41 protein-coding genes are annotated in these 41,423 nt (G+C 71.8%); 24 read left to right on the top strand and 17 right to left on the bottom strand.

Features of this window, described 5'->3' with window-relative positions; all coding sequences use genetic code 11:
- Positions 1-81: 81 nt before the first annotated feature.
- Both FV227_RS16710 and msrA read right to left on the bottom strand, forming a co-directional pair.
- Positions 82-1,389 carry an MFS transporter gene (locus FV227_RS16710; protein WP_147729794.1) on the bottom strand — a complete coding sequence of 436 codons (1,308 nt, stop codon included), beginning with the start codon at positions 1,387-1,389 and terminating at the stop codon, positions 82-84.
- A gap of 290 nt (positions 1,390-1,679) precedes the next feature.
- Positions 1,680-2,432, bottom strand: coding sequence for a peptide-methionine (S)-S-oxide reductase MsrA (msrA, locus tag FV227_RS16705; RefSeq protein ID WP_147730012.1), 753 nt, complete (start codon positions 2,430-2,432; stop codon positions 1,680-1,682).
- Positions 2,433-2,712: 280 nt separating this feature from the next.
- On the opposite strand from msrA, the gene FV227_RS16700 reads away from it, so the two are divergent.
- The 3 genes from FV227_RS16700 to FV227_RS16690 all read left to right on the top strand — a co-directional run bounded on the left by FV227_RS16700 (position 2,713) and on the right by FV227_RS16690 (position 6,497).
- Entirely contained in the window at positions 2,713-3,033 is a 321-nt protein-coding gene (locus FV227_RS16700; RefSeq protein ID WP_147729654.1) for a helix-turn-helix domain-containing protein, read from the top strand.
- Entirely contained in the window at positions 3,017-4,255 is a 1,239-nt protein-coding gene (locus FV227_RS16695; RefSeq protein ID WP_147859479.1) for a HipA domain-containing protein, read from the top strand. Before FV227_RS16700 ends, FV227_RS16695 begins: the two co-directional genes overlap by 17 nt.
- Positions 4,256-4,565: 310 nt before the next feature.
- Complete coding sequence (locus FV227_RS16690) at positions 4,566-6,497, top strand: KUP/HAK/KT family potassium transporter (RefSeq protein ID WP_147843773.1); 1,932 nt, start codon at positions 4,566-4,568, stop codon at positions 6,495-6,497.
- Between the two features lie 16 nt (positions 6,498-6,513).
- Here the strand turns inward: FV227_RS16690 and FV227_RS16685 are convergent, their stop codons facing one another.
- Together FV227_RS16685 and FV227_RS16680 are read right to left on the bottom strand one after the other, a co-directional pair.
- Positions 6,514-7,227, bottom strand: a complete 714-nt coding sequence (locus FV227_RS16685) for a response regulator (protein ID WP_147729183.1) — start codon at positions 7,225-7,227, stop codon at positions 6,514-6,516.
- Complete coding sequence (locus FV227_RS16680) at positions 7,227-7,739, bottom strand: MarR family transcriptional regulator (RefSeq protein ID WP_147859478.1); 513 nt, start codon at positions 7,737-7,739, stop codon at positions 7,227-7,229. Before FV227_RS16680 ends, FV227_RS16685 begins: the two co-directional genes overlap by 1 nt.
- Positions 7,740-7,989: 250 nt before the next feature.
- Between FV227_RS16680 and FV227_RS16675 the strand changes: the two genes are divergently transcribed.
- The 3 genes from FV227_RS16675 to FV227_RS16665 all read left to right on the top strand — a co-directional run bounded on the left by FV227_RS16675 (position 7,990) and on the right by FV227_RS16665 (position 9,728).
- Positions 7,990-8,877 carry a branched-chain amino acid aminotransferase gene (locus FV227_RS16675; protein ID WP_147728600.1) on the top strand — a complete coding sequence of 296 codons (888 nt, stop codon included), beginning with the start codon at positions 7,990-7,992 and terminating at the stop codon, positions 8,875-8,877.
- A gap of 110 nt (positions 8,878-8,987) precedes the next feature.
- Positions 8,988-9,296, top strand: coding sequence for a DUF3072 domain-containing protein (locus FV227_RS16670; protein ID WP_147859477.1), 309 nt, complete (start codon positions 8,988-8,990; stop codon positions 9,294-9,296).
- A gap of 222 nt (positions 9,297-9,518) precedes the next feature.
- On the top strand, positions 9,519-9,728 hold the full coding sequence (locus FV227_RS16665) for a Flp family type IVb pilin (protein ID WP_147728602.1): 210 nt from the start codon (positions 9,519-9,521) through the stop codon (positions 9,726-9,728).
- Between the two features lie 6 nt (positions 9,729-9,734).
- On the opposite strand, the gene FV227_RS16660 is transcribed toward FV227_RS16665, so the two are convergent.
- From FV227_RS16660 to FV227_RS16650, 3 genes are all read right to left on the bottom strand, one after another.
- A complete protein-coding gene (locus FV227_RS16660) occupies positions 9,735-10,529 on the bottom strand; it encodes a DUF937 domain-containing protein (RefSeq protein ID WP_147728603.1) in 795 nt (264 codons plus the stop codon).
- Between the two features lie 201 nt (positions 10,530-10,730).
- The gene (locus FV227_RS16655; RefSeq protein WP_147859480.1) at positions 10,731-12,077 is read right to left on the bottom strand and encodes an MATE family efflux transporter; all 1,347 of its coding nucleotides are present in this window, start codon (positions 12,075-12,077) and stop codon (positions 10,731-10,733) included.
- Positions 12,078-12,291: 214 nt separating this feature from the next.
- Entirely contained in the window at positions 12,292-14,304 is a 2,013-nt protein-coding gene (locus tag FV227_RS16650) for a monovalent cation:proton antiporter-2 (CPA2) family protein (protein WP_147859476.1), read from the bottom strand.
- 260 nt (positions 14,305-14,564) lie between these two features.
- Between FV227_RS16650 and FV227_RS16645 the strand changes: the two genes are divergently transcribed.
- The 6 genes from FV227_RS16645 to rnhA all read left to right on the top strand — a co-directional run bounded on the left by FV227_RS16645 (position 14,565) and on the right by rnhA (position 19,861).
- Entirely contained in the window at positions 14,565-16,253 is a 1,689-nt protein-coding gene (locus FV227_RS16645) for a methyl-accepting chemotaxis protein (protein ID WP_147859475.1), read from the top strand.
- Positions 16,254-16,464: 211 nt separating this feature from the next.
- Positions 16,465-16,674, top strand: coding sequence for a type II toxin-antitoxin system HicA family toxin (locus tag FV227_RS16640; protein ID WP_147728446.1), 210 nt, complete (start codon positions 16,465-16,467; stop codon positions 16,672-16,674).
- A 56-nt stretch (positions 16,675-16,730) separates the two neighbouring features.
- Positions 16,731-17,138, top strand: coding sequence for a type II toxin-antitoxin system HicB family antitoxin (locus FV227_RS16635; protein WP_147728445.1), 408 nt, complete (start codon positions 16,731-16,733; stop codon positions 17,136-17,138).
- Between the two features lie 165 nt (positions 17,139-17,303).
- Positions 17,304-18,314, top strand: a complete 1,011-nt coding sequence (ispH, locus tag FV227_RS16630) for a 4-hydroxy-3-methylbut-2-enyl diphosphate reductase (protein ID WP_147728444.1) — start codon at positions 17,304-17,306, stop codon at positions 18,312-18,314.
- Positions 18,315-18,428: 114 nt separating this feature from the next.
- Positions 18,429-19,394, top strand: a complete 966-nt coding sequence (locus tag FV227_RS16625; RefSeq protein ID WP_147728443.1) for a homoserine kinase — start codon at positions 18,429-18,431, stop codon at positions 19,392-19,394.
- Complete coding sequence (rnhA, locus tag FV227_RS16620; RefSeq protein ID WP_147728442.1) at positions 19,391-19,861, top strand: ribonuclease HI; 471 nt, start codon at positions 19,391-19,393, stop codon at positions 19,859-19,861. The genes FV227_RS16625 and rnhA overlap by 4 nt, the downstream gene beginning before the upstream one ends.
- Positions 19,862-19,881: 20 nt before the next feature.
- Here rnhA and FV227_RS16615 read toward each other — a convergent pair whose 3' ends face one another.
- Both FV227_RS16615 and FV227_RS16610 read right to left on the bottom strand, forming a co-directional pair.
- Positions 19,882-20,523 carry a DedA family protein gene (locus FV227_RS16615; protein WP_147728441.1) on the bottom strand — a complete coding sequence of 214 codons (642 nt, stop codon included), beginning with the start codon at positions 20,521-20,523 and terminating at the stop codon, positions 19,882-19,884.
- Positions 20,524-20,631: 108 nt separating this feature from the next.
- Positions 20,632-21,114: a peroxiredoxin gene (locus FV227_RS16610; RefSeq protein WP_147728447.1), complete on the bottom strand. Its 483-nt coding sequence runs from the start codon at positions 21,112-21,114 to the stop codon at positions 20,632-20,634.
- A 488-nt stretch (positions 21,115-21,602) separates the two neighbouring features.
- Here FV227_RS16610 and FV227_RS16605 point away from each other — a divergent pair, with 488 nt between their 5' ends.
- The gene (locus FV227_RS16605) at positions 21,603-21,887 is read left to right on the top strand and encodes a hypothetical protein (protein WP_147859474.1); all 285 of its coding nucleotides are present in this window, start codon (positions 21,603-21,605) and stop codon (positions 21,885-21,887) included.
- Positions 21,888-21,951: 64 nt separating this feature from the next.
- Positions 21,952-22,569: a YqgE/AlgH family protein gene (locus FV227_RS16600; protein WP_187274848.1), complete on the top strand. Its 618-nt coding sequence runs from the start codon at positions 21,952-21,954 to the stop codon at positions 22,567-22,569.
- A 79-nt stretch (positions 22,570-22,648) separates the two neighbouring features.
- Here the strand turns inward: FV227_RS16600 and FV227_RS16595 are convergent, their stop codons facing one another.
- From FV227_RS16595 to FV227_RS16580, 4 genes are all read right to left on the bottom strand, one after another.
- Complete coding sequence (locus tag FV227_RS16595) at positions 22,649-23,281, bottom strand: TadE/TadG family type IV pilus assembly protein (protein WP_147729037.1); 633 nt, start codon at positions 23,279-23,281, stop codon at positions 22,649-22,651.
- A 16-nt stretch (positions 23,282-23,297) separates the two neighbouring features.
- On the bottom strand, positions 23,298-23,966 hold the full coding sequence (locus tag FV227_RS16590) for a TadE/TadG family type IV pilus assembly protein (protein WP_147729038.1): 669 nt from the start codon (positions 23,964-23,966) through the stop codon (positions 23,298-23,300).
- 11 nt (positions 23,967-23,977) lie between these two features.
- Complete coding sequence (locus FV227_RS16585; RefSeq protein ID WP_147859473.1) at positions 23,978-25,069, bottom strand: pilus assembly protein TadG-related protein; 1,092 nt, start codon at positions 25,067-25,069, stop codon at positions 23,978-23,980.
- Positions 25,070-25,377: 308 nt separating this feature from the next.
- The gene (locus FV227_RS16580; RefSeq protein ID WP_147859472.1) at positions 25,378-26,082 is read right to left on the bottom strand and encodes a GntR family transcriptional regulator; all 705 of its coding nucleotides are present in this window, start codon (positions 26,080-26,082) and stop codon (positions 25,378-25,380) included.
- 156 nt (positions 26,083-26,238) lie between these two features.
- On the opposite strand from FV227_RS16580, the gene FV227_RS16575 reads away from it, so the two are divergent.
- The 4 genes from FV227_RS16575 (at position 26,239) to FV227_RS16560 (ending at position 30,963) form a co-directional block, all read left to right on the top strand.
- The gene (locus tag FV227_RS16575; protein ID WP_147859471.1) at positions 26,239-27,537 is read left to right on the top strand and encodes an MFS transporter; all 1,299 of its coding nucleotides are present in this window, start codon (positions 26,239-26,241) and stop codon (positions 27,535-27,537) included.
- A 42-nt stretch (positions 27,538-27,579) separates the two neighbouring features.
- Entirely contained in the window at positions 27,580-28,656 is a 1,077-nt protein-coding gene (locus FV227_RS16570) for a tartrate dehydrogenase (protein WP_147859470.1), read from the top strand.
- Between the two features lie 209 nt (positions 28,657-28,865).
- Positions 28,866-30,143, top strand: coding sequence for a polyhydroxyalkanoate depolymerase (gene phaZ / locus FV227_RS16565; protein ID WP_147727968.1), 1,278 nt, complete (start codon positions 28,866-28,868; stop codon positions 30,141-30,143).
- Positions 30,144-30,228: 85 nt separating this feature from the next.
- Positions 30,229-30,963: a SprT family zinc-dependent metalloprotease gene (locus tag FV227_RS16560; protein ID WP_147727963.1), complete on the top strand. Its 735-nt coding sequence runs from the start codon at positions 30,229-30,231 to the stop codon at positions 30,961-30,963.
- 207 nt (positions 30,964-31,170) lie between these two features.
- Here FV227_RS16560 and FV227_RS16555 read toward each other — a convergent pair whose 3' ends face one another.
- The gene (locus FV227_RS16555) at positions 31,171-31,545 is read right to left on the bottom strand and encodes a hypothetical protein (RefSeq protein WP_147727962.1); all 375 of its coding nucleotides are present in this window, start codon (positions 31,543-31,545) and stop codon (positions 31,171-31,173) included.
- Positions 31,546-31,821: 276 nt separating this feature from the next.
- Here FV227_RS16555 and FV227_RS16550 point away from each other — a divergent pair, with 276 nt between their 5' ends.
- From FV227_RS16550 to FV227_RS16535, 4 genes are all read left to right on the top strand, one after another.
- Complete coding sequence (locus tag FV227_RS16550) at positions 31,822-32,358, top strand: invasion associated locus B family protein (RefSeq protein WP_243938115.1); 537 nt, start codon at positions 31,822-31,824, stop codon at positions 32,356-32,358.
- Between the two features lie 17 nt (positions 32,359-32,375).
- Positions 32,376-33,029, top strand: a complete 654-nt coding sequence (locus tag FV227_RS16545; protein ID WP_147859469.1) for a hypothetical protein — start codon at positions 32,376-32,378, stop codon at positions 33,027-33,029.
- A gap of 190 nt (positions 33,030-33,219) precedes the next feature.
- On the top strand, positions 33,220-35,049 hold the full coding sequence (locus tag FV227_RS16540; protein ID WP_246686604.1) for a glycosyltransferase: 1,830 nt from the start codon (positions 33,220-33,222) through the stop codon (positions 35,047-35,049).
- A 2-nt stretch (positions 35,050-35,051) separates the two neighbouring features.
- Complete coding sequence (locus FV227_RS16535) at positions 35,052-36,800, top strand: glycosyltransferase (RefSeq protein WP_147859468.1); 1,749 nt, start codon at positions 35,052-35,054, stop codon at positions 36,798-36,800.
- On the opposite strand, the gene purC is transcribed toward FV227_RS16535, so the two are convergent.
- A complete protein-coding gene (purC, locus tag FV227_RS16530) occupies positions 36,748-37,542 on the bottom strand; it encodes a phosphoribosylaminoimidazolesuccinocarboxamide synthase (RefSeq protein WP_147728905.1) in 795 nt (264 codons plus the stop codon). The genes FV227_RS16535 and purC overlap by 53 nt on opposite strands.
- A 328-nt stretch (positions 37,543-37,870) precedes the next feature.
- Positions 37,871-38,575 (bottom strand): endonuclease III, encoded by a 705-nt coding sequence (gene nth, locus FV227_RS16525; RefSeq protein WP_313898983.1) that lies wholly within the window; start codon positions 38,573-38,575, stop codon positions 37,871-37,873.
- Between the two features lie 44 nt (positions 38,576-38,619).
- On the opposite strand from nth, the gene FV227_RS16520 reads away from it, so the two are divergent.
- Positions 38,620-39,141 (top strand): DUF2244 domain-containing protein, encoded by a 522-nt coding sequence (locus FV227_RS16520; protein ID WP_147728907.1) that lies wholly within the window; start codon positions 38,620-38,622, stop codon positions 39,139-39,141.
- A 74-nt stretch (positions 39,142-39,215) separates the two neighbouring features.
- Positions 39,216-40,706 carry an amidase gene (locus FV227_RS16515; protein WP_187274847.1) on the top strand — a complete coding sequence of 497 codons (1,491 nt, stop codon included), beginning with the start codon at positions 39,216-39,218 and terminating at the stop codon, positions 40,704-40,706.
- 10 nt (positions 40,707-40,716) lie between these two features.
- On the opposite strand, the gene FV227_RS16510 is transcribed toward FV227_RS16515, so the two are convergent.
- Positions 40,717-40,959 carry a hypothetical protein gene (locus tag FV227_RS16510; protein WP_147729926.1) on the bottom strand — a complete coding sequence of 81 codons (243 nt, stop codon included), beginning with the start codon at positions 40,957-40,959 and terminating at the stop codon, positions 40,717-40,719.
- Positions 40,960-41,423 lie beyond the last annotated feature (464 nt).

Genomic DNA, 41,423 nt, shown 5'->3' with positions numbered 1-41,423 from the left:
AGAGGTCGCTCCCCTCTCCCGACCCTCGCTGACGCGAGGCCCACCCTCCCCCGCAGAGGGGGGAGGGACAAACCCGTCCCCCTACCCGTCGGCGTGCAGCACCTTCCCCCGCGTCTCCGGCAGGGCGAAGGCGGCGAGAAAGAACACGCCGTAGGCGCCCGCGGCGAAGACCGCGATCGCCGAGGCGAGGCCGATCGATTTCGAGAGCTCGCCCACCAGGAACGGGAACAGCGCGCCGAGGCCCCGCCCGAAATTGTAGCAGAAGCCCTGGCCCGAGCCGCGCAGCCGCGTCGGGTAGAGCTCGGTGAGGAAGGCGCCCATCCCCGAGAAGTAGCCCGAGGCGAAGAAGCCGAGCGGGAAGCCCAGCACCCACAGCACCGCGTTCGAGAGCGGCAGCTGGGTGTAGGCGACGATGACCAGGATCGCGCCGATCGAGAAGATCAGGAACAGCGGGCGCCGCCCGAGCCGGTCGGCGAGCCAGGCGCCGACGAGGTAGCCGGCAAACGAGCCCACGATCAGCGCCGAGAGGTAGCCGGTGGAGGAGACGATCGACAGGCCGCGCTCGGTGGTGAGGTAGCGCGGCAGCCAGGTGGTGATGGCGTAGTAGCCGCCCTGGCAGCCGGCGGCGGCGAGCGAGGCCAGGATCGTGGTGCGCAGCAGCGGGCCGGCGAAGATCTCCCAGAGCTTGGGCTCCTCGCCGGCCGCGCGCGCCCTGGCGCGGGTCTCGGCGGCGACCTTCGGCTCCGCGACGTAGCGGCGGAGGTAGAACACCAGCAGCGCCGGCAGCGCGCCGATCGCGAACATCCAGCGCCACGCGCTCTCGGGCGGGAGATAGGAGAACAGCACCGCCTGCGACAGCACCGCCATCCCCCAGCCGATCGCCCAGCCGGACTGCACCGAGCCGACGGCCCGGCCGCGATACTGCGCCCGGATGGTCTCGCCCATCAGCACCGCGCCGGCCGCCCACTCGCCGCCGAAGCCGAGGCCGAGCAGCGCGCGGGCGACGAGCAGCTGCTCGAAGTTCTGCACGAAGGCGCAGACCAGCGAGAAGACCGAGAACCAGAGGATGGTGATCTGCAGCGTCAGCACACGGCCGATGCGGTCGGCGACGAAGCCGGCGAGCCACCCGCCGAGCGCGGAGGCCAGCAGCGTGACGGTGGCGGCGAGGCCGGCCGTGCCCGGATCGACCCTCCACAGGCTGATGATCGTGCCGATCACCAACGGGTAGATCATGAAGTCCATGCCGTCGAGCGCCCAGCCGGCGGCGCAGGCCCAGAAGGTGCGCCGCTCGGGCGTGGTCATGATCCGGTAGAACGCCCCGAGGCTGGCATCCTCGATCGGCACGAGGTCGAGGGGGTTTGGGGCTCCGGGTCCCGACGCCACAGCCATGATCCGGTCCCCTTTCGCCGACCCGGCGATCCTGGCGCGGATCGGAGCGGCAGGACAAGGGCGCCGGCGGCACGGGAGGGGGGAAGGACGAAGGATTGTCGCGGTGCGCCGCACGGAGCCGGTCATCCCACCCACCCCCTCATCCTGAGGTGCCCCTTGCCTCGGCAAGGGGCCTCGAAGGAGCCCTCCCGCCGTCGGTGCGATCCCTGGAGCCCTCCTTCGAGGCCGCTCACGCGGCGCCTCAGGATGAGGGGGTCGGGTGGGACGAGGCGGCGCGGACGCTGCCCGCCTCAGGCCGGCGGGCGGCCGCCGACCAGCACCGGCTCCGGCGCGGTGCGCTCGGGGAACAGCGCCTGCAGGTCGCGCAGCTTCGGCGCGTCGTTGGCGGCGATGTAGGGGTGGTTCGGGTGGCTCGCCATGAAGTCCTGGTGGTAGCCTTCCGCCGGGTAGAAGGTCGCGCCCGGCTCGATCCGCGTGGCGATCGGCTTCGCGTAGGCGTGCGCGGCGTCGAGCTGGGCGATGTAGGCCTCGGCGACCCGCGCCTGCTCCGCGTCGGCGGGGAAGATCGCCGAGCGGTATTGCGGGCCGGAATCCGGGCCCTGGCGGTTCACCTGCGTCGGGTCGAGCGCCACCGAGAAGAAGATCCGCAGCAGCTCGTCGTAGCGGATCACCTTGGGATCGTAGGTGATGCGCACCGCCTCGGCATGGCCGGTGCCGCCGGTGCTGACCGCGCTGTAGCGCGCATCCGACGCGTCGCCGCCGGCATAGCCCGACACGGCCCGGCGGACGCCGCGCACGTGCTGGAACACCCCCTGCACGCCCCAGAAGCAGCCGCCGGCGAGCGTCGCGGTGCGCAGGCCGGTCTCCTTCGCGGTCTCCCGGGCGGTCACGGCGGCCTCCGGCAGGCGCCGGCCGGGCTCCTCCGCATGGGCGAGGCCGCGCAGCGAGACCGCACCGGCCATCAGGGCGAGGCCCGCGACCGTCGCGAGCGCGATCCCGCGCAGGCCGGACGCTTTGGGTGTCAGGGACATGTTCTTGGACATGGCGGTCTCCGAGCGAGGGGGCGCGGCGCGCGCGGGGCGGGGGCCGATCCTCATGTACGCGCAGCCGAGGCCATCGGTTACGCGGCATCGTGGGCACCGGAGCGCGCCGGGTGCGTCGCGGCGCCCAGCTCAGGCGGCCGGCGCGTCGGCGAGCCCACGGAGGCGACGCGAGCCCGTGTCCGGTCGGTTCGGCGGAGGGTTGCCGCCCGGCAGTCCGTGCTAGTCCTTCAGGCGATCAGAAGATATATCACAAACCAAGATAACGTATGGAGTTCTAGCCATGCGCACGACCACGGTCCTGTCGAGCGACGAACTGGCGAGCCTCGCGAGGCTCGGCCAGACCATCCGGCTCGCACGGCTGCGCCGAAACCTCACCCAGGCCGCGTTCGCCGAGCGCATGGGGGTCGGCCGCCCATCCGTGGTCGCGATCGAGAACGGGCGTCCGGGCGTGGCGGTCGGCATCCTGCTCAAGGCGCTGACCGTCCTCGGCTATACCGAACGCCTCGGGGAGATCGTCGCCGCCGATCCGATCGGCGACGACATGGACGCCGTGCTCGGCCGCCGGCGATCGAGGAGGTCTGCCCATGTGGCGGATTTCTGAATCCGGCCGCCTCGACGAGCTCGTCGTCTTCCGATGGGATGCGGCGCGCTACGTCCCCGTCGGCTCGCTCCGCTTCGAAGGGGGCGACAGGCGGATCGGCCGCTTCGTCTACGCCAAGTCCGTCCTTCGCTCCAGGACCCCGAGGCCGATCGATCCGATCGGGCTTCCGATCAGCGGCCGGTCGAGGTCGGCTCATCCCGACGAGGTCCACCTCGCCTTTCACGATGCCGGGCCCGACGGCTGGGGCAAGGGCATCCTCGATCGGGCCTTCCCGCATCGACGCCTCGGGATGGCCGAGTATCTTGCCCTGGGCGGAACCACGCGAACGGGGGACCTCGCCTTCGGCCCGACCCCGGACGGTCCCCGAACCTGGGTTCCGGACGAAGCCCCGCTCCTGCACCTGCCCGCCGCGGAGGACGACATCGCGGCGCTGCTGGCGGCGGCCGAGGCGATCGAGGACGGCCGCAGCGCCTCGCATCACCTGCAGGTGCTCCTCCGCAACAGCGCCGACGTCGGGGGCGCCCGCCCCAAGGCGCGGCTGCGGCACCGCGGGCGCCAGTGGATCGCGAAGTTTCCCGCCTGGGGCGACAGGTTCGACGATCCGCGCGCGGAGGCGGTCTGCCTCGACGTCGCCGAGGCGGCCGGCCTGTCGGTCCCGGCTCGCGAGCTTCTCGATATCGGCGGTCGAAGCGTGCTTCTCGTCGAACGGTTCGACCGCACCTCGGAAGGCGAGCCGATCGCCTATCTGAGTGCGGCCACGCTGCTCAAGGAGCCGAGCTTCGGCTACGGCACCCGGAAGACCTACGTCGACATCGCGGCGGTCGCGGAGTCGATCGGCGTCGCGAACGCGTTTCCGGAGATGTTCCGGCGGCTCCTGGTGAACGCGTGCCTCCACAACACCGACGACCACCTGCGCAACCACGCGTTCCTCGGTGCGGGCGACGGGTGGCGGCTGTCGCCGGTCTTCGACATCGCACCGCATCCGGGCGTGATGCGGCATGTCTGCGCGCCGGCGCCGGGCCTCGGTCCCGAATGGGATGCCGAACGGGCGTTCGCGTCCCATCCGCGGTTCAAGCTGTCGCGCATCGCGGCCGACAGCATTCGCGAGGCGGTCCAGGCGGCGATGCGGCGCGTGCCGGAGTTCATGGCGGCGCGTGGGATGCCGGCCGGGGACCGGACGATGCTCGCCGCGAGTTCCGCCCCGGCCGCACGCGCGTCCTGAAATCGTGCCGGCCCCGGCCGCACGCGGGGCGCAGCCGGACCGACTGGGTGCAGATCCCGTCGGTGCAGGTCACGTCGAGGCAGGCCACGTCGGGGCGGTCGACGGATCGGATCCCGTCTCTCCGCGATTCCGGGCCGTCCCGACTTGTGCAACCCGGACACATCGCCGTGTTCCCACAGCATTCGCCCGCACCGGCATCTTGAACGGCCGCGCGGATGCAGGCAGCCTCGCGCCGATCTTCGATCCGAGGGGCGTGTCCGTGAGCCGAGCCGTCAGCCCTTCGCAGGAGCGTGCGCTTCCGGTCGCCCCGGTGGCGCGAAAGCCCGGGGCGGTGCGGCACGCGGCCGGGCCGGCGCTGACGCTCGGGGCGCTCGGGGTCGTCTACGGCGACATCGGCACCAGCCCGCTCTACGCCTTCAAGGAGGCGGTGAAGGCCGGCATCTCCGGCGGGGCGCCGGTCGCGGCGGCGGCCACCGGCGCGGTCTCGCTGATCCTGTGGGCGCTGATCCTGATCGTCTCGCTGAAATACGCGGTGCTGATCCTGCGCGCCGACAACCGCGGCGAGGGCGGCATCGTCGCGATGCTGGCGCTGCTCGGCGCCCGCCACGCCAAGGCCGGCACCTGGCAGGCGCTGCTGCTGGTGGTCGGGCTCGTCGGCGCGGCGCTTCTCTACGGCGACGGCGCGATCACCCCGGCGATCTCGGTGCTGTCGGCGATCGAGGGCCTGAAGGTCGACGCGCCGGTGCTGAGCCCCTTCGTCGTCCCGCTGACGATCCTGATCCTGATCGGGCTGTTCCTGGTCCAGCGGCAGGGCGTGGCGGTGATCGGCCGGGTGTTCGGCCCGGTGATGCTGGTGTGGTTCTCCGTCCTGGTGCTGCTGGCGATCCCGAGCATCTGGCACGCGCCGCAGATCCTGGCGGCGGTCAACCCGTGGCGGGCGGTCGACTTCCTGGTCCATGCCGGCTGGCACGTCTCGTTCCTGATGCTCGGCGCGGCCTTCCTCGCGGTCACCGGCGGCGAGGCGATGTATGCCGATCTCGGGCATTTCGGGGCGCCGGCGATCCGCACCGCGTGGTTCGGCCTCGTGCTGCCGGCGCTGCTGATCCACTATTGCGGGCAGGGCGCGCTGCTCATCGCCGAGCCGGACGCGATCGAGAACCCGTTCTACCGGCTCGCACCGGACTGGGCGCACTATCCCCTCGTGGCGCTCGCCACCATGGCCACCGTCATCGCCTCGCAGGCGGTGATCTCGGGGGTGTATTCCCTGACGCAGCAGGCGATCCAGCTCGGCTTCATGCCGGCGATGCGGGTGGTCCACACCGACAAGCACGAGCGCGGGCAGATCTACGTGCCGGCGGTGAACTGGCTCCTGGCGCTCGCCACCCTCGTCGCGGTGGTGCTGTTCGGCTCCTCCGATGCGCTGGCCGGCGCCTACGGCATCGCCGTCTCGGCGCTGATGGGCATCACCACGCTGCTCGCCGCGCTGATCGCGCTGCGCTGGGGCTACGGCCTCGCCGCGGTGCTCGCGGTCAACGGCTTCTTCCTCGCCATCGACCTGGTGTTCCTGGCGGCCAACAGCGCGAAGCTCCTCGAGGGCGGCTGGTTCCCGCTGGTGCTGGCCTTCTCGGTCGCCTTCCTGATGCTGACCTGGATGAAGGGCAACCGGGTGCTGGAGGCGGTGCGCGAGCCGCTGCGGCAGAAGGAGGACGCCTTCCTCGCCCGCCTCGCCTCGCACCCGCCGGTGACGCTGCCCGGCACCGCCGCCTTCCTCTCGGCGGCGAGCGAGGGCATCCCGATGGCGCTCGGGCGCCTGGTCGAGCGCAGCCGCTGCCTGCACGAGCGCATCCTCCTGATCACCGTGATCTACGAGGAGGAGCCGATCGTGCCGGCGTCGCAGCGCGCGGAGGTGACGCTCGTGGCTTCGGGCATCCGCAAGGCGATCTCGAAATACACGCCCGGGATGGAGCGCGTGGTGCTGCATTACGGCTTCATGCAGACGGCCTCGATTCCCGAAGGGCTGCAATGCGCGGTGGCGAGCGGCCTGCTGCCGGCGGAGTTCGTGGAGGACATCACCTACTTCGTCGGCCACGAGGCCATCATCCCGTCGCCGACCAACCCCGGCATGCACAGCTGGCGCGAGGGCCTCTACGCCTTCATGAAGCGCAACGCCGAGCGCACCGGCGCCCATTTCGGGCTGCCGACGCGGCAGGTGGTGGAGGTGGGGACCGAGATCGAGATCTGAGGGGCGCCATCGCCCCTCAATCCACCGCGAGCCGGTACCCGACCCCGCGCACGGTCTGCAGGAAGGTCGGGTTGGCCGGGTCGACCTCGGTCTTGCGGCGCAGGCGGTTGATCTGCACGTCGATGGTGCGCTCGGCGGCGAGCCCTCCGCCTCCGGCCAGCACCTCGCGCTCGACGTTGGCGCCGTGGGCGCCGGCCAGGATCGTCAGGATCTCGCGCTCGCGCTCGGTGATGCGGATCATCTCGTCCTCGCGGCGCAGCTCCCCGCGCTCGATCCGGTAGGAGAACGGCCCGAAGGTCACCACGTCGCCGGTGCCGGTGTCGCGGCGCGGGCCCGACGCCCGGTTGATGATGTTGGTGAGCCGGAGCGTCAGCTCGCGCGGCTCGAACGGCTTCGGCAGGTAGTCGTCGGCGCCGATCTCGAGGCCCATCACCCGGTCGTTCGGGTTGGAGCGGGCGGTGAGCATCAGGATCGGCACGCGCGAGGTCTCGCGCACGCTGCGCGCATAGGCGAAGCCGTCCTCGCCCGGCATCATCACGTCGAGCACCATCGCGTCGAAGACCAGGCTCTGCGCCTTGGCCCGCGCCTCGGCCGCGCTCGCGGCGGCGGTGACGCGGAACCCCTGCTCGGCGAGGTAGCGGGCGAGCAGCTCGCGCAGGCGCCGGTCGTCGTCGACCACGAGGACGTGCGGCGCCCCGTCGGAGAGCTCGGTGCGGGCATGGGCGGCCATCAGGCGGCCCCGCCGCCGCGGCGGGCCATCAGGCGGCGCACCACCGCGCGCTCGTCGGGCTCGATCATCGCCATCAGGAAGCTCTCGGGGGCGGCCGCATCCTCCGGCGAGGCCAGCGCGCGGGCCAGCCGCCGCGCCTGCACGCGGGTGAGGTCGGCGGCCAGCGCCGCGCCGCTCGGCGTGCAGGTGAGCAGGCGCTGGCGCCGGTCCTGGGTGCCGGGCCGCTGGGCGATGTAGCCCTGGCCGATCAGGTCCTTCAGCACCCGGTTGAGGCTCTGCTTGGTGATGCGCAGGATGTCGAGCAATTCGGCGATGGTCAGGCCGGGATAGCGGTCGACGAAGTGCAGCACCCGGTGGTGCGCCCGGCCGAAGCCGTACTCGGCCAGGATCCGGTCCGGATCGCCGACGAAGTCGCGATAGGCGAAGAACAGGAGCTCGATCAGGTCGTCGCTGCTGCAGGCGGCGGCCGGCTCGGCGGCGTCCTTGCGTTCGCGGAGGGCGGGAGATGTCACGTGCGGCCCGGGTCCGGTTGCGGCGCGAAGGGCGGGAGAGGAGACGAACGTCGGCGCGAAGGACGTCGGATCGGAGAGGATGGGAAGGAGGAGCGTGCGCGCGATATACGTCAGTGTCGTTGACATATTCCAGGCCGGTTGGTACCCGTCAACCCCGCCGGCGCCGCCCGCATGCGCGCCCATCGACATCGTCCCCGCCGAAGGGCCCGCAGGTTGCGCGGGCCGCGACGATTTCCAGGAAGACGTTCCCATGTCCGTGATCCCGTTCGACGAGCGCGAGGGCACCATCTGGTTCGACGGCGCCATGGTGCCGTGGCGGGACGCCAAGATCCACGTGCTGAGCCACGGGCTGCATTACGGCTCGTCGGTGTTCGAGGGCGAGCGCGCCTATGGCGGGGTAATCTTCAAGAGCCTCGCCCATGCCGAGCGCCTGCGCCGCTCCGCCGAGCTGCTCGACTTCGCGGTGCCGTATTCGGCCGCCGAGATCGTCGCGGCCAAGGAGGCCGTGCTCAAGGTCAGCGGCCTGCAGGACGCGTATCTCCGCCCGGTCGCCTGGCGCGGCTCGGAGATGATGGGCGTCTCGGCCCAGGGCAACACCATCCACCTGGCGATCGCCGCCTGGGAATGGCCGAGCTACTTCGACGCCGCCACCAAGATGAAGGGCATCCGCCTCGACATCGCCGAGTATCGCCGGCCCGATCCCCGCACCGCCCCCTGCGCCTCGAAGGCGGCGGGCCTGTACATGATCTGCACGATCTCCAAGCACCGGGCGGAGAACAAGGGCTATGCCGACGCGCTGATGCTCGACTTCGAGGACAACGTCGCCGAGTGCACCGGCGCCAACGTGTTCTTCATCCGCGACGGGGCGATCCACACCCCCACCGCCGACCGCTTCCTCAACGGCATCACCCGGCAGACGGTGATCGAGCTGGCCCGCCGCCGCGGCCTCGCGGTCACCGAGCGCCGCATCCGCCCCGAGGAGATGGCCGACTTCTCGGAATGCTTCATCACCGGCTCGGCCGCCGAGGTCACCCCGGTCTCCGAGATCGGGCCCTACCGGTTCGCGCCGGGCGCGATCACCCGCACGCTGATGGACGACTACCTCGCCGAGGTGCAGCCACAGGCGCGCGCAGCCTGAAGGCGCGCGCGGCCTGAGGCGTCTTATCCCCCGCCGGTTCCGGCCGGCGGGGAACCTCGGGGATGCGGGCCGCGTTCTGACGGAACATTCCATGAACGCGTGAGTGCCCGATGACCAAGGCCGCTGCCAAGACCACGGCGAAGTCCGATTCGAAGTCCGACGCCAAGTCCGACGCCAAGTCCGACACGAAGTCCGCTTCGAACGAGAACCCGAAGACCGACCCGAAGGACGTGTCGAACCAGATCAAGGATCCCGACCAGTGGACCACCGGCGGCGAGCCGATGACCGGTGCGCAGGCCTCCTATCTCAAGACCCTGTCGGAGGAGACCAAGGAGCCCGAGGCGTTCGATCCCGACATCGACAAGGCCGAGGCCTCCAAGCGCATCGACGCCCTGCGCAAGGAAGCCGGCCACGGCTGAGCGGGGCGAAGGCGCCCGCGCGGGCCCGCTCCCGACGGGTCGCCCGAGCGCCCATCCCCTCTCGCCGCAAGCGGGGGAGGGGACCCGCAAAACGGCCGGTCGCACGGATCCTGCTTCGGCGGATGCCGCGACCGTCGCCCGTCGCCGATCGAGTTAAAACATCCTCAAGGTCGCGCGGGTAGGGTCGCCGTGTGCCGGTTCGGCCGAGGAAGGCGATCATCGATGTCGAGGACGGCCGTCGAACTGTCGAAAGGGGCCGGAGCCGTGCCGCCGAAGCGCCGCTTCGCCGCCGACGCGCGCGGCGCGACGAGCATCGAGTACGCCCTGATCTCGGGGCTGGTCTTCCTGGCCATCGTCGGCAGCCTGCGCCTCTACGCGTCCAAGGTCAGCACCGTCTACCAGACCATCGGAAACGCGGTCAGCCAGAACTGACCAACCTCAGCGCGTCCCCGGCCGGCCCTTACGCGACCGGTGCGACGCGTCCGGCTCCGAGGCGGGGTCGGCGTTCGGCGTCGTGCCCGAGGGCTTGGCCGCGGCCGCCTTGGCGGGGTCGGCCTCGGCCCAGAACGCCTCGAACAGGCCCTGCATCGCCTTGACGTTCTGTTCCTGAACCTCGGCGCCGGTCTTCAGCATCTGCTGGAACATGCCGCCGGCGGCATCGGGTTCCGGCTTCGGTGCGGGCTTCGAGACCTGGGGCTTCGAGACCGGGGGCCTGGCGGCCTGCTTCTGCGCCTCCGGCGCGGCCTGCGCCGGGACGAACGCCTTCATCATCTCGGCCCAGCCCGGCGCGACCGCGAACGGCGAGGGCGCCGGGGCGGGCGCCGGCTTGGCCTCCGGAGCCTGCTGGTTCAGCAGCATGTGGACGATGCTCGCGACCACCGCGCCGGCCATCATCGGCAGCATCTGGCGCAGCACCTGCGAGCCGACGCCGCTGGCCGAGGAGGCCTGCTGCAGGATCGCCTGGGTGAGGGCCGGCGAGCCGAACATCTGCCCGAGCATGGTCTCGGCCGGGCTGGGTGCCGGGCTCGCGGCGGGGCGGGCGCCGGCCAGCCCGAACATCTGCGACAGGCCGGTCGGGTCGGGGACGGCGCTGCGCTGCAGCCCGAGCGCGAAGGCCGGCATCAGGGCCTCCATCGCCCGGCGCGTCTGCTCGGGGGTGAGGCCGAACTGCTGGGCCACACTCTGCATCCCGGCGCCGTTCTGGGCCTGAAGCATGTCGAGCGGGTTGAACATCACGCGGCCTTGGTCTGTTCGCCGCGCGGAAAACCGCATCGCGGGCCGCGCGTTCCAAGTCTAGACCCTTATCGACGCCGCTGGCCAGTTGCCGGCCAACGTTCGGGCGCGTCCCGGCGCGATCGGTGCCGCGCATCCACCGGGGATCGCGTCCCGGCCGGGATGCCGGGGACGTCGCGCCTGCCGACGCGACGCGGCGCGCTACACCAGCGCGCCGCCATGGGCCGGGCCGGCGGCGACGCTCGCCTCGGGATCGGGCGCGCGCGCCGGCACCACGACGTCGCGCTCGAGCAGCGTGACCGTGCGGGCGGCCATCAGGATGCCGGCCAGCCCGAAGGCGAGCGAGCCGATGCCGACGCCGGCGAGAACCCCGCGCGGCCCGTACAGGGCGGCGCCCGCGAGCGCCATCGGCATCGTGCCCAGCGTCGCCCGGCCCCAGTTGAGCAGGGTCGAGCGGAACGGGAAGCCGAGGTTGTTGAACGCGGCGTTGGCCAGGAACAGCAGGCCGTTGAAGAACCACACCCCGCCGCTGACGAGGCAGAAGAAGCCGAACAGGTCGGCGGCGACCCCGTCGAGCGCGAACAGCCGCATCAGCGGGCCGCGGGCGAGCACCAAGGCGGCCCACACCACCGCCACGTAGAGGAAGGTCACGAGCGCGCCGTCGCGGAGCACGCCGCGCATCCGGTCGAAGCGGCGGGCGCCCCAGTTCTGGCCGAGGATCGGGCCGATCGAGCCCGACAGGGCGAACAGCCCGCCGAAGGCCACCGGGGTGAGCCGGTCAATCACCACGTTGGCCGCCACCGCCACCGCGCCGTAGCGGGCGAGCACGTGGGCGAGGAAGGCGCTCGCCACCGACGGCGCGAGGTTGGTGAGCACCGCCGGCAGCGCGATCCGGAACACCAGCGGCGCGTCGGCGACCGTCGCCGCGAGGCTCGCGTGCGCCAGCATCCGGTGCTGGCGCACCCCGTGCCAGCCGATCAGCGCGAAGGTGGCGCGCGCCACGCAGGTGGTGATCGCCGCCCCGTCGACCCCGAGCCCGGCCCCGAAGATCAGCAGCGGATCGAGCCCCACCGTCACCAGCGCGCCGCCGAGCGTCACGAACATCGCCTGGCGCGCGGCGCCGACCGCGCGCAGCAGCCCGGAGAACATCATCCCCGGGCCCATCAGCACGTTCGAGGGCAGGGCGATCCAGAGGAAGCGCTCGGCCACGGTCAGCGTCTCGCCCTCCGCGCCGATCGCCCGCAGCAGCGGGTCCGACAGCGGCAGCAGCAGCGCCACGAGGAGGGCGGAGGCGGCGAGCCCGAGCAGCGTCGACGAGGTCGCGATCCGCCGCGCGCCGTCCCGGTCGCCGGCGCCGATCGCGCGGCTGACCAGGGCGCCGGCGGCGATCATCAGGCCGATGTTGATGGCGATGGCGAAGAACTGGACGATCGCGGCGAAGCCGACCGCGGCGGTGAGGTCGGTGTCGCCGAGCTTCGACACGTAGAGCAGCGACAGCAGGTCGACGACGAACACCGCCATCAGGCCGATCGAGCCGGTGGCGCTCATCACCACCACGTGGCGCAGGATCGAGCCGGTGACGAAGCGGCCGGCATCGGGTGGCACGGTCTTCCCTCCCCCCGAAGCGGGGGAGGGAGGGTCTCGCGTCGGCGAGGGCCGTGAGAGGGGAGCGCCGTCTCCGGACGACGCGCTCCGCTCTCTCCCCCTGCTGCGGGGGGGACCCTTCCCCGCTTCAGGGGGAGGGGGAAGGGCGGCGTCCGCCTCACCGCTCACCGCTCTGGACCTCCATCGCCGGCGTGCGGATCGCGCGCGCAGCCTGGGCGTCCGCCTCCGCCTGCGCCGCGGCCTCGGCCTCGCGCTCGGCCTCGCGCTCGGCGGTGTCGACCGGCGGCCGGTCGAGCATGCGGCCGGCGGCCTCGCGGCGGTCGTTGCCGATGATGTCGCGGGTCTCGGCCGAGAGCGCGCGGGCCGGGCGCTGCGGGGCGGTGAGCGGCTCGGGCTTCATCTCGGGCACGCCGATGCCGCGCAGCCAGCCGCCGCCCTCGGGGAGCGCCCCGGCCTGCTGCAGCACGAGGCGGGCGACGTCGCGCTTGCGCACGTCCTCGACCCGCGCGGCGGCGGCGTCGGCGGACAGCCCGAGGCCCTCCAGCGTCGCGCGGCCGAACACCAGGGCGGATTCGGCGGTCTCGCGGATGTGGAAGTCGACGTCGCGGTTCATCAGCTCGACGGCGTGCATCCGGTCGTAGGCGCGGACGTAGGTGCGGACCGACTCGAACTCCTCGTGGACGATGTCGACGATCTTCAGCGCCGCCTCGGCGTCGTCGATGCACAGGCACACCAGGTCGACCCGGCCGATGCCGGCGGCGCGCAGCACGTCGAGGCGGGTGCCGTCGCCGTAGTAGATCCGGAAGCCGAAGCGCGAGGCCGAGCGGATCTGCTCGACGTCCTTGTCGATCACCGTGACGCCGATGCCCTCGGCGAGCAGCACCTGCGTCAGGATCTGCCCGAACCGGCCGAAGCCGATCACCAGGACGCGGGCCTCGGCGCTCTCGACCACGTCGGTGGCCGGCAGCGCCTCGCCGCCGCGGCGGGCGCGGGCGAGGTCGAGCGCCTTGTCGAGGCCCTTGGCCGCCACCGGGCCGATCAGCATGGTGAGGGCGGCGAGCGCCACCGCGAAGCGCGTGGCGGTGGCGTCGGTCAAGCCCAGCGAGCCGGCGAGCGGCAGCAGCACGAAGGCGAACTCGCCGGCCGGCGCCAGGATCGCGGCGCCGCGCACCGCGTCGAGCCAGGTCGAGCCGAACAGGCGGAACAGCCCGGCCACCAGCGCGACCTTGACCAGGATCGCCGCGAAGGTCGCCCCGAACAGCAGCGGCCAGACCGCGCGCACCAGCCCGCCGTCGATCGACATGCCGACGCTCATGAAGAACAGGCCGAGCAGCATGCCGCGGAACGGCTCGATGTCGGCCTCGAGCTGGTGGCGGAAGTTCGATTCCGACAGCAGGATGCCGGCCAGGAACGCGCCCATCGCCATCGACAGGCCGACCTCGGCCATCAGCAGCGCGGTGCCGAGCACCACCAGGAGGGCCGCCGCCGTCATCACCTCGCGGGCGCCGCTCGCGGCGAGCAGGCGGAAGAAGCGGTTCAGGCCGTAGCGGCCGACGAGCACCACGGCGACGATCGCCGCCAGCGCCTTGCCGGTGGAGAGCGCCGCGTCCCCGAGCCAGGGCGCGCCGCTGCCGCCGCCGGCCGATGCCAGGAGCGGCATCAGCGCCAGGATGCCGACGACGGCGATGTCCTGGAACAGCAGCACCGCGAAGGCGCGGCTGCCGTAGGCGGTGCCGAGGTCGCCGCGCTCCTCCAGGAGCTGCAGCGCCACCGCGGTGGCCGAGAGCGCCAGCGTGATGCCGATGATGCCGCTGGCGCTGGGCGCCGCGCCGAGCAGCACGCCGAGGCCCCCGAGCACGATCGCGCAGACGACGAGCTGCGCCGTGCCGAGCCCGAAGATGTCGCGGCGCATCGAGACGAGCTGCGACAGGTGCAATTCGAGCCCGACGATGAACAGCAGCAGCACCACGCCGATCTCGGCGACGCTCGCCGCCGTCTCGGGCTCGGCGATCAGCGACAGGCCGGACGGGCCGATCAGCACCCCGGCGACGAGGTAGCCCAGCACCGCGCTCTGCCCGAGCAGCCGGAAGATCGGCACGCCGATCACCGCCGCCGACAGGAACGTCAGCACCGGCGGCAGGAAGCTCGCATGTTCGGCCGGGCTCGCCATGAAGCGCCTGATCGCGAGGACGGGACGTCCTGCCCTTACCGCGGACGGCGCGGAGGCGCGAGGGCCTTGCGGGTGCCGTTCGTCACCCGGCCGGCCCGCGGCGGCGCGCGGGCCCGCCGGAACGGCCGGCGCGGAACGCCGTCCCTCGGGCACGGATCGGGATTGCGCTTTTGTATTCCTTAACGCGGGCCACCTATACTTTATTGCGAGCAAATGTTCGGGCGCCGAAGCCCATGAAGACTTTATTCCCGGAGTCGCGCGTGTCCCTGAGAAATGTTTCGATCCGCACGCGGCTCGTCGCCGCCTTCGCGACGCTGACCCTGTTCGTGCTCGGGCTCGGGCTCGCCGGCCTGTCCGGCATCGCGACGGTCGAGGAACGGCTGGTCGACGTGCAGACGCGATGGCTGCCGAACGTCCGCGACGCCGGCGCCCTCGACGCGCTGACCGGGCGGTACACCACCAGCCTGCTGCGGCACATGCTCACCACCGAGCCGAAGGCGCTGGCCGCCATCGAGGGCGACATCGCCCAGCGCGGCCAGGCGATCGAGACCGGGATGGCCGCCTACGCGCGCGGCATCGCGCAGCCCGAGGAGCGGGCGCTGTACGAGACCTTCCTGCGCGAGTGGGGCGCCTTCACCGCGACCGAGGCGCCGATCCTCGCCCATTCCCGCGCCGGCGAGAAGGCCGAGGCGCTGCTCGCCTACCAGAGCAAGGGGATCGGCGCGCGCCGCAACGCCTCGATCGCCCTGGAGAGGATCATCGCCCTCAACACGGAGGGCGCCGCGCGCGCGGAAGCGTCCGCCGCGGCATCCGTCGCGCGCACCCGGTTCTGGATGGTCGCGGCCCTCGGGACGGCCCTGGCCCTGGCGGTCGCGATGGCCGTGCTGCTGATCGCCGGCATCGGCCGCGGGATCGACCGCGTCGTCCGGCCGATGCAGGCCCTGGCCGAGGGCGACCTCGAGACCGCGATCCCGCTCCAGGGCACGCGCACCGAGATGGGCCGCGTCGCCGACGCGGTGCAGGTGTTCAAGGCTGCGCTGCTGCGCATGCGGGCGCTGGAGAGCGAGACCGCCCTGGCGCGGGCCGGCGCGGAGGCGCAGCGCAAGGCCGCGATGCGGCAGATGGCCGACACCTTCGAGCGCTCGGTCGGCGGCATCGTCGCGACGGTGACCGCGGCGGCGACCGAGCTGCAGGCGACGGCGCAGAGCATGACGGCGACCGCGACGCAGACGGCATCGCAGTCGACGACGGTGGCGATGGCCGCCGAGGAGGCGGCCTCGAACGTCAACACGGTGGCGGCGGCGGCCGAGGAGCTCGGCTCGTCGGTGCTGGAGATCGGGCGGCAGGTCGGCGGCTCCTCGGCGCTGGCGCAGGGGGCGGTGGCCGAGGCGGCGCAGACGGCGGCCGTGGTGCAGGACCTGAGCGAGGCGGCGGCCCGGATCGGCGACGTGGTGGCGATGATCTCGTCGATCGCCGGGCAGACCAACCTGCTCGCCCTGAACGCCACGATCGAGGCGGCGCGCGCCGGCGAGGCCGGCCGCGGCTTCGCGGTGGTGGCGGCCGAGGTGAAGGAGCTCGCCGCGCAGACGGCGCGGGCCACCGGCGAGATCGGCAGCCAGATCGGGCGGATCCAGGACTCGACCCGCCAGGCGGTCGCGGCGATCGACGCGATCGCGGGACGGATCCGGGAGATCTCCGGGGTGTCGGCCTCGATCGCGGCGGCGGTGGAGGAGCAGGGCGCGGCGACCCAGGAGATCGTGCGCAACGTCGGCGAGGCGGCCTCCGGGACGGGGGCGGTGACGGCCAACATCGGCGGGCTCGCGGCGGCGGCCGACGAGACCGGCGCCGCGGCCTCGCAGGTGCTGACCTCCGCCACCGAGCTGTCGCGCCAGTCCGAGCACCTCAACGCCGAGATGAGCCGCATGCTGGCTTCGCTCCGCGCCGCCTGAGGCGGGGCCGGAGGGGGCGGCGGTCGCGTCCCGGTTGCGGGACGCGCGGTCACGAAGGTCGGACGGCAGGCGCGCGCTGCCGATCGCGCCGTCCGCACGCGCGCTTGCCATACACAAGCTTGCGCAACGACGGGCGACGCTTATAATCCGGCTTGCAGGCCCGCGGATCGACGGCGCTGCGGCCGCAGCGAGCGACCCGGACGGGATCGCCATGCCGCCTCGCGTCCGCCTCTCCAAGACCCGCGACCTGCTGGCCGCCCTCGAAGCCGACGGATGGGGGATCGCGCGGAAGGGCCCGGGCGACCATGTCCAGCTCAAGCATTCGACCAGGCCGGGACGGGTGACGGTGGATGCCGGTCGGCGCGAGCAGGCGATCGGCACGCTGCGAAGCGTGTATCGGCAAGCCGGGTGGGCGTGGTGACGCCTCCGCCCTTCGAGGATGAGGCCGGATCGTCGGCCCGACGGGAAGCACCGCCCATGGCCCGTGTCGTCATGCTGATCCACGGCGAGGCCGGAAACTACGGCGCCTCGTTCCCCGATTTCCCCGGCGCCACCACCGGCGCGGACGACCTCGACACGCTCTACGTGAAGGCGGCCGAGATGCTGGCCTTCCATGTCGGCGGCCTGGCCGAGGATGGCGAGCCGATCCCCGGCATCCGCTCGCTCGACGCGCTGCGCCGCGATCGCGTGTTCCGGGAGGACAGCGCCGATGCGATCGTCGCCCTCATCGACGTCGACCTCCCCGGGCGCGCCGTGCGGGTGAACATCTCGGTCGAGGAGAATCTGCTGAAGCGGATCGATCGCGCGGCCGCCTCGGCCGGCGAGACCCGGTCCGGCTTTCTCGCCTCGGCCGCCAAGGCGCGGCTCGTCGGCGCCGGGACCTGAACCCCGACGCGACCCGCGCAGCGCCCCCGAATCCCCACCCTTCGACGAACGCCGGCCCCGGGGGTCACCCGCGCCGGCAAACGTGCTATAGCGCGTGCCCACGCGGCGGGTTTGCCGCGGCCGCCCGGTTGACAGGGCGGGCCCCTCCTCGCCACATCCCGGATCATGAGCGCCATCACGAATCTCGACACCGCCTCGGACGGGGCGTCCGCAACCGCCGCAAAGCCGCCGCTGGAGATCCTGCTCGCGGCCCCCCGCGGCTTCTGCGCCGGCGTGGTGCGGGCGATCGACGTGGTCGAGCGCGCGCTCGCGATCTACGGGCCGCCGGTCTACGTCCGCCACGAGATCGTGCACAACAAGTACGTGGTCGAGAGCTTGAAGCGCAAAGGCGCGGTGTTCGTGCGCGAGCTCGACGAGGTCCCCGACGGCGAGGCGCCGGTGATCTTCTCCGCCCACGGCGTGGCCAAGACCGTGCCGGCCAACGCCGACACCCGCGGCCTGATCACCATCGACGCCACCTGCCCGCTGGTGACCAAGGTCCACCGCGAGGCCGAGATCCACCACAAGCGCGGCCGCCACGTGCTCCTCGTCGGCCATTCCGGCCACCCGGAGGTCGTCGGCACCATGGGCCAGCTGCCCAAGGGCTCGATCACCCTGGTCGAGGACCTCGAGCAGATCGCCGCGCTCGAGCCCGAGAACCCGAACAACCTCGCCTGGGTCACCCAGACGACGCTGTCGGTCGACGACACCCTGCACATCGTCGCGGCCCTGAAGGCGAAGTTCCCGACCATCACCGGGCCGCACAAGGACGACATCTGCTACGCCACCACCAACCGTCAGGAGGCGGTGAAGCAGATCGCGCCGCTGGTCGACGCGCTGATCGTCGTCGGCTCCTCGAACTCCTCGAACTCGCAGCGCCTGCGCGAGGTCGCCGAGCGCGTCGGCTGCCCGATCACCCGCCTCGTGCTCCGCGCCGAGGAGATCGACTGGCCCGCCTTCGAGGGCATCACCAAGCTCGGCCTCACCGCCGGCGCCTCGGCCCCCGAGGTGCTGGTCGAGGAGATCATCGACGCCTTCGCCGCCCGCTACACGGTGACGGTCGACACGGTGCAGACCGTGGTCGAGGACATGGTCTTCCCGCTGCCGCGCGAGCTGCGCAGCGAAGCCGCCGAGTAGGTTCTCTGCGACTTTGGGCGGCGGGTGCCATCGCCCGCCCGTCTCGCCGGCTCGGGCCGGCGGGGAACATCGTCGCGTGCCGATTGATCTGAAGATCCGTAGAAAAGAAGCGCCGTGGCCGTCTACACCGAGGTATCCGACGCGGCTTTGACCGACTTCCTCGCCGATTACGAGATCGGCGGGCTGCTCTCCTACAAGGGCATCGCGGAAGGGGTCGAGAACACCAACTTCTTCCTGCACACCACCGGCGGCGCCTACATCCTCACCCTGTACGAGAAGCGGGTGCGGGCCGGCGACCTGCCGTTCTTCATCGGCCTGATGGAGCACCTGGCGAGCCGCGGGCTGGCCTGCCCGCAGCCGATCCGCAACCGCGACGGCACGGCGCTCGGCACCCTGTGCGACCGCCCGGCGGCGATCGTCAGCTTCCTCGACGGGGTCTCGGTGAAGGCGCCGACCGCGCATCACTGTGCCGAGCTCGGACGCGCCCTGGCCCGGCTCCATGCGGCGGGCGCCGATTTCGGCATGCGTCGCGACAACAGCCTCTCGGTCGGCGCCTGGCGGGGGCTGTTCGACCAGGCCGAGCGCCAGGCCGACGGCGTCGCGCCCGGGCTCGCCGCGCGCACCCGCGACGACCTCGCCCTGCTCGAGGCGCGCTGGCCGGCGAACCTGCCCGGCGGGGTGATCCACGCGGATCTCTTCACCGACAACGTGTTCTTCATCGGCGACGGATTGTCGGGGCTGATCGACTTCTACTTCGCCTGCACCGACGCCTTCGCCTACGACCTCGCGATCTGCCTCAACGCGTGGTGCTTCTCTCCTGAGGGCACCTACCACCGCGACATGGGCGCGGCGCTGATCGCCGGCTACGAGGCGGTGCGCCCGCTGGAGGCCGCCGAGATCGAGGCCCTGCCGATCCTGTGCCGCGGCGCGGCGCTGCGGTTCATGCTGACGCGGCTGGTCGACTGGCTGAACGTGCCGCCCGGCGCCCTGGTGCAGCCGAAGGACCCGCGCGAGTACGACCGCCGCCTGAGCTTCCACCGGCAGGCCGCGGACGCCTCGGCCTACGGATGGTCGCGATGAGCGAGGCGGCGACCGACGCGGCCCCCACCCGGGTCAAGATCTACACGGACGGGGCCTGCTCGGGGAATCCCGGCCCCGGCGGCTGGGGCGCGATCCTGATCTACGGCGACACGCGCCGCGAGATCTCGGGGGGCGAGGCGCACACCACCAACAACCGCATGGAGCTGCTCGCCGCGATCGAGGCGCTGGAGACGCTCAAGCGCCCCTGCCGCGTCGACGTGTTCACCGACTCGCAGTACCTGCGCCAGGGCGTCACCAGCTGGATCCACGGCTGGAAGGCGCGGGGCTGGCGCACCGCCGACAAGAAGCCGGTGAAGAACGAGGACCTGTGGCGCCGCATCGACGCGGCGCGCACCCGCCACACGGTCGAGTGGCACTGGGTCAAGGGCCACGCCAGCGACCCGCTGAACAACCGCGTCGACGCGCTGGCGGTGGCCGCGATGGCGCCGTTCAAGACCCGCCGCTGAGGGGGGAGGACCCGCGCCGCTCAGGCGAGCGGGCCGGGGATCGCGCGCTCGGCTTCGGCGAGCAGCCGCGTCTCGTGGCGGCGCACGAACAGCCACAGGGCCAGGCCGCCGAAGATCACCAGGGCCAGCAGCGCCAGCCCGACGGGGCCGGCGATCTGCTCGATCGAGCGGCCGCAATAGTAGGAGCCCAGCCCCATGCTGGTCGCCCAGGCGAGGCCGCCGAGCCCGTTGAACAGCATGAAGCGGCGGGCATCGAGCCGGTTCACCCCGGCGAGCAGTGCCGCGTAGGCGCGCAGCATCGCGGTGAAGCGGCCGAAGAACACGATCTTCCCGCCGTGCTCGCGGAACAGGTACTGCCCGAGCTTGAGCCGGCCGTGGTCGAGGGCGATCATGCGGCCGTAGCGCAGCAGCAGCGGCATGCCCCAGCGCCGGCCGACCCAGTAGCCAAGGTTGTCGCCGATGATCGCGGCGGCGGCCGCGGCGGCGATGATCAGCGCGATGTTGAGGTTGCCGGTGCTGCCGGCATAGACGGCCGAGGAGATCAGCACGGTCTCGCCCGGCATCGGCACGCCGGCGCTCTCCAGGGTGATGATGACGAAGATCGCGACGTAGCCGTAGGACGCGATCAGGTCGGCGATCGGCAGTTCGTGCAGGAAGGACATGCGGCCCCTGAGGTTGATCGGGCCGCAATTCGCAACGGGAAGGTGGCCATTCGAGGGCGCATGTCCGGCCTCGGCCGGCGCGCCCTCCCAAGGGCGTCCCCGCCGGGATCAGATCACCTTGAGCAGCGCCTCGGCGCTCGAGGTCTCGGCCTTCGAGGGCGATTCCTCGACGTTGAGGACGCGCACCACGCCGTCCTCGACCAGCATCGCGTAGCGCTTGGAGCGGATGCCGAGGCCGAAGCCGCTGCCGTCCATCTCCAGGCCGAGGCCCTTGGCGAAGTCGCCGTTGCCGTCGGCGAGGAACTCGAGCCCTTCCGCGCCGCTGGCCTTCGACCACGCGTCGAGCACGAACACGTCGTTGACCGAGGTGACCGCGATTGCGTCGACGCCGCGCGCGAGGATCGCGTCCTTGTTGTTGACGAAGCCCGGCAGGTGGTTGCGGTGGCAGCTCGGGGTGAAGGCGCCCGGCACGCCGATCAGCACGACGCGGCGGCCCTTGAACACGTCGTCCGTGGTCTTGGCGAGGGGGCCCTCGGGGCCGGTGATGCGGAAGGTGGCCTGGGGCAGGTGATCGCCGACCTGAATCGTCATGTTGGACCGTTCCTCGCGCATCGCGGCATCGCGCCGCTTCGGATCGGCGGTGACGTAGCGCGGCCCGCGGGGGCTGTCGAGCGAGGCGGCGCGCGCAAGGGCGATCGCCAGGGTGATCGCAGGGATGGCGCCGCGGGATCGGGATGCGGTCGCCGGTTCGGGCCGCGCGCCTCGGCGCACCGCCTTCGCCCGCGCGCGCTCCAGGCGCGCCAGCTCCCGGCTGGGCCGGAACAGGAGGATGCGGACGAGGGTCCGCATCTCCGGCGTCCCCGCCGCCTCGACCGCCGCCTGCGCCGCGATGCAGGCATCGACCGTCGTCGCGAGATCGCGATGCGAATTCATCCGTCCTCGATACGGGTTTGACGCGCGGCCCGAAAACATCGAGCTGTCGTGCCATCATCCGATAGTTTTTGTCGGACGTAGATCGGTTACGCTGACCGCATGGCCGACTGTAAAACTGATTTCCGATCATTCGATCGGTGATGCGCATGGGTTCCGAATCCGTCGCAGGTTCCGGCCGAGCGGCCGCCAGGCTGGCGGAGATCGCCCGGTCCCTCGCGATCCCGGTCTCCGCCTTCGACGACCCGCGCGCCTGCCCGCTCGGCGGCCCGCTCGGCGACACGGCGGAGCTGCTTCGCCTGTGGCAGGGGATCGACGACCCGCTGCTGCGCGCGCGCGTGCTCGCTCATGTGCTCGCTTCGGCGCCGGCGACCGCCCAAGGGCGGGGAGCGCTGCCGGACCGGGCGACGCCGGAGCGCGACCCGCCCGCGTGACCGGCGACACCCGCACGGCGTTTTGTCCGCTGGACATCGGGGGGGCGGAGCGTAGCATGCGCGGATGCCCAGGCCTTCGATACCGATGCCCGATTCCGGCGATCCCGCCTACCTCGACGGCCAGTTCCTCGTGGCGATGCCGGGGATGACGGATGCGCGCTTCGCCCGCTCCGTCATCTACGTCTGCGCGCACTCCGCCGACGGCGCGATGGGCATCATCGTCAACAAGCCGGTGACCGACCTGTCGATGCCCGACCTCCTGGTGCAGCTCGACGTGGCGGGCGAGGCCGACGCGATCCGCCTGCGCGAGCGGGTCGGCCACATGCCGGTGCTGATGGGCGGCCCGGTCGAGGGCAAGCGCGGCTTCGTGCTCCACACCGACGACTTCCACATCGACCAGTCGACGCTGATCATCGACGACGGCATCTGCCTCACCGCCACCGTCGAGATCCTGCGCGCGATCGCGGCGGGGGACGGGCCGGCCAGCGCCGTGCTGGCGCTCGGCTATGCCGGCTGGCAGGCGGGCCAGCTCGAGAGCGAGATCATGGCCAACGGCTGGCTCAACTGCCCGGCCGACCCGGACCTGATCTTCCACGCCGACCTCGCCGGAAAGTACGACCGGGCGCTGCGCGGCAACGGCATCGACCCGGCGATGCTCTCGGTCAGCATGGGCCGGGCCTGACGGCGCGGTCCCGCCCGCGCGAAGGGCCGGCTGTCGCGCGCCTTGCAGATCGGCGAGGCGCGCTCAGGTGCAAGCCTCGTCAGGTGCAGGCTTTGCCGCCGGGCATGACGACCTCGTTGTAGGTCGACTTGGCGGGCTGGCCGCCGCGGACCGGCCAGGGCACGTTGGCCTTGAACGTGAACTGGTTGTTGGCCCCGCCGACGAAGCGGATCAGGTTGCTGCCGAGCAGCGGCGCGTAGGGAACGCTCACCTCGGCCAGCACGTAGCGCATGCCGCCGATCTGGAAGCCGTCGGGAACGGTGAGGTCGGCCGCCGTCCCGAGCCCGCGGGCCGTGCCGTTGCTCGTGGCGTAGCTGGAGCAGACCTTGGGACGCTGGCCGCCGCCGTCGGCGTACACGCCGAGCGCGCTGACCACGATGCTGGCCGAGCCGCTGGCATAGGGCGTGAGGACGAGCTTGGCCGAGGCCAGTATGTCGGTCATCGTGGCGGTCGCCATCGGTGTCGCGGCGTCGCCCTGCGCGGTGAGATCCGCGACCGTCCGCGCCAGGAGCGTGACCTTCCGGTAATGGTCGATCGCACGCGCGAATTCCGAGATGCCGAGCGAGATCGTCAGCAGGATCGGAAGAACGAGCGCGAACTCGATCGCCGAGACGCCGCGGGCATCGGATCCGAAGGCGGAGGACGATGCCGGCCGATCGGCCGTCCGCAGCATCGCCCGGTTCCTCGGCCTAGCAGCTCTTGCTGGAAGACGTGTCATAGGGTTCGGTTCGAAACACCGCCGTGGATTGAAGCAGGCGCGAGCCGTCGCCGAAGCTCGGCAGGCTCGCGTAGAGGAAGCCGAACGCGACGCGTTGCTTGACGGCCGCGGTGACGACGACGATCGATCCGGGCTGCGCGCACGCATAGTTCGAGCCGAAGCCCTTGGACCAGTCGCGCGTCTTTGTGTCCAACGGGGTCGGGATCGTGCTGCCGGCGAACGAGCTGCCCAAGGCCACGTCGAGCTTCAGGGTGTCGCAATCGAACACGGTGACGACGCGCGATGCGGTGGTGCCGCAGATCGCGGTCTTCATGGCGGCGAGCAGGGTGCCGGCGTCGCTCTGACCCGCGTTCGAGGTCTGGAATTCTCCCGTGTAGATCGTCCGCCCGGCGCGTTGCAGCGCATCGTCAAGATCGCGCGAGGCCCAGATCAGCAGGGCCGTTTGCAGGACCATGGCCAGCAGGGCGATGAACGGCATCGCGACCAGCGCGAACTCGACGGCGCTGGCTCCATCGCGCGCCGCCGGGAAGCGACGCAGGGCCGGGCCGGTCTTCCGCTGCCGATGACGAGGATGGCGGATCGGATCGACGACAATTCCCGGGCTCAGGGGAGGGGGTTCACGGGTCGGGCGGGCGTTCATGAACACAACGCCTATTCCACGATCCGGAGCTTCTTGTCGGAGACTTTCGTCGTGGTTGGGCAGGAGACGACGATGCGGATGTCGTCGTAGTCGCGATCGCTTCCCGCGCTCGGCGGCCGATCCTCCCACCCGTAATACATGTACTTCCCTTCGCTGCAGCTCGCGGTGGAGGTCGCCGGCGTATGGGTGGTGTTGTTGTTCGGCAGGATGCCGCCGTTGGACTTGTTCCGGCATTGGCTCAGGTTGTCGCAGACGATCGTCTCGAGGATCGGGTTCGAGACCATGTTGACCGTGGTCATGCTGCCGTTGGAATTGACGCGATAGCCCTTCATGCCCATCGTCTGAACGCGCAGTCCGGTGTCGATCATCGTATCGGTGTAGTATTGATACACCTCTTGATTGGGGTCGTCCCAGGCGGACTTGTTGCTGCGCCCGTTCCGGACGTTCCGCAGCATGTAGGACGGCGCCTCGTTGGCGCCGCAGGTCGGGGCCTTGTACTTGGAATAGTCCGACGGCGGCGTCGCGTTGTCGGCGATCGGCACCGGGATCGTGCGGCCCTTGTCGGCGGAGGCCTGCCGGGCCGGGTCGGACGAATAGCAGTAGATGTAGATCCGATTGTAGTCGGCGGCATCGGGAGACAGCTGGCTCACCGTCGGCGGAGCCGTCTCGTAGACGGGGGCGACGCGGTTGACCGTGGTCGCGGTCGCGACGGTGATCTGGCGCGGCATGCCGGGCAGCAGGTGCAGCAGGCTCGTCCGAAGCGTCGTCGAGATGGTCACGCGATAGTTCGCGCCGTCGATCCAGGTGCCGTTGATCTGATAGCCGTTCGCCGCATTGGCCGTGCCGAGGCGGGACGTGAGCTGGGCGTTGGCGAGGCGGAAACCCTCGGCCGCCGCCGCGACCGTATCGGCGTTGGCGACGAGGAGCGCGGTCGCGTCCGCGACGCTGGCCGCGACGGCGCGGATGCGGACGGCATTGCCGTAGTCGATCGCGAGCCCGCCGCCGCCGAGCAGCAACGGCAGGCTCAGGGCGAAGATCACGACGACGTTGCCGCTCTGGTTTCGAGCCAGCGCTGGTCTCGCGCGCGACACGGCCCGACGCATCCGACATCTCCACACGCAACCCAGGCCCGAGATCACCGAGCCTGCAATCCACGGTGCATGTATAGAACCGCAATATTTAACGTGAAGTTGTTCCGCGCGAACGACCGTCCATGAGGCGTCATTGCTCGGTTCGATTTTCCGAAGACCGTAAAAAAGCGCTTAACGCACAGCAACGCGTCCCGATCTCATCGTTTCCGCGCCGAAACGAGGGGCCGGCGGTGGCGCGAAGGACGGCGTGAGACCGGGCGTCCACCGCCGCCTCCGTCCCCGGCGGGACCGAACGGCGCCGGGACACGGCCGCATTCGGGTCAGAGGTGCTTCAGCCCGAAGCTCTCGAGCAGCGGAAGCAGCTCGTCGCGGGCGCGCAGGCGGTGGCTCTGCGCGCGCTCCTGGGCCGCGGCGGCGTCGCCGAGGCGGATCGCCGCGACGATCCGCTCGTGCTCGGCGACCGAGGCTCCGAGCTCCCGGCGCAGCTTGAGCGTCAGCATGCGGGCGCGGTGCGACTGGTCGTTGATCGTCTGGTTGATCCGGATCATGCGGCCATTGCCGGCGCGCTCGACCAGGGTGCGGTGGAAATCCTCGTCGGCATGGCCCCAGGCCGCGTGGTCGCCCGCCGCCCGGGCCTCGGCCATCGCGGTGGTGGCGGCGGCGAGCCGCGCCGCCGCCGCCTCGCGCTCCGCTTCCGGCAGGCCCGCGATCAGCGCCGCCGCCCGCCCCTCGACCGCGATCACCACGTCGTAGATCTCGCGCATGTCGGCCGGCGCCAGCGCGCAGATGACGATGCCCTTGCGCGACAGGATCCGGACGAGGCCGTCCTCCTGCAGGCGGATGGCGGCCTCGTGGACCGGCGTCCGGCTCATGCCGAGGCGCAGCGCGATCTCCTGCTCGGAGGCCTGGTACCCGGGCGGAAACCGCGATTCGCGGATCTCCTCCTTCATCGCCGCATAGGCGTCGTCGACGAGGGAGGGACGCCGGTCGCCCTCCTCGGCCTTCTCCGCACGCACCCGAACCATCACGACCTCCCACCGCGGCGCAGGCCTATCAGCTTCCATGGAGGCTGCAATGCAGGCTTGACGCGGCCGCCTGCAATATCTTACCACATGCCATCTTGCATGGAAGTTGGCACTGAAGACCGACTCGATCGCCGGAGCCCATCCGAGGAGGACACGATGGACCGCTCGCTCGAGCAGGCGACCATGCGCCGGGTCGCGTGGCGCCTGGTGCCGTTTATCTGCCTGCTGTACTTCGTCGCCTTCATCGACCGGGTGAACATCGGCTTCGCCGCCCTGACGATGAACAAGGACCTCGGCTTCACCTCGGCGGTGTTCGGCTTCGGCGCCGGGGTGTTCTTCTTCGGGTACTTCCTGTTCGAGGTGCCCTCGAACTACATCCTCGACAAGGTCGGCGCGCGCCTGTGGATCGCCCGGGTGATGATCACCTGGGGGATGCTGTCGGGCGCCTTCGCCTTCATCCAAGGCGAGACCAGCTTCTACGTGCTGCGCTTCCTGCTCGGCGCGGCGGAAGCCGGGTTCTTTCCCGGCATCATCCTCTACCTGACCTACTGGTTCCCGGCCCGCTACCGCGCGGCGGTGGTCTCGCTGTTCATGGCGGCGGCGCCGATCTCGGTGCTGCTCGGCTCGCCGCTCTCCAGCGCGCTCTTGGAGATGGAGGGCCTCCTCGGCCTGCACGGCTGGCAGTGGATGTTCATCGTCGAGGCGGTGCCGGCCGTGATCCTCGGGGTCGTCGTGCTGTTCTACCTCACCGACCGGCCCGAGAAGGCGACGTGGCTCGCCGACGACCAGCGCGCCTGGCTCGTCGCGGAGATGGACGCCGAGCGCGCCGGCAAGCGGGTGCACGCCAAGCACGGCCTCATGGCCGGGATCACCGACATCCGCGTGCTGGCGCTCGCGCTGATCTATCTCGGCACCTCCGCCGGCCTCTACACGCTCGGCATCTGGGCGCCGCAGATCATCAGGAGCTTCGGCCTGTCGACGCTGGCGGTCGGCTTCCTCAATGCCGTGCCGCCGACGATCGCGGTGGTCGCGATGATTCTGTGGGCGCGCCATTCCGACCGGACCGGCGAGCGCACCTGGCACGTGGTCGTCGCCTGCCTCGTCGCGGCGGCCGGCCTGATGCTGGCCGGCGGCGCCGCCTCGACGCTGGCGGTCGTCGCGGCCCTGAGCCTCGTCAACGTCGGCATCAGCGCGGCCAAGCCCCCGCTCTGGGCGATGCCGACGATGTTCCTGTCCGGCTCGGCCGCGGCGGTGGGCATCGCCACGATCAACGCGATCGGCAACCTCGGCGGCTTCGTCGGCCCCTGGGCGATCGGCTGGATCAAGGACCGCACCGGCAGCTTCACCGGCGGCCTGGTCTTCGTGGCGGCGCTCCTCGTCCTCTCGGCCGTCCTCACGCTCGTCGTCGCCCGTTCCGGGCGGCGGGCCGAGCCGGCCGGCGCCACCGCGCGCTAGAACCCCGCTCGATCCGCGCACCGCATCCCACGGAGACCCGTCATGACCACCTACAGAATCGCCGCCATTCCCGCCGACGGCATCGGCATCGAAGTCATCGCCGCCGGCATCGAGGTGCTCGACGCGCTCGCCGAGAAGGCCGGCAGCTTCGATTTCCGGTTCGACCACTTCGACTGGGGCTCGGACTACTACAAGCGCCACGGCGTGATGATGCCCGCCGACGGGCGCGACCAGATCCGCCACCACGACGCGATCTTCTTCGGCGCCGTCGGCGCGCCCGACGTGCCCGACCACATCACGCTCTGGGGCCTCAGGCTCGCAATCTGCCAGCCCTTCGACCAGTACGCCAACGTCCGCCCGACCCGGATCCTGCCCGGCATCACCTCGCCGCTGCGCCACGTGTCGGGGCCGGAGCTCGACTGGGTGATCGTGCGCGAGAACTCGGAAGGCGAGTATGCGGGCGTCGGCGGGCGCGTGCACCAGGGCCATCCGAACGAGGTCGCCACCGACGTCTCGATGATGACCCGCTCCGGGGTCGACCGGATCATCCGCTACGCCTTCAAGCTCGCGCAGTCGCGCCCGCGCAAGCTCCTGACCGTGGTGACGAAGTCGAACGCCCAGCGCCACGCCATGGTGATGTGGGACGAGATCGCGGCGGAGGTCGCCTGGGACTTTCCCGACGTGACCTGGGACAAGATGCTGGTCGACGCCATGACCATGCGCATGACGATGAAGCCGCAGACCCTCGACACCATCGTCGCGACCAACCTCCACGCCGACATCCTCTCGGACCTCGCCGCGGCGCTCGCCGGCTCGCTCGGCATCGCGCCGACCGCCAACATCAACCCGGAGCGCACCTACCCGTCGATGTTCGAGCCGATCCACGGCTCGGCCTTCGACATCACGGGCAAGGGCATCGCCAACCCGATCGCCACCTTCTGGACCGCGTGCCAGATGCTGGAGCATCTCGGCGAGGCGCCGGCGGCCGACCGGCTGATGCGCGCGGTCGAGCGCGTCACCGCCGACCCGAGCCTGCACACGCCGGACCTCGGCGGCACCGCCACCACGCGCCAGGTCACCGACGCGGTCATCGCCGCGATCCGCGGCGACAACGCGTAGGTCGTTCGGGGGGCCGGGAAGCACCGCCCCGCCCCTCTCCCGTCCGGGAGAGGGGACCCGCGCCTCGACCACGCCGTGTCGCGTAACGAGCCGAGGACCATCGCATCACGTCCGCGCGACGGGCCTTCACCGGAACCATCGCCCGGGTAAGGTGGTTGCCTGCAACGCCCGACGGCCGCGTCCGGGCGAAGGAGCGTTCGATGGCCCGGATGGATCTCGCCTACACCGCCTTCGAGGGCATGCGGTTCCTGATGGCGCCGGCGCGCATGGCCGCCGACATGGCGCGGTTCGGCCTGCAGAACCCGGCCAACCCGCTCGCCTACTCGCCCTACGCCCGCTCGATGGCCGCCGGCTGCGAGATGTTCGAGCGGGCCACCCGCCGCTACGGCAAGCCGGCCTTCGGGCTGTCCGAGACCGTCGTCGACGGCGTCGCCGTGCCGGTGACCGAGCGGATCGTGTGGGAGCGGCCGTTCTGCCGGGTGATCGCGTTCGAGCGCGCCTTCGCGACCCCGCCGGCCAGCCCGCAGCCGAAGCTCCTCGTGGTCGCGCCGATGTCGGGCCACTACGCGACGCTGCTGCGCGGCACCGTCGAGGCGATGCTGCCGAACCACGACGTCTTCGTCACCGACTGGTCGGATGCGCGCATGGTGCCGCTGCTCGCCGGCCGGTTCGATCTCGACAGCTACATCGACTATTGCAAGGCGATCTTCGCCGCGCTCGGGCCGGACCTGCACGTGATGGCCGTGTGCCAGCCGGCGGTGCCGGTGCTGGCGGCGATCGCGGTGATGGAGGCCGCGGGCGATCCCGGCGTGCCGGTCTCGATGACCCTGATGGGCGGGCCGATCGACACCCGCCGCTCGCCCACCGCCGTGAACTGCATGGCGCAGGAGCGCGGGCAGGCCTGGTTCGAGACCAACACGATCTCCTACGTGCCGCCGATCCATCCGGGCGCGTGGCGGGCGGTCTATCCGGGCTTCCTGCAGCTCTCGGGATTCATGGCGATGAACCTCGACCGGCACGTGACGGCCCATTCCGACATGTTCGACCATCTCGTGAAGGGCGACGGCGATTCGGCGGAGAAGCACCGCGAGTTCTACGACGAGTACCTGGCGGTGATGGATCTGACGGCCGAGTTCTACCTCCAGACCGTCGAGACGGTGTTCGTGAACCACGACCTGCCCAAGGGCACGATGCGCCACCGCAGCGTGCCGGTCGACCTGACGGCGATCCGCCGCTGCGCGATCCTCGCGGTCGAGGGCGAGAACGACGACATCTCCGGCGTCGGCCAGACGCTCGCAGCCCTCGACCTGACGCCGAACCTGCCCCAGGAGCGCAAGGCCTACCACCTGCAGCCGGGCGTCGGGCATTACGGCGTGTTCAACGGCTCGCGCTACCGCACGATCATCGCCCCGCGGATCGCCGCCTTCGTGCGCGCGATGCAGGGGCTTCCGGCCGACGCCGCGGCGCCGATTCAGCTCGCGAGCTGAGCGGCGCTTCCGACGGGGCGAAAACGCGCCGGAATCTGGCGTCGCCGCCCTGGAGGGGCGGCGGCCACGCAGCTAGACTGGCGCCATGCCCTTCGCGCTGCTGCGACGCCCCGATCCCGACCATCTCGATATCGTGCACGACGGCGAGACCTACCGCGTCGCGGTGCGTCGGCGCCCGACCGCGCGGCGCCTGACGCTGCGGGTCTCGGCCGCCACCGGCGAAGTGGTGATCACCCTGCCGGCCCGCAGCGCGATCAGCACCGCCCAGCGCTTCGCCGTGAGCCACGGCGGCTGGATCGCCGCGCGCCTCGCCCGTGTGCCCGAGCGGGTGCCGTTCGCGGAGGGCGCGATGGTGCCCCTGCGCGGCGTGCCGCACCGGATCGTGCGGCGGGGCTCGCGCAGCGGCATCACCCGGATCGAGGCCGACGCGGCCGAGCCGGTGCTGTCGGTCTCCTGCGGGCCCGAGCACGTCGCCCGCCGGGTGCAGGCCTTCCTCGACGGGGAGGTGCGCCGCGACCTTGCGCGTGCGGTGGCGCACTACACGGCCAAGCTCGGTCAGGGTCCGGTGCGGATCACGGTGCGCGACACGCGCAGCCGCTGGGGCTCGTGCACCGCCGGCGGCGCCTTGAACTTCTCCTGGCGCCTGATCCTCGCGCCGCCCGTCGTGCTCGACTACCTCGTCGCCCACGAGATGGCGCACCTGCGCGAGATGAACCATTCGGCCCGGTTCTGGACGCTGCTCGGCCAGCTCTGCCCCGAGGTCGACGCGGCCGAGGCCTGGCTCAAGCGCAACGGCACGGCGCTGCATCGCTACGGGTGAGGGTGCGGATCGCGGACCGAGGACGCGCCATTCCACCGGTCCCTCCCCGTCATCCCGGGGCCGCGCAGCGGAGCCCGGGATCCAGAGCCGCGACGGCGCATACGGGAACACGACCTGCGGTTCTGGATCCCGGGCTCGCCTTCGGCGCTCCGGGATGACGGGACGGGGCGTGAAACCGCGTGCGCGAACGGTGCGGCTTCGCGAATCTCACCCCTTCGCGCGCAGCACCCGCTCGCGCGAGACCCGTTCCGCCGGCCAGGCCGGGCGGGGGTCGACCTCGCCGGGATCGAGGGTGCGCGGGGCGACGCTGTCGCAGAGCTCGCGCTGGCGCACGACGATCGGGTTGCCGAATTCGTCGCGGCGACGGATCAGCCCGCCCTCGCGGCAGAAGCCGGCGATGGCGGCGTTGCCGTTGCGGCGGCCGTAGGGGTTCACCTCCACCGGCGGATGCTCGACCGTGAGCAGGCCGCTGCGGTTGAGCGAGCGCTCGACGTAGGTCGTCTCGCCGATCGGAAGCGGCTCGGCCGTCGCCGCGACGCCGGTGGCGCCGAGCAGCAGGACCGTCAGGGCGAGGACACGCATGGCGCCGGCTCTCGTGTGATGATGCATCGCTGCGATATCTAGGTCGCGGCGCGCCCCGGCGATAGCGCATTGTGGCAACATTCGGTCCGCACGGTGTCCGGCCGCCGCGTTTCGGGCCCGGGCGGGACGAGGCGGCGCTGAGGCCCGCGCGTTTGCCGCGCGCGCCGGCGCGGCTCGCTTGACAGCGCCGGGCCCCGCATGGTCGGAACACCCGGGTTTTCGGCAAGGCCTCCCGCCCGCAACGGGCTCGGGGGCGCGCTCGTGAAGGGATCGTCGGTGCGGCTGCACAGGAGTTTCGACCGTGTCAGGCGCCTGTCGTCGGCGCTGGCAACCGTGGCCCTCGCCGGCGGCCTGCTGGGCGGCCTCGGCGGCGCGGCGCAGGCGCAGGGCATGGTGCGCAAGACCTTCGAGGACTGGCAGCTGCGCTGCGAGACCCCGGCCGGCGCCAAGGCCGAGCAATGCGCCATGGTGCAGTATCTCGCCGCCGAGGACCGCCCGAACCTCACCCTGGTGGTCATCGTCCTGAAGACCGCCGACAACCGCGGCTACCTGCTGCGCGTGGTCGCGCCGCTCGGCGTGCTGCTGCCGTCGGGCCTCGGTCTGAAGATCGACCAGACCGACGTCGGCCGCGCCGGCTTCGTGCGCTGCCTCACCACCGGCTGCGTCGCCGAGGTGGTGATGGACGAGGGCCTCGTGCGCCAGTTCAAGGCCGGCACGCAGGCGACCTTCATTGTGTTCCAGACGCCGGAAGAGGGCGTCGGCATCCCGCTGTCGATGAAGGGCTTCGCGGCCGGGTTCGACAGCCTGAAGTGAGCATCGGGAGGCGCGGCATGATCGGGGCTTTGGGGATCGGGCGAACGGCCCTCTGCGGGCTCGCCCTCGCGCTCGGCGCGGCGCCCGCGGGTGCCGAGGAGGGCAACATCTTCTCCAACCTGCTCAAGTACGGCGGCACCACCGTGCCGCCGTCGCAGCCCAAGGAGCTCGAGGCGCCCAACTGCCCGACCGTCGACGTGCCGGACGGCGGCGCCGCGCTCACCAACCCGGCCGGCGCCACCGGCGCCGGCATCCGCAGCCAGGTCTCCCTCGGGCGCATCGCCCGCGAGTGCACCCGGCGCGCGGACGGGTCGATCACGGTCAAGGTCGGCATCGAGGCCCGCGTCCTGCTCGGCCCCTCCGGCGCGCCCGGCCGGTTCGACGTGCCCTTCACCATCGCGATCAAGCACGACGACAAGACCGTCAGCACCCGCACCCGCCGCGTCGCGGTCTCGGTCGGGTCGGGCGAGGCCCAGGGCTTCGCCACGGTGGTGGAGGACGACATCCCCGTGCCGGCCGCCGTGAGCGCCGACTACGAGATCGTCGTCGGCCTGGGCGGCGCCCCGAAGGCGGCGGCGGCGAAGCCGAAACCCCGCCGCCGCGCGCCGGTGGCCCAGGCCCCGTCCGAGGCGCCCTCCGAAGCTCCGGCCGAGGCGGGCGCCGCGCAGTGAAGCCCAAGCCGGGAGACGGCCCGTTCCGCGCCTGACCGCCCGGCTCGACCTCGGGCGCGCGACCGCGTTCCACTGCGTGCCGGCGGCCGACCCGGTCTTCGACCGCCGCCTCGTGCTGCCGGAGATCGGCCGCGGCGGCTGGGTCGTCCTGACCTATCGCGAGCCGCCGACCGCCCGGCCGCGCCGGCCGATGCTGCGCCTGATCCGCGCCGAGGGCGCGCAGGACGTGGTGCTGCCCGGCGTCGCGCAGCCCTGCGCCCACTGGCTCGGCCTGCTCCCGGACGACCTTCGCGAGATCCGCCTCGCCGCCGGACCCGGCTTCGTGCTGGAGCGCGTCGGCCGCCGCACCGAGGCGAGCCTGTTCCTGCAAGCGCTCGCGACCCGGCCGCTCCGCGCCGTCTCCGCCCTCTACGAACGCCTGCGCGGCGACGAGCGCCGCTATCGCGACACCCTCCGCGGGACCTGCGCGGTGACGCCGCGCGCGCGGTTCTCGGATTGGGCAGCGGACCGCGCCCTCCTTCCGCCCTCCCCCGAAGGCGGGGGAGGGAAGGGGGCGTTCGGCATGATCCGCGTGCTCGTCCTGGCCGACGCGGATGCCGAAAGCCTCGCCGCGACGCTCGCGAGCCTGCGCGCGCAGACCCATCCCGACTGGCGCGCGATCGTCCTGCACGCCACCTTGCAGGCCACGCCCGACGACCCTCGCATCGCGCACGAGGCCTGGCGCGACGATCGCGGCCTCGGGGATGTCCTCGGAATCGCGCCCCTCTGCCTGCTCCGCGCCGGCGACTGGCTGAGGCCCGACGCGCTCGCTCGGCTCGCCGCAGAGATCGGCACGGCCGACCTGATCTACGCCGACGAGCTGCGCGACGGCGCGCCCCGGCTGAAACCGGATTGGAGCCCGGATCTCGCCCGCACCACCGGCTACCAGGGCCGGCCGTGGCTCGCCGCGCCGGCCCTGCTCGCGCGCCTTCCCGAAGACCCGGCCGGGGCGATCGCGGCGTTTCCGCTCGTCCTCGACCTGTGGCTCGGCGCGCGCGCGACCCGTGTGGCGCACCTCCCGCGCATCCTCGCCGAGACCACCGGGGCCGCGCCGGATGCCGCGCCGCGCGCCGCCGCGCTCGCCCGGCATCGCACCGACGCCCCCGAGCCGGTGATCCGCGACGGCGTCGTCGACCTGCTCTGGCCGCTGCCCGAGCCGGCGCCGCGCGTCAGCATCGTGATCCCGTCGCGCGACCGGCTCGACTTGATCGAGCGGGTCTGCCGCGGCGTCCTGCACGAGACCGCCTACCCTGCCATCGAGTGCGTGATCGTCGACAACGGCTCGACCGATCCGGCGGTGCTCGCTCACTACGACGCGCTCCGGCGCGATCGGCGGGTGCGGATCGTCGCGTTCGATGCGCCCTTCAACTTCTCGGCGATGGTCAATGCCGGGGTGGCGGCCGCGACCGGCGCCGTCGTCGTGCTGCTCAACAACGACGTGGCGGTGCTGCACCCGGATTGGCTCGACGCGATGGTCCGGCAGGCGCTGCGGCCGGAGGTCGGCGCGGTCGGCGCCAAGCTGCTCTACGCGAACGGCACGTTGCAGCATGCCGGCGTCGTCGTCGGGCTCGGCGGGCGGGCCGGGCACATCCTGCGCAAGCGCCCCGCGGGCAGCCCCGGCCGTCTCGGGCAGATGCGGGTCGCGCACGAGGTCTCGGCCGTCACCGCCGCGTGCCTCGCTGTTTCACGGGAAAACTATCGGGCGGTCGGCGGCTTCGACGCGGAGGCGTTCCCGGTCGATTTCAACGACGTGGATTTCTGCCTCCGCCTCGGGGCGGCCGGTTGCAAGACGGTGTGGACGCCGGCCGCCACCCTGGCTCACCTCGAATCGGTGAGCCGCGGCCCGTCGGTGGGCGCCAAGCGCATCCGGTTCGAGGCGGAGGCCGCCCGCTTCACCGAGCGCTGGCGCGACGTGATCCGGCACGATCCGTTCTATCATCCCGCCCTGTCGCTCACGACCTTCGGCGAGGACCTGGAATAGCCATGGCTGGCTCGGGCACGCGCGCCGTCGCCGCCACCCTGGCGCGTCATCCGCGGCGGACCTTCGCGATCCTCTGGGCCCGCCTCACCGGCCGGCGCCTGCGCGCGCGCCAGCAATGCGCGGCCCTCGTCGGCATCGATCACCGCCTGGCGCTGCCGCCCGGGATCCTGGACCGGTTTCCGACCGAGCCCGTCCCGTCCGACGATCCCGACCTCCGCCTGCTCACGGCACCGGGTCACGCGCTCGTCGCGGGCGCCCGCCGGGCCTTCGCCGCCGCCTTCGCCGCCGATCCGAGCCTGCACGCGCTCTACGGCGACGCGCTGGTCCAGGCTTCGCCCGGCGGCCCGGTGTTCCCGCTGCTGCGCCCGGCCTTCGATCCCGACTACCTGATGGCCGTCGACTGGCTCGGCCCGGTGCTCGCCGTGCGCTGGACGAGCCTTTGCGCGATCGCCGGCGGGGACGCGGAGATCTCGGCCCTCGACGCCGCCTTGCGCATCGTCGAGCGCTTCGGCCCGGACGCGATCGGGCACCTGCCGGGGATCGTGTCGGTTCGGATCGGGCCGGACCTCGCTTCCGACCGCGCGCCTTCCCTCCCCCCTCTGCGGGGGAGGGGACCCTCCGAAGGCGAGCGGGAGAGGGGAGCGACCGATCCGGTCACGGCGCTCCCCGCTCCCGACCCTCGCTCGCGCGAGGCCCACCCTCTCCCGCTTCAGGGCGAGGGAAGGCGGGGGCCGCAAGACGCCCATCTCGAAACCCGGCTCGCCAGCCTACGCCGGCACCTCGACCGCACCGGTCGGGCCGCGACCCGGCTCGCGCGCGAACCCGACGGCGTCGTCTCGGCCCTGCATCCGCTGCCCGATCCGCTTCCCCTGGTCAGCGTCATCGTCCCGACCCGCGACCGGGTCGATCTGCTGCGCGCGTGCCTCGACGGCCTGCGCACCCGCACCGACTGGCCGAGCCTCGAGATCCTGATCGCCGACAACGACAGCCGCGCGCCCGAGACCCTGGCCTACTTCCGCGCCCTCGAAGGCGAGGGGGTGCGCGTCGTCGCCTGCCCGGGGCCGTTCGACTTCGCCGGCATGAACAACGCCGCCGCCGCGCTGGCGCGGGGCGCGCTGCTCGCCTTCGTCAACAACGACGTCGAGGCCTTCAGGCCGGACTGGCTCGGGCGGATGGTGCGCGAGGCGCTGCGGCCCGAGATCGGCGCGGTCGGCGCCAAGCTGCTCGACGGGGAGGGCCGGATCCAGCACGGCGGCATCGTGCTCGGCACCGGAGGCCTCGCCACCCATGCGCATCGGCACTTCCCCGGGGACGCCCCCGGCGACGGCATGCGCCTGCGGGCGACGCATGCGGTCTCGGCCGTCACCGCCGCCTGCCTCGTGGTCGAGGCGGCCAAGTTCCGCGCGGTCGGCGGCTTCGACGCCGCGCATTTCGCGGTCGACTTCAACGACGTCGACCTGTGCCTGCGCCTGAACGCGGCCGGCCACCGCACGCTGATGGTGCCAGGCGCGGTGCTGCATCACCGCGAGGGCGCGAGCCGAAAGCGCTCGCCGGAGGCCGAAAGCCGCCACGCCCGCGAGGTCGCGGCATTCAAAATGCGATGGGGGCCGCTGCTGGTGCAGGACCCCCATTATCATCCGGGCTTCGATCCCGATCTCTCGACCCACGCCCGGCTGCGCGCGGGCGCCGTCGACGGCCCTACTGGACCAGGCGCGGTCCGCCGGTCTGGACCTTCTCGTTCTCCGACATGATCCCGAGCCGCTTGGCGACCTCGGTATAGGCCTCGATCAGGCCGCCGAGATCCTTGCGGAAGCGGTCCTTGTCGAGCTTGTCGGCGGACTTGATGTCCCACAGCCGGCACGAATCCGGGGAGATCTCGTCGGCGACGACGATGCGCATCATGTCGCCCTCCCACAGGCGGCCGGTCTCGATCTTGAAGTCGACCAGGCGGATGCCGACGCCGAGGAACAGGCCCGACAGGAAGTCGTTGACGCGGATCGCCAGCGCCATGATGTCGTCGATCTCCTGGGGCGTCGCCCAGCCGAACGCGGTGATGTGCTCCTCCGACACCATCGGGTCGTTGAGCGCGTCGTTCTTGTAGTAGAACTCGATGATCGAGCGCGGCAGCTGGGTGCCCTCCTCGAGCCCGAGCCGCGTCGCCAGCGAGCCGGCGGCGACGTTGCGCACCACCACCTCGAGCGGGATGATCTCGACTTCGCGGATCAGCTGCTCGCGCATGTTGAGCCGGCGAATGAAATGGGTCGGCACGCCGATGTCGTTGAGGTGCTGGAAGACGAACTCCGAGATCCGGTTGTTCAGCACGCCCTTGCCGTCGATGATCTCGTGCTTCTTCGCGTTGAAGGCGGTCGCGTCGTCCTTGAAGTGCTGGATGAGCGTTCCCGGCTCCGGACCCTCGTAGAGGACCTTCGCCTTGCCCTCGTAGATGCGACGGCGGCGGTTCATAGGCGTGTACCGTGGTTTGAGGAAGTCCATCGGGCCGTGGCTCCTTGGCGACGAGACGTGCGCGGATTCCGCGGCGTTCAGACCTCGGGAGAGGTCGGGCCGCGGGCACATGTCATGGCTGGGAACCCCGGCGACCGTGCCGCAAACTACCCGAAGCGCGCTGGCAGCACAACGCGTTAGCCGGGTGGGGGATACGCGCGGCGCGCCTTCCTCGGCCTTGGTCGACGGCGGCGTTCGTCCGTCGCGCGCACGCTTCCCGCCCCCGCCCCGTCATCCCGGGCTCGCCTTCGGCGCCCCGGGATGGCGGGCGGGATGACGGGATGCCTTCCCCCTTGCAGGCCTCACACCGGGGCGCCCCTCACGCCGTCTTGTCCGGGTAGCGGCACAGGTCGGCGATCGGGCAGTTCGGGCAGTCGGGCTTGCGCGCCTTGCAGACGTAGCGGCCGAACAGGATCAGCCAGTGGTGGGCATTGAGGCGGAAGGGCTCGGGCACCAGCGCCTCCAGCCCGGCCTGGACCTTGTCGGTGGTGGCGGCGACCACCAGCGGGATGCGGTTGGCGACACGGAAGATGTGGGTGTCGACCGCGATGCGGGCCTCGCCGAAGGCGACGTTGAGCACCACGCTCGCGGTCTTGGCGCCGACGCCGGGCAGCACCTGCAGCTCCGCTTGGCTGCGCGGAACCACCCCGCCGTGCTGCTCGACCAGGATGCGCGAGAGCGCGATCACGTTCTTCGCCTTGGTGTTGAACAGCCCGATCGTGCGGATGAAGTCGCGCACCCGGTCCTCGCCGAGCGCCAGCATCGCCTCCGGGGTGTCGGCGATCGCGAAGAGCGGCCCGGTCGCCCGGTTCACGCCGACGTCGGTCGCCTGGGCCGACAGCACCACCGCGACGAGCAGCGTGTAGGGGTTGAGGAACGTGAGCTCGGCCCGCGGCTCGGGATTGGCCGCCCGCAGGCGCGAGAAGATCGCGACGACGGCCTCGGGGCCGACCGGATCGGGCGCGCGGGTGGCGCGTGCGACGATCGGTCGGGCGAGCGTGCCCCCGATCGCGGCTTTCTTCACGGCGGGCGGCTTCCTGGCTGGCATCGTCGGGTTATATTGGCCCCATGGCGAGCGGCAACCTCCACGTCCACCCGGACGGCCTCGATCCCGATACCATCGATCGGCCGGTGTTCTCGGCCACCATCCGGCCGGCCCAGTCCCTGAGCCGCGCCGGCTTCAAGGTGGTGATGACGGGCTGCTGCCTGGTCTCGCTGGTGATCTCGGTCTGGTGCTGGCGCATGGGCTTCTGGCCGGTCGCCGGCTTCTTCGGCCTCGACATGCTGGCGATCTACGCCGCGCTCAAGGTCAGCTTCCGCCGCGGCCGCTCCTTCGAGGAGGTGATGATCTCCCAGCTCGAGATCCTGCTCACCCGCGTCAGCCACCGCGGCGAGCGCCACCAATGGCGCTTCAACCCGCTCTGGACCAAGCTCACCCAGGTCGAGGACGAGGAGTTCGGGTTGCAGCGCCTGACCCTGGTCTCGCGCCGGGAATACGTCGTCGTCGCCCGCGACGCCTCGCCCGACGAGCGCGCCCGCATCGCCCGCGGCCTCACCGGCGCGCTGGCGCAGGTGAAGAAGGGGTACTGACCGGCGCGCCGCGTGTTTCCCGGCTCGTCGGCACGGAAGATGCCTCGTCCCCCACACCCCAGCGGATGACGCCCGTGCACGACACCTCCACCATCGACCGACGCGCCCTGCTCGGCGGAATCGCGACGGCTGCGGCCCTCGCGGCATCGCCCGCCCGGGCGGGCGGCACGAACGCGCTCACCGCCGCCTCCGCGAGCGCGCTGGCCGAGGCGATCCGCACCCGGCGCGTCACCGCCGCGGAGGTGGTCGAGGCGCATCTGGCCCGCATCGCCGCGGTCAACCCGCAGCTCAACGCCGTCGTGCAGCTCACCGCCGACTCCGCGCGGCGCGAGGCGGCGGCCGCCGACGCCGCCCTGGCGCGGGGCGAGGCGCCGAAACCGCTGCACGGCGTCCCGGTGACGATCAAGGACACACTGGAGACCGCGGGCGTGGTCTGCACCGGCGGCACGCTGGGTCGGGCCGCCTACGTGCCGAAGGCCGACGCGACTGCGGTGGCCCGCCTTCGCGCGGCCGGCGCGATCGTGCTCGGCAAGACCAACGTGCCGGAGCTCGCCGGCGCGCTGGAGACCGACAACCTCGTCTACGGCCGCACCAACAACCCCTACGACCTCGCCCGCACGCCGGGCGGCAGCAGCGGCGGCGAGGCGGCGATCGTCGCGGCCGGCGGCTCGCCCCTCGGCCTCGGCACCGATGCCGGCGGCAGCATCCGCGTGCCGGCGCATTATTGCGGGCTGGCCGCGCTCAAGCCGACCTCGGGCCGCATCCCGCGCACCGGGCAGTTTCCCCGGCCGATGGGTGCCCGCAACAGCGTGTTCCACGTCAGCCTGATCGCCCGCCGCGTCGACGACCTCGCCCTCGCGCTGCCCATCGTCGCCGGGCCGGATTTTCGCGACTACACCATCGTCGACATGCCGTTGCGCGATCCGGACGCCGTCGGCCTGCGCGGGCTGAAGCTCGCCTTCTTCGACGACGACGGCGCCTCGGCCCCGACGCCGGAGATCGCGGCGGCCGTGCGCGCGGCGGCGAGGGCGTTCGCGGAGGCCGGCCTGACGGTCGAGGAGCGCCGCCTGCCGGAGGCCGAGACGGCGGCGGCGGTCTACTTCGACATGACCCGCGGCGACGGGGGCGCCGGCACCCGCGCCTTCCTGCGCTCGATCGGGACCGAGCGGATCTCGCCGCTGTTCGAGCAGTCGCTCGGCACGCGCGCGGCGCCGGCCATGGCCGGCATCACCGAGGCGCTGGCGGCGTTCGCCCGCTGGGACGCGTTCCGCAACGCGCAGCTCGCCTTCCTGCAGGGCTACGACGCGGTGCTGTCGCCGGTGGCGCCCTACGTCGCGCCGGCGCACGGCACCAGTTTCGATCCGGCGCTGCAGCGCGGGGTCGGCTACGCCCAGAACCACAACCTCACCGGCTGGCCGGCGGTGGCGGTCCGCGTCGGCACCTCGCCCGAGGGGATGCCGATCGGGGTGCAGGTGGCGGCCCACCCGTGGCGCGAGGACGTGGCCCTCGCCCTCGGCCGTCATCTCGAGGCGAGCTTCGGGGGCTTCGCGCCGCCCGCGATCTGACCGGTCGTCCCTACGCGCCTGGCGCCCAGTCGATCGTCGGGCGCTGCGCCAGGATGCGGTCGAAGTAGTTGGCCACCGCCTGCGCCCCGTCCGCATGCATCATCGCCACCGGGTGGGCGAGGTAGGCGCGGGCCAGCTCCAGCGGCATCTCGCCGGCCTTCAGCGCGTTGAGCACCGCATCGATGAAGGCGTCGTTGGCCTCGTTGAAATCGCTCGACAGCTTCTTGCGGTCGTTCAGGGCCTGGATCGCCATCGCGCATGCTCCGTGCCGCCCCCGCGGCGACGCGGTTCTACGGATGGAGAGGCCGATCGTTCCCGGAGAGGGCGCACCCGTCTCGGGATCGCTGGAGGGCCTTCCGGACGGCCTGTCGTGGTTCTGTCGTCGAAATCGGAGAAAGTTCCGTTTTGGCTGTTGACGGGGCACTGAGCGGTCCGTATACCCCGCTCATCGGCAACGGGGCGGCGGCGACGCGGTTCTCCGGGGCTGGTATCACCTCCGACGGATTGGCTGGGCAGGCCGGTGGAAACCGGGCGCTCTGCTGTTTTTGTCGGTTGTGAGTGTCGGGTCCGGGTTTCGGCGGTGCCGAAGACGGGGTTGACAGGGTATCGGCGGGGGCTTAGACGCCTCCCACCGCTGAGGCGGACCACCGACTGGTTGGTTCGGTATCACGGGTTTCCAAGACGGGCAAGGTGGTTTCGGGGCATTATGCTCTGGGA

The organism is Methylobacterium sp. WL119 (assembly GCF_008039875.1).
Lineage (GTDB): Bacteria > Pseudomonadota > Alphaproteobacteria > Rhizobiales > Beijerinckiaceae > Methylobacterium.
This window is presented reverse-complemented; position numbering and strand designations above follow the sequence as displayed.

Coding starts and splice junctions, on each gene's coding strand:
- FV227_RS16710 (WP_147729794.1), bottom strand. CDS start 1,389: ATGGCTGTGGCGTCGGGACCCGGAGCCCCAAACCCCCTCGACCTCGTG.
- msrA (WP_147730012.1), bottom strand. CDS start 2,432: ATGTCCAAGAACATGTCCCTGACACCCAAAGCGTCCGGCCTGCGCGGG.
- FV227_RS16700 (WP_147729654.1), top strand. CDS start 2,713: ATGCGCACGACCACGGTCCTGTCGAGCGACGAACTGGCGAGCCTCGCG.
- FV227_RS16695 (WP_147859479.1), top strand. CDS start 3,017: ATGTGGCGGATTTCTGAATCCGGCCGCCTCGACGAGCTCGTCGTCTTC.
- FV227_RS16685 (WP_147729183.1), bottom strand. CDS start 7,227: ATGGCCGCCCATGCCCGCACCGAGCTCTCCGACGGGGCGCCGCACGTC.
- FV227_RS16675 (WP_147728600.1), top strand. CDS start 7,990: ATGTCCGTGATCCCGTTCGACGAGCGCGAGGGCACCATCTGGTTCGAC.
- FV227_RS16670 (WP_147859477.1), top strand. CDS start 8,988: ATGACCAAGGCCGCTGCCAAGACCACGGCGAAGTCCGATTCGAAGTCC.
- FV227_RS16665 (WP_147728602.1), top strand. CDS start 9,519: ATGTCGAGGACGGCCGTCGAACTGTCGAAAGGGGCCGGAGCCGTGCCG.
- FV227_RS16660 (WP_147728603.1), bottom strand. CDS start 10,529: ATGTTCAACCCGCTCGACATGCTTCAGGCCCAGAACGGCGCCGGGATG.
- FV227_RS16655 (WP_147859480.1), bottom strand. CDS start 12,077: ATGAGCGCCACCGGCTCGATCGGCCTGATGGCGGTGTTCGTCGTCGAC.
- FV227_RS16650 (WP_147859476.1), bottom strand. CDS start 14,304: ATGGCGAGCCCGGCCGAACATGCGAGCTTCCTGCCGCCGGTGCTGACG.
- FV227_RS16640 (WP_147728446.1), top strand. CDS start 16,465: ATGCCGCCTCGCGTCCGCCTCTCCAAGACCCGCGACCTGCTGGCCGCC.
- FV227_RS16635 (WP_147728445.1), top strand. CDS start 16,731: ATGGCCCGTGTCGTCATGCTGATCCACGGCGAGGCCGGAAACTACGGC.
- ispH (WP_147728444.1), top strand. CDS start 17,304: ATGAGCGCCATCACGAATCTCGACACCGCCTCGGACGGGGCGTCCGCA.
- rnhA (WP_147728442.1), top strand. CDS start 19,391: ATGAGCGAGGCGGCGACCGACGCGGCCCCCACCCGGGTCAAGATCTAC.
- FV227_RS16615 (WP_147728441.1), bottom strand. CDS start 20,523: ATGTCCTTCCTGCACGAACTGCCGATCGCCGACCTGATCGCGTCCTAC.
- FV227_RS16610 (WP_147728447.1), bottom strand. CDS start 21,114: ATGACGATTCAGGTCGGCGATCACCTGCCCCAGGCCACCTTCCGCATC.
- FV227_RS16605 (WP_147859474.1), top strand. CDS start 21,603: ATGGGTTCCGAATCCGTCGCAGGTTCCGGCCGAGCGGCCGCCAGGCTG.
- FV227_RS16600 (WP_187274848.1), top strand. CDS start 21,952: ATGCCCAGGCCTTCGATACCGATGCCCGATTCCGGCGATCCCGCCTAC.
- FV227_RS16595 (WP_147729037.1), bottom strand. CDS start 23,281: ATGCTGCGGACGGCCGATCGGCCGGCATCGTCCTCCGCCTTCGGATCC.
- FV227_RS16590 (WP_147729038.1), bottom strand. CDS start 23,966: ATGAACGCCCGCCCGACCCGTGAACCCCCTCCCCTGAGCCCGGGAATT.
- FV227_RS16585 (WP_147859473.1), bottom strand. CDS start 25,069: ATGCGTCGGGCCGTGTCGCGCGCGAGACCAGCGCTGGCTCGAAACCAG.
- FV227_RS16580 (WP_147859472.1), bottom strand. CDS start 26,082: ATGGTTCGGGTGCGTGCGGAGAAGGCCGAGGAGGGCGACCGGCGTCCC.
- FV227_RS16575 (WP_147859471.1), top strand. CDS start 26,239: ATGGACCGCTCGCTCGAGCAGGCGACCATGCGCCGGGTCGCGTGGCGC.
- FV227_RS16570 (WP_147859470.1), top strand. CDS start 27,580: ATGACCACCTACAGAATCGCCGCCATTCCCGCCGACGGCATCGGCATC.
- phaZ (WP_147727968.1), top strand. CDS start 28,866: ATGGATCTCGCCTACACCGCCTTCGAGGGCATGCGGTTCCTGATGGCG.
- FV227_RS16560 (WP_147727963.1), top strand. CDS start 30,229: ATGCCCTTCGCGCTGCTGCGACGCCCCGATCCCGACCATCTCGATATC.
- FV227_RS16555 (WP_147727962.1), bottom strand. CDS start 31,545: ATGCGTGTCCTCGCCCTGACGGTCCTGCTGCTCGGCGCCACCGGCGTC.
- FV227_RS16545 (WP_147859469.1), top strand. CDS start 32,376: ATGATCGGGGCTTTGGGGATCGGGCGAACGGCCCTCTGCGGGCTCGCC.
- FV227_RS16540 (WP_246686604.1), top strand. CDS start 33,220: ATGCTGCGCCTGATCCGCGCCGAGGGCGCGCAGGACGTGGTGCTGCCC.
- FV227_RS16535 (WP_147859468.1), top strand. CDS start 35,052: ATGGCTGGCTCGGGCACGCGCGCCGTCGCCGCCACCCTGGCGCGTCAT.
- purC (WP_147728905.1), bottom strand. CDS start 37,542: ATGGACTTCCTCAAACCACGGTACACGCCTATGAACCGCCGCCGTCGC.
- FV227_RS16520 (WP_147728907.1), top strand. CDS start 38,620: ATGGCGAGCGGCAACCTCCACGTCCACCCGGACGGCCTCGATCCCGAT.
- FV227_RS16510 (WP_147729926.1), bottom strand. CDS start 40,959: ATGGCGATCCAGGCCCTGAACGACCGCAAGAAGCTGTCGAGCGATTTC.